Origin of the sequence: Veillonella sp. 3310, from assembly GCF_003999875.1 — a bacterium.
In the GTDB taxonomy this organism is placed as follows: Bacteria; Bacillota; Negativicutes; order Veillonellales; family Veillonellaceae; genus F0422.
In genome coordinates this window covers 173,015-230,685 of the sequence record NZ_RQVJ01000002.1, presented here as the reverse complement: position 1 = coordinate 230,685, position 57,671 = coordinate 173,015, and the positions used below count along the sequence as shown (strand labels likewise).

The 57,671-nt window shown below is 40.9% G+C and carries 47 protein-coding genes, 1 tRNA gene and 1 other RNA gene (1 of these 49 cut by a window edge); 1 reads left to right on the top strand and 48 read right to left on the bottom strand.

Features of this window, described 5'->3' with window-relative positions:
• Positions 1-156: 156 nt before the first annotated feature.
• The 25 genes from EO127_RS04580 to EO127_RS04460 all read right to left on the bottom strand — a co-directional run bounded on the left by EO127_RS04580 (position 157) and on the right by EO127_RS04460 (position 26,409).
• Entirely contained in the window at positions 157-966 is an 810-nt protein-coding gene (locus EO127_RS04580) for a MetQ/NlpA family ABC transporter substrate-binding protein (protein WP_127448199.1), read from the bottom strand.
• An 11-nt stretch (positions 967-977) separates the two neighbouring features.
• On the bottom strand, positions 978-1,631 hold the full coding sequence (locus tag EO127_RS04575; RefSeq protein WP_127068101.1) for a methionine ABC transporter permease: 654 nt from the start codon (positions 1,629-1,631) through the stop codon (positions 978-980).
• A complete protein-coding gene (locus EO127_RS04570; RefSeq protein ID WP_127068099.1) occupies positions 1,612-2,658 on the bottom strand; it encodes a methionine ABC transporter ATP-binding protein in 1,047 nt (348 codons plus the stop codon). The genes EO127_RS04575 and EO127_RS04570 overlap by 20 nt, the downstream gene beginning before the upstream one ends.
• A 169-nt stretch (positions 2,659-2,827) precedes the next feature.
• Positions 2,828-3,343 carry a hypothetical protein gene (locus EO127_RS04565; protein ID WP_127448198.1) on the bottom strand — a complete coding sequence of 172 codons (516 nt, stop codon included), beginning with the start codon at positions 3,341-3,343 and terminating at the stop codon, positions 2,828-2,830.
• Positions 3,343-4,197 (bottom strand): D-amino-acid transaminase, encoded by an 855-nt coding sequence (gene dat / locus EO127_RS04560; protein ID WP_127448197.1) that lies wholly within the window; start codon positions 4,195-4,197, stop codon positions 3,343-3,345. The genes EO127_RS04565 and dat overlap by 1 nt, the downstream gene beginning before the upstream one ends.
• A 465-nt stretch (positions 4,198-4,662) precedes the next feature.
• Complete coding sequence (locus EO127_RS04555) at positions 4,663-5,766, bottom strand: acyltransferase (RefSeq protein ID WP_127448196.1); 1,104 nt, start codon at positions 5,764-5,766, stop codon at positions 4,663-4,665.
• 51 nt (positions 5,767-5,817) lie between these two features.
• Positions 5,818-7,539, bottom strand: coding sequence for a DUF4127 family protein (locus tag EO127_RS04550; RefSeq protein ID WP_127448195.1), 1,722 nt, complete (start codon positions 7,537-7,539; stop codon positions 5,818-5,820).
• Between the two features lie 265 nt (positions 7,540-7,804).
• On the bottom strand, positions 7,805-8,443 hold the full coding sequence (locus EO127_RS04545) for a trimeric intracellular cation channel family protein (protein ID WP_127448194.1): 639 nt from the start codon (positions 8,441-8,443) through the stop codon (positions 7,805-7,807).
• A gap of 214 nt (positions 8,444-8,657) precedes the next feature.
• A tRNA-Ser gene (locus EO127_RS04540) sits at positions 8,658-8,748 on the bottom strand.
• A gap of 606 nt (positions 8,749-9,354) precedes the next feature.
• Entirely contained in the window at positions 9,355-9,918 is a 564-nt protein-coding gene (locus tag EO127_RS04535) for a manganese efflux pump MntP family protein (protein ID WP_127448193.1), read from the bottom strand.
• Positions 9,919-10,030: 112 nt separating this feature from the next.
• The gene (locus EO127_RS04530; RefSeq protein WP_127448192.1) at positions 10,031-11,449 is read right to left on the bottom strand and encodes an Rne/Rng family ribonuclease; all 1,419 of its coding nucleotides are present in this window, start codon (positions 11,447-11,449) and stop codon (positions 10,031-10,033) included.
• 9 nt (positions 11,450-11,458) lie between these two features.
• On the bottom strand, positions 11,459-12,148 hold the full coding sequence (locus tag EO127_RS04525; protein ID WP_127448266.1) for a TIGR03936 family radical SAM-associated protein: 690 nt from the start codon (positions 12,146-12,148) through the stop codon (positions 11,459-11,461).
• The gene (locus EO127_RS04520) at positions 12,120-14,003 is read right to left on the bottom strand and encodes a TIGR03960 family B12-binding radical SAM protein (protein WP_127448191.1); all 1,884 of its coding nucleotides are present in this window, start codon (positions 14,001-14,003) and stop codon (positions 12,120-12,122) included. Before EO127_RS04520 ends, EO127_RS04525 begins: the two co-directional genes overlap by 29 nt.
• Before the next feature lie 36 nt (positions 14,004-14,039).
• Positions 14,040-15,143, bottom strand: coding sequence for a rod shape-determining protein RodA (rodA, locus tag EO127_RS04515; RefSeq protein ID WP_127448190.1), 1,104 nt, complete (start codon positions 15,141-15,143; stop codon positions 14,040-14,042).
• A gap of 9 nt (positions 15,144-15,152) precedes the next feature.
• Entirely contained in the window at positions 15,153-17,051 is a 1,899-nt protein-coding gene (gene mrdA / locus EO127_RS04510) for a penicillin-binding protein 2 (RefSeq protein WP_127448189.1), read from the bottom strand.
• A 12-nt stretch (positions 17,052-17,063) separates the two neighbouring features.
• Positions 17,064-17,555, bottom strand: a complete 492-nt coding sequence (gene mreD / locus EO127_RS04505; protein WP_127448188.1) for a rod shape-determining protein MreD — start codon at positions 17,553-17,555, stop codon at positions 17,064-17,066.
• Positions 17,552-18,469, bottom strand: a complete 918-nt coding sequence (gene mreC, locus EO127_RS04500) for a rod shape-determining protein MreC (RefSeq protein ID WP_127448187.1) — start codon at positions 18,467-18,469, stop codon at positions 17,552-17,554. Before mreC ends, mreD begins: the two co-directional genes overlap by 4 nt.
• Positions 18,469-19,503, bottom strand: a complete 1,035-nt coding sequence (locus EO127_RS04495) for a rod shape-determining protein (RefSeq protein WP_127448186.1) — start codon at positions 19,501-19,503, stop codon at positions 18,469-18,471. The genes mreC and EO127_RS04495 overlap by 1 nt, the downstream gene beginning before the upstream one ends.
• 114 nt (positions 19,504-19,617) lie before the next feature.
• The gene (gene guaA / locus EO127_RS04490) at positions 19,618-21,153 is read right to left on the bottom strand and encodes a glutamine-hydrolyzing GMP synthase (protein WP_127448185.1); all 1,536 of its coding nucleotides are present in this window, start codon (positions 21,151-21,153) and stop codon (positions 19,618-19,620) included.
• Between the two features lie 84 nt (positions 21,154-21,237).
• Positions 21,238-22,656, bottom strand: coding sequence for a [FeFe] hydrogenase H-cluster radical SAM maturase HydG (gene hydG, locus EO127_RS04485; protein WP_127448184.1), 1,419 nt, complete (start codon positions 22,654-22,656; stop codon positions 21,238-21,240).
• A gap of 388 nt (positions 22,657-23,044) precedes the next feature.
• Positions 23,045-23,332 carry a 50S ribosomal protein L27 gene (gene rpmA / locus EO127_RS04480; protein ID WP_009353004.1) on the bottom strand — a complete coding sequence of 96 codons (288 nt, stop codon included), beginning with the start codon at positions 23,330-23,332 and terminating at the stop codon, positions 23,045-23,047.
• Positions 23,333-23,344: 12 nt separating this feature from the next.
• Entirely contained in the window at positions 23,345-23,659 is a 315-nt protein-coding gene (locus tag EO127_RS04475; RefSeq protein WP_127448183.1) for a ribosomal-processing cysteine protease Prp, read from the bottom strand.
• Positions 23,660-23,664: 5 nt separating this feature from the next.
• On the bottom strand, positions 23,665-23,976 hold the full coding sequence (rplU, locus tag EO127_RS04470; RefSeq protein WP_009352881.1) for a 50S ribosomal protein L21: 312 nt from the start codon (positions 23,974-23,976) through the stop codon (positions 23,665-23,667).
• Between the two features lie 368 nt (positions 23,977-24,344).
• Positions 24,345-25,529, bottom strand: a complete 1,185-nt coding sequence (locus tag EO127_RS04465; protein ID WP_127448182.1) for a multidrug effflux MFS transporter — start codon at positions 25,527-25,529, stop codon at positions 24,345-24,347.
• Positions 25,516-26,409: an epoxyqueuosine reductase gene (locus EO127_RS04460; protein WP_127448181.1), complete on the bottom strand. Its 894-nt coding sequence runs from the start codon at positions 26,407-26,409 to the stop codon at positions 25,516-25,518. The genes EO127_RS04465 and EO127_RS04460 overlap by 14 nt, the downstream gene beginning before the upstream one ends.
• A gap of 666 nt (positions 26,410-27,075) precedes the next feature.
• On the opposite strand from EO127_RS04460, the gene EO127_RS04455 reads away from it, so the two are divergent.
• Positions 27,076-28,023, top strand: a complete 948-nt coding sequence (locus EO127_RS04455) for an L-lactate dehydrogenase (RefSeq protein ID WP_127448265.1) — start codon at positions 27,076-27,078, stop codon at positions 28,021-28,023.
• 556 nt (positions 28,024-28,579) lie between these two features.
• Here the strand turns inward: EO127_RS04455 and EO127_RS04450 are convergent.
• The 23 genes from EO127_RS04450 to recJ all read right to left on the bottom strand — a co-directional run.
• Positions 28,580-29,362, bottom strand: a complete 783-nt coding sequence (locus EO127_RS04450) for a basic amino acid ABC transporter substrate-binding protein (RefSeq protein WP_127068025.1) — start codon at positions 29,360-29,362, stop codon at positions 28,580-28,582.
• Between the two features lie 78 nt (positions 29,363-29,440).
• Positions 29,441-30,670: an RNA polymerase sigma factor RpoD gene (rpoD, locus tag EO127_RS04445; protein WP_127068023.1), complete on the bottom strand. Its 1,230-nt coding sequence runs from the start codon at positions 30,668-30,670 to the stop codon at positions 29,441-29,443.
• A gap of 21 nt (positions 30,671-30,691) precedes the next feature.
• Entirely contained in the window at positions 30,692-32,455 is a 1,764-nt protein-coding gene (dnaG, locus tag EO127_RS04440; protein WP_127448180.1) for a DNA primase, read from the bottom strand.
• A 205-nt stretch (positions 32,456-32,660) separates the two neighbouring features.
• Positions 32,661-34,244 carry a ribonuclease Y gene (gene rny, locus EO127_RS04435; protein WP_371412856.1) on the bottom strand — a complete coding sequence of 528 codons (1,584 nt, stop codon included), beginning with the start codon at positions 34,242-34,244 and terminating at the stop codon, positions 32,661-32,663.
• 106 nt (positions 34,245-34,350) lie between these two features.
• On the bottom strand, positions 34,351-34,854 hold the full coding sequence (locus EO127_RS04430) for a regulatory protein RecX (RefSeq protein ID WP_127448179.1): 504 nt from the start codon (positions 34,852-34,854) through the stop codon (positions 34,351-34,353).
• Complete coding sequence (recA, locus tag EO127_RS04425; RefSeq protein WP_371412855.1) at positions 34,854-35,963, bottom strand: recombinase RecA; 1,110 nt, start codon at positions 35,961-35,963, stop codon at positions 34,854-34,856. Before recA ends, EO127_RS04430 begins: the two co-directional genes overlap by 1 nt.
• A 4-nt stretch (positions 35,964-35,967) precedes the next feature.
• Positions 35,968-37,203 carry a competence/damage-inducible protein A gene (locus EO127_RS04420; protein ID WP_126940548.1) on the bottom strand — a complete coding sequence of 412 codons (1,236 nt, stop codon included), beginning with the start codon at positions 37,201-37,203 and terminating at the stop codon, positions 35,968-35,970.
• Between the two features lie 12 nt (positions 37,204-37,215).
• On the bottom strand, positions 37,216-38,556 hold the full coding sequence (rimO, locus tag EO127_RS04415; RefSeq protein WP_126940549.1) for a 30S ribosomal protein S12 methylthiotransferase RimO: 1,341 nt from the start codon (positions 38,554-38,556) through the stop codon (positions 37,216-37,218).
• The gene (locus EO127_RS04410; protein ID WP_127448178.1) at positions 38,553-39,596 is read right to left on the bottom strand and encodes an ABC transporter substrate-binding protein; all 1,044 of its coding nucleotides are present in this window, start codon (positions 39,594-39,596) and stop codon (positions 38,553-38,555) included. Before EO127_RS04410 ends, rimO begins: the two co-directional genes overlap by 4 nt.
• A 30-nt stretch (positions 39,597-39,626) precedes the next feature.
• Positions 39,627-41,588 carry a YgiQ family radical SAM protein gene (locus tag EO127_RS04405; RefSeq protein WP_127448177.1) on the bottom strand — a complete coding sequence of 654 codons (1,962 nt, stop codon included), beginning with the start codon at positions 41,586-41,588 and terminating at the stop codon, positions 39,627-39,629.
• An 18-nt stretch (positions 41,589-41,606) separates the two neighbouring features.
• Positions 41,607-42,053: a helix-turn-helix transcriptional regulator gene (locus EO127_RS04400; protein ID WP_127448176.1), complete on the bottom strand. Its 447-nt coding sequence runs from the start codon at positions 42,051-42,053 to the stop codon at positions 41,607-41,609.
• 58 nt (positions 42,054-42,111) lie between these two features.
• On the bottom strand, positions 42,112-44,850 hold the full coding sequence (locus tag EO127_RS04395) for a DNA translocase FtsK (RefSeq protein ID WP_127448175.1): 2,739 nt from the start codon (positions 44,848-44,850) through the stop codon (positions 42,112-42,114).
• Positions 44,851-44,966: 116 nt separating this feature from the next.
• Positions 44,967-46,265, bottom strand: a complete 1,299-nt coding sequence (locus EO127_RS04390; protein ID WP_127448174.1) for a replication-associated recombination protein A — start codon at positions 46,263-46,265, stop codon at positions 44,967-44,969.
• 279 nt (positions 46,266-46,544) lie between these two features.
• Positions 46,545-46,717, bottom strand: a non-coding RNA gene (gene ssrS / locus EO127_RS04385) — 6S RNA.
• Positions 46,718-46,815: 98 nt separating this feature from the next.
• A complete protein-coding gene (gene aspS / locus EO127_RS04380; RefSeq protein ID WP_127448173.1) occupies positions 46,816-48,612 on the bottom strand; it encodes an aspartate--tRNA ligase in 1,797 nt (598 codons plus the stop codon).
• A 1-nt stretch (position 48,613) separates the two neighbouring features.
• Positions 48,614-49,888 carry a histidine--tRNA ligase gene (gene hisS / locus EO127_RS04375; protein ID WP_127448172.1) on the bottom strand — a complete coding sequence of 425 codons (1,275 nt, stop codon included), beginning with the start codon at positions 49,886-49,888 and terminating at the stop codon, positions 48,614-48,616.
• Positions 49,888-51,510: a coproporphyrinogen dehydrogenase HemZ gene (gene hemZ, locus EO127_RS04370; RefSeq protein ID WP_127448171.1), complete on the bottom strand. Its 1,623-nt coding sequence runs from the start codon at positions 51,508-51,510 to the stop codon at positions 49,888-49,890. The genes hisS and hemZ overlap by 1 nt, the downstream gene beginning before the upstream one ends.
• The gene (locus EO127_RS04365; RefSeq protein ID WP_127067997.1) at positions 51,503-51,994 is read right to left on the bottom strand and encodes a Fur family transcriptional regulator; all 492 of its coding nucleotides are present in this window, start codon (positions 51,992-51,994) and stop codon (positions 51,503-51,505) included. Before EO127_RS04365 ends, hemZ begins: the two co-directional genes overlap by 8 nt.
• Positions 51,987-53,057, bottom strand: a complete 1,071-nt coding sequence (locus tag EO127_RS04360; RefSeq protein WP_127448170.1) for an AI-2E family transporter — start codon at positions 53,055-53,057, stop codon at positions 51,987-51,989. Before EO127_RS04360 ends, EO127_RS04365 begins: the two co-directional genes overlap by 8 nt.
• 8 nt (positions 53,058-53,065) lie before the next feature.
• Positions 53,066-53,674, bottom strand: a complete 609-nt coding sequence (locus tag EO127_RS04355) for an MBL fold metallo-hydrolase (RefSeq protein WP_371412860.1) — start codon at positions 53,672-53,674, stop codon at positions 53,066-53,068.
• A gap of 27 nt (positions 53,675-53,701) precedes the next feature.
• A complete protein-coding gene (gene dtd, locus EO127_RS04350) occupies positions 53,702-54,151 on the bottom strand; it encodes a D-aminoacyl-tRNA deacylase (protein WP_127448168.1) in 450 nt (149 codons plus the stop codon).
• On the bottom strand, positions 54,148-56,307 hold the full coding sequence (locus tag EO127_RS04345; RefSeq protein ID WP_371412859.1) for a bifunctional (p)ppGpp synthetase/guanosine-3',5'-bis(diphosphate) 3'-pyrophosphohydrolase: 2,160 nt from the start codon (positions 56,305-56,307) through the stop codon (positions 54,148-54,150). The genes dtd and EO127_RS04345 overlap by 4 nt, the downstream gene beginning before the upstream one ends.
• A gap of 65 nt (positions 56,308-56,372) precedes the next feature.
• Positions 56,373-57,671: the 3' portion of a single-stranded-DNA-specific exonuclease RecJ gene (recJ, locus tag EO127_RS04340; protein ID WP_127448166.1), read on the bottom strand. 708 nt of this gene lie beyond the right edge of the window; only the last 1,299 of its 2,007 coding nucleotides appear in the window; its start codon lies beyond the right edge, outside the window; the stop codon is at positions 56,373-56,375.

The following is a 57,671-nucleotide window of genomic DNA, read 5'->3' as shown; positions in this document are numbered from 1 at the left end:
ATTCTATTCGGAATGTACTTTATTTCACTACCATTATACCATAGGAAATACCATACATATATCATAAATTCTTCATTCTTATACAAAAAACAGAGGCCGTTGATAATAGTTCATCAACTAGCCTCTGTTTTATGTTTCTTTTTTGCTTTCATTCACTTAGAATGCTGGGACAATGGATCCTTTGAATTCTTCTTGAATGAATTTACGTACTGGTTCAGATTGGTAAATAGACAACAATTTTTTGTATGTTTCATTGTTTACATCATCTGTACGAACCGCTATTACATTAGCATATGGAGAGTCAATGCTTTCCACTACAACTGCATCTTTTTGTGGATTCAAACCAGCTGGGATTGCATAGTTAGTGTTCACTGCTGCTACATCTACGTCATTTAAAGAACGAGCGATTTGCGCTGCTTCCAACTCACGAATTTCTAAGTTTTTAGGGTTGCCAGTAATATCTGCTACAGAAGATTTAACACTGCCCCCATCTTTCAATGTAATTAAGCCTGCTTGTTGTAATAACAATAAAGCACGACCACCATTTGTTGGGTCATTTGGAATCGCTACAGTCGCACCATTAGGTACGTCTTTCAAATCTTTGTATTTATTGGAGTAAATACCCATTGGCAACAAGATTGTTTTACCGATGGATTGAATTTTTAACCCTTTATCTTTTACCATATTATCCAAGAATGGTTGGTGTTGGTAAGAATTTACATTCAACTCTTTTTGATCTAGGGCAATGTTTGGTTGAATGTAATCGCTGAATTCAACAACTTCAATATTCAATCCTTGTTTGGCTGCTTCTTGTTTTACAAACTCCATCACTTTTGCATGCGGACCTGCTGTAACACCTACTTTAATAGGTGCATCTGCTGCTGGTTTTGCTTCTTCTTTTCCGCATCCTGCTAATAGAAGCACTAAAGATGCAATGGCCAATAAGCCAACTAAAATTTTCTTCATGACTATCTCCTTTATTTTTTATTTACTTTGCGGGATAGGTAGTCCCCTAAACTTTGAATAACTTGTACTAATACAATTAAAATGATGATAGTTGCTAACATAACATCACCTTGGAATCGTTGATAACCATAGCGGATGGCAATGTCACCAAGACCACCACCACCAATAGCACCTGCCATCGCTGAATAACTGATTAAGTTAACGATGAGTACAGTAATATTATCAATTAATGTAGGCAATGCTTCAGGCAACAACACTTTCCAAATAATTTGTAATGGTGTAGCCCCCATGGACTGCGCTGCCTCGATAACACCGCCATTCACTTCTTTGATGGCTGTTTCTACTAAACGAGCCAAAAATGGGATGGCTGCTAAGGTCAAAGGCACACAGGCTGCAGTAGTCCCGATAGATGTACCTGCCACTAACCGTGTAAATGGAATGATGGCTACCATCAAAATGATGAAAGGAATAGATCGTGTAGCATTCACAATAGCTCCTAACACTTTGTTAAGGCCTTCATTTTGCATGATATGACCACGACTGGTGATGACCAAGATAACACCCAAAGGAACACCGATTAGAACGGCTACCACAGTGGAAATCACTGTCATTTGTACTGTTTCCAAGAAACCTTGTATCAATAAATTAATGATTTGCTGTGACATAACCGATCACCTCGCTTCCAATTGGTAAATTATGTAAGTAGTTGATGGCAGCTTCTGATTTAGCACGCTCGCCTTTTAATTCTACAATCAAATGACCAAAGCTCATATCTTGAATGTAATCTACACCACCAAATAAGATGCTCACATCTGTATCGAATTTACGAATGATGCTTGCCACTACAGGTTCATCTGTTACATTGCCTTTGAAAGTCAATCGTACAATCGGATTGGCTCCTTCAACCCAACTTTCATTTAATGTTAAGTGAGCCAATGCATCTTCTGGTAAATCATGGCTGATAATAGCAGACACGAACTCTTTTGTCGTTGCTTCTTTTGGTTCTGTGAACACATCTACAACAGGACCTTCTTCAATGATCGTACCACCTTCGATAACGGCTACACGATCACAAATCTCCTTGATGACATTCATTTCATGAGTGATTAACACAATCGTTAAATTCAATCGACGGTTGATATCTTTCAACAATGCCAAAATAGATTTAGTCGTTTGCGGGTCAAGTGCAGATGTAGCTTCATCACATAACAACACTTTCGGATTGCTAGCTAAGGCACGAGCAATACCAACACGTTGTTTCTGACCACCAGACAATTGAGATGGATAATTGTCTAATCGATCCGACAATTTTACAATATCTAGAATTGGTAAAATACGTTCTCTAATTTCATCTTTTGACAATCCTTGTAATTCCAATGGGAATGCCACGTTTTCATAAACTGTGCGGGATGAAAGCAAATTAAAGTGTTGGAAAATCATACCAATATGTTTACGTTCTTCACGTAATTCAGCCGTGTTCAGCTTTGTTAAATCTACACCGTCCACAATAACGGATCCAGATGTAGGACGTTCCAACATATTAATACAGCGAATCAAGGTGGATTTACCGGCACCAGATTGACCGATGACACCAAAAATTTCGCCTTCTTGTATAGTCACATTAATTTCTTTCAAGGCTTCCACGCGGACAGCACCTTCATAGATTTTTTGAATCTGTTTAAGTTCTATCATGAAATCCTCTCCTTTTCAAACTAAATAAAATAAGAGCTCTCAGTAACCTAAGAGCTCTTGGGTATGCATAAATTGTACAATGTGAGTAGACAGACTGTCAATAATTCCCACTATATTGCTTGCCTATCGTTTGTTATAGTTTCAAATTATAACTTTATATTTAGAAGTATTAACTCTTTATAACAATCCCACCACGTTTTGCAATGAAAGCTGCTAGGAACACACCACAAGTACCTGTGATTAACTGTGGCCACCCCATACTGAATAATATTCCTTTTTGCATGGCTTCAGGAATGCCTGGCATCAATTGGAACAGCGCCAAGAATAGTCCATAAAGAACTACACTTTTCACAATAGCACCTGTAATCGCAGTCATCCACACACGCTTTGTACCTAATACTTTCACAGTGATTGCATATGCCATACTACCAATAGCCACCACAGGTACAAATAAAGGTATGGTCAACATACCTTGCAAGAACGCCATAATCGGCGTCACACAAGCCACTACGAATCCACTCCACAAACCATACCGCCATGTAGCCAGTGCCGTACAAGCACCTACAATGGAGCCCACTAAAAATTGCACTAATCCGTGCATAGGAATAATCATACGAAGAAATCCTTGACTTAGCAAAGCAATGGCTAAGATCAAGGCACTTCCTGTTATCGTTTTGACTGACATTATGCTAACCCTTCTTCCATTAAATGTTGTAATTGTTCAGCTAATACTTTTGCCGCTTTGCCAGGTTTTCCATCACCTACAGGCTCACGGTTTAAGGTTGTAATCGGAATAATACCACCAATAGTATCAGTAAAGAAAATCTCGTCTGCATCTTTTAGGAAAGCTTCATCAAATTCGCGTTCAATAATCGTAATCCCTGCCGTCGGTGCAACACGAGTCACTACTAACTGACGAGTGATACCTTTTAGAATATGATGATCAGCTGGATGCGTATAACATACACCATCTTTCATAACGAATACATTAGAGGTAGCCCCTTCTGTAACGATTCCATCACGCACCAAAATAGCTGTATAGGCACCTTTTTTCTCAGCTTTCGTTTGTGCCAAAATATTTGGAATTAAGTTTAGTGTTTTGATGTCCACACGAGCCCAACGTTCATCTGGTAATGTAATCGCTTTTACACCTTCTTGCAAGGCTCCTAAGTCCGTTGTAATAGGCTTGATGAACATATACATTTGCGGTTCTAATTTAGAACGTTCAAACGCATGATGACGTGGTGTTACCCCACGAGTAATCTGTAAATAGATATATCCATCAGTAATTTCACTTTGTTCAATCATAATTTCGTGCAATTCTTGCAACTCGTCAGGAGGCATGCGCACAGGAATATCCATTTCACGCATAGAACGATACAAACGATCTTGGTGATAGGAAAAGGCAAAGGCACGTCCGTTGTACACACGCACTACTTCGTATACACCATCACCAAAACAATATCCTCTATCATCAAGACTAACCACCTTGGCACCAGACTCTACCATCTCACCATTAAAATATGTTAATTCTTTCATAGTAACACCTCATAGTATACATACGAATCAAGTATTATCTTCATTATAGTACAGACAAGTATAAAATTCTACATCTTTTACAGTAAATATTCTGTAGACGTACATATCCTATTCAAAAGCAAACTAAGCAAAACGCAAGGTTGCAAATGACACTCACCCCTATCTCTGAGGAATATAGTATTCGTAGTAACCTTGTAGTGTCATTTATTAACTAGATAGCACCTATCCTAAGAAGATCACGGGGTGCTCCGAACAAACACTTACAAACTCCTCCTTGAGGAGCGCAATTATGCGTAGCAGCCTTGTGGCGTTGCTTATTGCTTAAATAGCACATACCCTAAGAAGAGCACGGTGTGCTCCGAACAAACATTATGAAATACCGTTTGTGAGGAGTATACCGTGCTCTTCCCTTTCACTCTATTCAGTTAAAAACGCCACAGGCTGCATAGCGAAACAAGCGACGATTTATTTGCCTAACACATAAGCCCGTACTTGTTTCGGCAACCCCTCTAATTCTTTTGTCAATCCAAATGACAAGATAACCGCACTCACATACATAAGCACCACTGTCGTTGTTGTATATCCTAATCCACCAATTTGCAGTACTTTATCCAATAGAATAAGCATAAATGGATGCACTAAATAGATGCCATAGGATGCATTACCCAGTTCTATCCAAAAGGTTTCCACTATATCACTCATGGATGACACGGTGAACGCCCACACAAAAAAGATACATCCTATCCCTGTGTAAACCAATCCTTGTGGACTCAGCTGATGCACTGTGTAGATGGCCTCTAACCGAGTATATCCCCACTCTGCCATCACATAGTAATAGGATCCTAACATAGCCACTAAAGACAAGATAAATCCCACTGTAACACCGAAACCATGGTCGTCGATCCATTCCATCATCGCATCAAATCGTTCTGCTAATAGTCCACCTAATAGGAAAATCCATATATAAAACCCTACAAAATAATTGAGACGCATGCTAAAGATATACTGTAACCATTCTTGTGAAAATTGCACAGAACCTGCCATATAAGATGACCAATAGTTCACTGCCATTTGCACAAAAAATAATACCGTCATACTAAGAATAGGCGCTTTCAGTATAAACCGTAGAGCCCAGCGCCAAAGTGGCATCAATGCATAAAACCAGAGTAGGATCACCAAGAAATACAGATGGTACATACCATTCCCAAAGAGTAGAGTCAGTCCTAGTACATGTGGCATCAATCCCCAGGCGCTATGAGCTAACACCGCATTATAGGCTGTATATAAAATTGTCCATAGAATATATGGATAGAGTACCACTTGTATACGCCGGCGCAAAAAGTTGGAGTAAGAGAATTCATCCTCCACCGATGTATGATAAAACAATCCAAAGGCGGATAAAAAGAAAAATGCAGGCACGGTAAATCGTGATACAATTTCTAATAACCCTAATAGATGTATGTTAATCGCAGGGTTTGCCAAGGCATAGGACCCTACATGGATACCGATAACACCTAACATACAAAGACCCCGCATATAAGTGATAGCCGGTATGGCTGGTTTTCTCATAATTCCTCCAAAAAAGAGGGGCTACGCCCCCTCTTCTTGTATTACGTAACATTATTGAGCTTGTTTCACCTTTTTAGCTTCTGATTTTTCTTTGGCCGCTTTTGCCTCGGCTTCCGCCTTTGCTTTAGCTTCTGCTTCTAGCCGTGCTCGTTCTGCCGCTTCACGTTGCAAGCGTAATTCTTTTTGTAACGGAGCCACAGGTTCACGATATACGGTGATATCAGTTTCAAACAAGCGTCCCCATGGGAATCGAGCTGATACAGTACGAGGGTCTAATTTTAAGTACGTAGCTGCAAAGTCCTGTACTCGTTCACCTAAATAGCTTTCTAATGCTTCATTCAACGTACCTGTGTATTTCACATTATCTGTGCGGATAGAGTCTTGCATTCGATACACATCTTTACGGATATTCGCTTGGTATGCCCAGTTATCCAAGTATTGTTGTGTCAACATATCGCGATGACTTTGGTCATCCATGTGCACCCCTAAAATACCTTGTGCTATGGCATATCCAATAGTATTACTTGCCGTATTCCAGCCATTATAAGCGCTTACTTTATACAGTAAATCTCGTTGGTACAGTCCATACACTAACGTATTATCCGACCCATTCGAGTAAGCAATATCTGCAATGCTAACAGGCACCCCTTGCTTCATAGACGCTTGAATGTGATCTAAAAATTCATTAGTACTTCTAGAAATCATTGGAAAGTTTTCAAAGGCTTCTGATTCACCTGTCACCATACCTAATGGCGTATTCACCGCTAGTAGGACTGATGGTTTGCCTTTGGCTTTCATCGTACCACCTACAGCCACTACATGTTCGGCAATTGTTTTTTCTACCTTTTGATCCTCGTAGTGTGGCACTGTTTCGCCACCACCACCTAATGGATAGATAACCTCAAAGGTAGGGGTTAAGTGATTGCGATCCACATGGTCACGAGCAATCAATAATAAACCTAATTGATCTGCTCCTGGGAAGCTACCATATTGCGTAGGAGAAAGTCCTTTACTATATTTTTGTAAATAACGCCCCTCCATAGCCGATTGAGATAAACTACTAGTATCGTCATGACCTAAGGCAAAATATTTAAATACGCCTTTTTTAGTTATATCAATTAACTGACGGTTGATTTCCATATTTTTTTGACGACGATGGAACCAATCTTGTAAAAACTCCACAGGCACCGTAGCTTGTAACATGAACAATTCTTTTTGCTCATCTGGAGTCAATTTTTGACTGTCTAATTTATCTTGTAATGCAGCAATACGGAAAATCGTTGGTCCATATTGATCATAATAAGCTGGCTCCACACCGCCTCCACTAGCACGTGGAGAGCGCATCACTGTACCAAAAGCATAGATTGGCACATTAGGATACTTTTTGTGCAAGTCTTCAATATGGCGCACACGATATTCCAAGGTATGCAAATCTAAATTATGCTTTCTAGAATCTACGAGTCCACCATAAATCAAGGAGTCTGTACTTAATACGAGCACATCTGCTTTGTTAACATTCTCGTCCACCCATCTCCACATGGCTTCTGCATTTCCTTGAAAGTTTCGTCCAGAAATATAGTATTGTGGTGGTGTTAACACCGTATATCCTGCCTCTTGAGCCGTCGCCACCGTATAGGCTAAGCTCACAGGACGGTCATCTTGTGGTACATACAGCACCGTCGTAGCCTCTGCAGTGCTTGCATGACTCAGTATCGCTGTGGCAACGGCTGTAGCCATCACAGCAAACTTACGTCGCCATAATTGTTTACTCATTTCTTATATCTCTCCTATTATATAGCATGGTTGCTACTTATATTCTTACTTAATAGTGCCTTCAACTTACTATACATTTAAAAATATGTTTGTATATTTTTACTATGGCTAGTATTACATGGATAATTGGGCGTCATATATAATCATTCACTCTCAATTTCTATACCACCCCAAACTAGCTTTTTTACATGTAATAAGCCTGTATTTTGTAGACTTTCAATACCACTGAAAGTCTACATTACATATATAGTATCAAATACTATATTCATCGATGAATCCGATCGATGCGGGGCAAATTCCAATGGTATTCGAGCGCCACCATGCGAATGATAAAAACAATAAGGAATGTTGCATAAGACGCCATAATTTGATGTCCTATACCACATACCACGTAGTATATAATACTGCCTAATAGAGCAGGCAAAGCATACACTTCTTCTTTCAGAACACTAGGCGTACGATGCGCTAAAATATCCCGGATAATACCGCCACCTACAGCAGTAATCACGCCGAGCACAACTGTGAGCACCAAATTACCTGGATCTACAGTAATTCCAATTGTTGCACCAGTCACCGTAAAAGAAGCCAGTCCCAAGGCGTCTGCTGTCAGATATACTTTTGTTGCCCCTTTTCCTTCAATATAACGATTCCAACCATAACGATACATGATGAATATGATGCCCACCGTAATTAACGTGATTGAAATATATAATCCTGTTTGCAAAGATGTAGGCGGTATACGCCCTACCATCACATCCCGTACAATCCCGCCACCAATAGCAGTAACCAACGCTAAAATCAAGATGCCAAAAATATCCATCCGCCGTTGAACTCCCAAAAGAGCCCCCGATATGGCAAAAGCAATCGTTCCGATGACATCAAATAATAACCATAAAAAATCCATACAACGCCTCCTCATACGGAATTATTGTACCATTCTTTTCGGTAAGATACTAGACATTTTATAAAGCAAAAAGGACGGTCGCACCCGTCCTTTTTTGTTTACCCTATAATGGGGACTATAACTTTTGTTGAGTTAATTATATACCATCTTGCCACAAAATACAATAGATATAACAATAAAAGCGCCTATGCAATGCATAAACGCTTTTAAACCTTGGCGGAGAGAGAGGGATTTGAACCCTCGGTACGGTATCACCGCACACATGATTTCCAATCATGCTCCTTAAGCCGCTCGGACACCTCTCCAAGTGAATACTTAGTTATTATAAACTACTAAATACATTCCGTCAAGCACTTTTTTCTTCCTCATTAGAAGATTGCGCTGTCCCTCTACCCCCATAAGGGACGCAGTTGCGCGTAGTATGCCTTGTGACACCTTTCTACCTAAATTGTAAAAATGCAAGAAGAGCACGGTATGCCTCAACTCCGTAAGGAACGCAGTTACGCGTAGTAGCCTTACGGCGACCCTTACTAGCTAATTTGCATAAACCAAAGAAGAGTTCAGTATGCCTCCCGTGAGGAATGCAGTTATGCGTAGAACGTCCTGTGGTGGAGTATTATCTACATAACATAAATGCTAAAAAAGCACCGCATATTCTGGAGCAAACCTAACCACTGTATAAGTTCGGGTCAGAATGTGCAACCATTTCTCAAAGCAATCTCCCAGAGGAACGCAGTTATGCGTAGTAGCCTTGTGGCGCTTTTACTACCTAACTTGCAAAAGTGCAAGAAGAGCACGGTGTGCCCCCGAACAAACATTATGAAATACCGTTTGTGAAGGAATGTGTCGCACTCTTCCCTTTACCAATCATTCAAGATCGCCACAGGCTACATAGCATAGCAAGAAACGATTTAGCGAGGTAAATACCCCAAATGCTGCAATAATATTTTCACTCCAATGAGTATCAATATAACGCCCCCAGCCATTTCTGCTCTTTCACGAAAGGCTTTCATCATATGATACCCGCTGAATATGCCCACAAGGCATACCAAGAAGGTAATGACCCCTATAGTGAGCGATGTGAAATACACGTCTACATGTAATAGGGCAATGGTAACCCCTACTGCTAGGGCATCGATACTAGTGGCAATGGACAATGCTAACATTTCTTTCCAATCCACCTTTGTTTTATCTTCTTCCTCATCGCTAAGAGAAGCACGAATCATATTAATACCCAAATATCCTAAAGTAATGAAAATCACCCAGTGGTCCCAGTCATCAAAGTTTTGCGAAAACTGAGCCCCTACCGCTGCCCCTATGATTGGCATCAAACACTGAAAGGCACCAAATAAAAATGCCAATGTGATTTTTTTCGTCTTTGGATCGGATTTCATCTGTGATGATTTACAAATAGAAACTGCAAAGGCATCCATGGCAAGACCTACCGATAGAATTAATATTTCAAGGTATGACACAAGTCCCTCCTGTAAATAACAACAAAAGTGCTTGGCAGTCCCAAGCACTTTTTCTTAAAAATATTACATTTCATATAGAGAATTGTAATTATTTTTAGTACTAATTCTATTATTATACATCACCTAAGGCTAATAGGGAATAGGCTTCTAATCCCATTGTGGCATCATTTTCAATCTGTATAGTTCGTTGTAACTCTGTACGTAACGATTCCAAGACTTGCTTTGTAAAGAATTGCCCCACATCTGGATGCACCACAATAGATACATCCGTTTTTAGTCGCCCAAAGCGATAGAGTTCCCGTAAACGGCGCAAAATTTGCAAATATACTGTTTCTCCTTTTAGCACATGTCCAGTACCACCACAGCTAGAGCAAGTATCAAAGAGGATAGATGGAATACTTTGGCGTTCTCGTTTCCGTGTCAGTTCCAATAAACCTAAAGATGTAATACCACATACCACCGTTTTAATAGGATCTTTTTTAACTAGATGATTCATCAACTGCACCAGTTCTTCCATATCTTGTTTCGGCATATCGATAAAGTCGCAGATGATGATACCTCCAAGATTTCGTAATCGTAATTGTCTAGCAATCATATGGGCCGCTTCTTGGTTAACACGTTTCGCCACCTGTCCCGCTTGTTCATTCTTACCACTGTAATGAGCAGAATTCACATCAATGACAGTAAGCGCTTCTGTTTGGTCAATTTGTAAGGATCCACCAGATGGTAAATCAATGCGATGATTTAAAAGCGCATCAATTTGTTCTTCAATACCATGGGTCTTAAAAATATCTTCCTTCTGATTCCACAAACTTACTTCCACAGGCTTACCAAATCGTCCTGCCCCTAAGAGTTGCTGCAACTCTTCATAGGCAGCTACATCATCCACCATAATGGAACCCACTGTAGGTCCTACATAGTCACGGATCACACGATACCATAGGTTCGCATCTCCGTAGATTTCAGTGCCATTCTGAGCCACCTTATAGCGCTTTTGTAAATGCTCCCACGTCTGATGTAAATAAGCCATATCCCGAGCAATCTCTTCTTGGCTCGCCCCCATAGCAGCGGTGCGCAGAATAAATCCTACCCCTCGTTCTAAATAAGGTTGTGCCATATCTTTCAAAGATTGACGCAACTCTGGATCTGTAATCTTTTTAGAAATATGAATCTGCTGATCTTGCGGCAATAAGACCATGTAGTGACCTGCCAAACTGACATCTGTAGTGACACGAGCGCTTTTACCAAGCATGGCATCTTTCACGATTTGCACGAGCAATACTTCACCTACGTGAACTTTTTTCTGCTTCCCTTGTTCTTGTAGATTCAAGTACACATTTTGACCGATGCCAATGTCGAGGAAGGCTGCACTCATGCCAGGTAGGACATTTTTCACAACCCCTTTATACATATGATGTACACGGTTTGACAGCTGTGGTCGTTCATATATAATCTGTTGTAACGCCCCTGCCTCATCCACAATAGCGAGACGGGTTTCCTCTTTCATCACATTGGCATATAATCGATTCATAGTCTCTCCTTATTCCACTTCTAGTGGCGTAATACAAGCCCCATCCGTTTCAATCAGAATCGCTTCACGGTGAATAGAATAACTATCTGTTACGGGCCAGCCGTATTGTTCTTTGCCTAATTTCCACATATCCCCAGGTTTCATAGTCCCTTCTGGATATACGCCGATGGCCATGCGAATCGTCACCATTCCATTGTCCACTGTGGCAACCAATGGTTCCTTAATGAAATGCTTCACATCAATAGTTCTTGTTTTCTTCGGCGTTACTTTTTCATACAACACTTCTTCTGCACTGTTGAAAGGCTCCAACAAAGACACCCAATCTACTTCTTCTGTAACAGGGCCCTTGACTTCGTAGACCGCATAGTTGCAGATAGCCATCATTTTTTTTACTTTATCTGGCATGAATCGACCTTCGAGCACTTCCAGTCCTTTCGGTGCTGCTTCTGAAAGTCGGTTCATTAACTCTTCTAATGTGCCTTCTTCTAGAACATCCATATCGCAGTATTCAGCGCTTGCCGTAATCCCTAACGCCAGGGCAGAGGAAAAGCTAATTTTCATATGCGGATTAAACCCCTCAGAATAAGCCATTTTGATGCCACTGCGACGAATCATACGCTCAATGGCAGAGGCATAATCTAAATGGGATAAAAAGCGAAGTTCTTCTCCCTTATGTAAGGCCAAACGTAACTTTCTCAACACGTCCACCCTCCTTATAATCAATAATCGGTGTGCCCAACTCTGGACACGCATTACAACCATTGCACGGCTTGCGACGGCAATCCCAAGTCAAGGTACCATCTACCGCACGTTCCCATTCGCGGCGTAAAAATTCTTTACTTACCGTATCATCTAGATGATCCCATGGTAAAGCTTCTGAAAAATCACGATTTCGTCGGGCATAGTATTCTGGATCAATATTGGTATTTTTGAAAGCCTGCATCCATGTATCGTAATTGAAAAACTCTGTCCATCCATCAAACTTACAACCTAATTTCCAGGCTTCTACAACAGATGCCGCTAAGCGTCTGTCACCACGGGCAAAGACTGCTTCTAAATACCCTGTATAGCCATCATGGTAGTGATAGGAAATATTTCTATTGTTAATTAAAGATTTCAAGTATTTCTGTTTACGATGAATTTCTTCTACATCTTGTTGTCCGTACCATTGGTATGGAGAATGTGATTTTGGCACAAAGAAGGAACAGCTCACTGTGACCTTACCATTGCGTTTACCAGTAATTTCTCGATGTAAATCAAGCACTTTATAGGCTAAATCAGCAATACCTGCTACGTCTTCATCCGTTTCTGTAGGCAAGCCCATCATGAAATAGAGCTTTACTGTATTCCAACCAGACTTGAAAGCATTTTCACAAGCGGACATCAAATCCTCTTCACTAACACCTTTATTGATAACATCACGCATCCGTTGAGACCCAGCTTCTGGAGCGAAAGTTAAGCCACTTTTACGCACTTGTTGTACTTTTTTAGCAATATCGATAGAAAAGGCATCGATACGCAAGGATGGTAAACTAACGCTCACTTGTTTATCTTTAAACTCTTCCATCAACATGTCGACTAATTCGGGCAATTTAGAATAGTCCGCAGAGCTTAGAGACATCAAGGAGATTTCATTGTAGCCAGTATTGGCAATAATTTCTTTTGCTAATTGTACCAATCGTTCTGGAGTTCGTTCACGTACTGGACGATATAACATACCAGCTTGGCAGAAACGACAGCCACGCAAACACCCTCTAAATAATTCAAGTACCGCTCTATCATGAACAATATCTAAGTATGGCACTACAGGTTTTGTAGGATAGAACGCAGCTTCCATATCTTCTACGATACGTTTTTTTACAATGGCAGGTGCTTCTTCAGCCAATACTTTCATTCCTGCAAAGTCCCCAGATTCTGTATATTGCGGTTCATACAAGCTAGGAATATAGGTACCTTCAATCTGCGCTGCTTTTCGCAAGAAGGCCTCTTTGCCGCCAGGGAATCCTTTTTCTTTCTCAGCTTTATATAAATCAATAAATTCGTTGATCCAATCTTCTGATTCGCCGATAGATACGACATCAAAGAAATCTGCAATAGGCTCCATATTGTACACACAAGGGCCACCACCGATTAATAGAGGGAACGACAAGTCTCGATCCTTTCCATAAAAAGGAATACCTGCCAAATCTAGCATATTAATGATGTTTGTATAGCACATTTCATATTGCAATGTAAACGCCAATAAATCAAAGTCACGAATCGGGGTTTTCGTTTCCAAAGAAAACAAAGGAATCTCCCGATTGCGCATTTCCGCTTCCATATCATGCCAAGGAGCAAATACACGCTCTGCCGCCACATCTGGGCGTTCGTTGACTATACCATATAAAATTTTAATTCCTAAATGGCTCATACTCACTTCATATACATCTGGAAAGGCGAAAGCCATCGTCACATCCACTTCCGAATGATTCTTGGCAACGCTATTCCATTCCCCACCCATATAACGGGCAGGCTTTTCCACATGTTGTAACCATGATGGATCTAATTGAATCATACAACCTCCAAGAGGCACTAGCCTCTTTTTTACTACTTAAAACATGCGCTTTTTCTGGCGCATTACTATATTTAATAATAAACCTATACTCAATAGATTTGTTGTTAACGCACTTACACCGTAACTGATGAAAGGCAATGGAATACCCGTTACGGGCATAATACCAGTGGTCATGCCTACATTGACTAAGACTTCAAATAACAGCATAGAGCCAATGCCTGTGGCAATCAACATACCGAAGGGATCCACCGATCGTTTCGCAATTAAGAAACTACGATACACAACCACCAATAGTAACCCTAAGACCACAAAACAACCGAGAAGACCTAATTCTTCTCCCACCACGGAGAAAATAAAGTCTGTATGGTTTTCCGGTAGAAAGTTCAACTGACTTTGAGTTCCTTCAAAGAGACCCTTACCAAATAGTAAGCCTGAACCGATAGCAATTTTAGATTGGATAATATGATATCCTGCGCCAAAAGGGTCTACATTAGGATTCAAAAATACCATAATCCGTTGCTTTTGATACTCTTGCAATACAAACCAGCTTAACGGCAACAATGCTACCATAGTGCCTACCATAATTTGCACTAACCGCATGCGAATACCGCTGACAAAGAGCATGCCTGCTAATATAGCTACATACACTAAAGATGTCCCCAAATCTGGTTGCTTAAACACCAACAGGGCGGGGATTCCTAAAAATAAGAATACCGGCAATAGCTCTTTAAAAGTATTTAACTTTCCTACTCGACTTTCTAGCATGTTGGCCAAGCTAATGATCATCATCAACTTCGTAAATTCTGATGGTTGAATCGTAATAGGCCCAATCTGAATCCACCGTTGCGCACCTAGTGCCGATGTACCTACCACCATAACTGCCAAAAGCATAACGATAGTAGCACCATATATCCACTTTGCATAGGGGCGCAAGCGCTCGTAATCTAGCCATTGCAGACCTACAATGGCAATGATATTTAATCCAAAGAATAGCAATTGTTTCGATACTAATCCTGTAATTTGTAGCCCATCTCGATTGATATGAGTCGCACTGCCGATGACAACACAGCCAATGACAATCAGACTGATAGTGGATAGCACCAAAATCCAATCCCATTCACGTATAATTCTCTGCCACATAGTATACTCCTAGTCTACCTTTTGTTCTTTTCCAGAGTTTGTCTCTTTTTTAGCATCCTCTTTCTTATCATTCATTGGGACCACGACTGGCTTAGGAATATGAAAATATTCTTCTAAAATAGGACGTACAATAGACCCTGCTGATATAGCACCAAAACCGCCTTGTTCCACCAGCGCTACTACAACGATACGAGGCTTGTCGTACGGCGCATAAGCAACGAACCAACCATGGTCACGGCCAGTAGCATTTTCCGCTGTCCCCGTTTTACCGGCTACAGCTAAGGATAAGCCTTTAAAAATTTCCCCTGCCGTACCACCTTCCAAGGTTACGTCTCTAAGACCATTGCGAACAATATCCATGACGGCCTTCGATACTTGTAAGACTCCTAATTTCTTAGGTCCAAAAATCTCTTCTGGCGTTCCATCCGCATTATCGATACGGCTCACTACATACGGTTGATAGCGAATCCCTCCGTTGGCAATTTCGGACATGACCACTGCCATTTGTATGGGCGTCACCAATGTGAAAGACTGTCCAATCGCGGCATCGAAGGTTTCTCCTAAATACCAATCTTGATTAAACACTTTTCGTTTGTATTCGGGACTAGCAATATTACCACTGCCTTCATCATAGAGCTTGATGCCCGTCTTTTCACCGAGCCCAAAAATCTTTGCATATTTATCGATATTATCGATACCTAGGCGATTCCCCATTTCATAGAAATATACATTATCTGACTTCGCCAATGCTTTGTTGAAATCAAGCCAGCCTAACGCCTCGCCCTCTGCATTTCTTTTGTCAATTAACCAGTGCTTACCACTGTCATAAATCATTTCATTAGGCGTCACCTTTTTCAGTTCTAGGGCAGCTGCACCAGTAATAATTTTGAAAGGAGACCCTGGCGGATATTCACCAGTAACTACCTTATTTTCAAAAGGATGATTCGCATCTGTATTTAACTGATTCCATTGTTCCGTTGTAATCCCTTTGGCAAACCAATTTGGATTGAATCCTGGCGCACTGACCATGGCAAGGACCGCACCTGTATTAGGATCTAGGGCTACTACGGCAGCCCCCTTCGCAGGAATACCTTGTTTTCTGAGCACTGCTAATTGATCATACACAGCTTTTTCAGCCACTTTTTGTAGATTTAAATCAATGGTTAAGTGAATATTTCGACCAGGTATGGTGTGTTTACGTCCTACTTCTTCTACAGGACGTCCACTAGCATCAACCTCTACTTGACGACCACCGTCCACACCACGTAGCACAGAATCATACATTTTTTCCAACCCAGAACGACCTAAAATCGTACCAGGACCAATGGTTCCACCCGTATGTGTTCCGTCTAGCTCCGCCTGTTTCGCTTCCGCCAACTCGTCTTCGCTTACTTCCCCTACATAGCCCAATAATTGGGATGCCATCGTATCATGAGGATAATAGCGAAGTGGCTCTACATCTACGGTTATGCCAGGTAATTCATGACGATGTTCTTCAATTTTTGTCACCTTGTCTAAGGTTACATCACTAGCTAGCCGAATTGGCTCATAACCACCCTTATGGGCCTCTATTTTTTCTGCCAATGTTTTCACTGGGATTTGCAAATAGGAAGCTAATTTCTCTAGCTCTTTTGGATCCGCCTGCTTTCCAGTAGGCAACATGGACACCATATAGGCAGGCCGTGAACCAACCACAATTTGACCATTTCGATCATACATTAATCCCCGTGTAGCTGTCATAGAGAGCATACGGAGTCGATTTCCCTCTGCTTTTCCACGGTAATAATCACCTTCAATGGCTTGTAGATAAAACACACGACCCAACAAAATAGCAAAAATGATGACGACTATGGTTAGCAATACATCAAAGCGTGTCGTTTTTTTCTTTTTATATAGTGCTCTTAACATAGCCTCTCCTTTCTACCACATGTATTCATCTTTTTCTTCCCAGCGCCATACCAATTTATGCACCACAATGCCTACTAAGGCATCAATTCCTATGGAAGGAATGCCATGATTCCAAATGTAGGTAGTCATAACAATTGGTTCTTGTACAACCCACAATAAACCTATTTGTAGAGCCATAACTAAGGCTGCTCCTATACCTGTCCACCAGGCAGTAGCATACCATTGTTCTTCATACACAGTACCTTGCATAGAGCCTAACATATAGCTTACTATCGCATAGGACACTACATGTAATCCAAAATAGTTGCCAATCATCACATCTTGAACGATACCACCTACAACGGCTAGCATCATGCCATGCGAACGGCCTTTCAATACGGTCACTACCAACGCAATATCTAATAACAGATGTGGCGCCCAAGAGTAGGGAAACCATCTAGGCACCACTAAGGATTGAAGAATAATGACACCGATTAGCATCAATATCCATGCACATTTTTTCATTGTTGCACCGTCCCTTTAGCCCCTTCTACTTGATCTCGCTGTGTACGAGGAATCAATTTGGGCTCTAATTTTGGCGCTTCTGGTCGTGCAATGGACGATGATACAATCACGAAGACTTCTTCTAAACTCTGGAAGTCCACGGTAGGTTCAATAACAGCATGCTTCACAAAGCCTTCTTCATCGGTCACAATGTCTTTCACATGGCCCAATAATAATCCTTTCGGATAGATACCACCAAAGCCAGACGTGACGATGGTATCCCCTTTCAGAACATCACCATTTAAAGCGATATTCACCATTTGTGGTTCCATTGGAAGATTGCCGTTGCCTTTCAAGATGGAGGCAATTCTAGACTCAGGGCGTTGCACGATAACCCCAGTCGCTGACCGAGGGTCTAATATACTTTGTACCCGTGCAGAGTGTTCGTACACATCAGATACGAAACCTACCACACCTCGCGGAGCAATGACCGCCATATTCGGCGCTACTCCATCGGCACTGCCTCTACTAATCGTGAAAGTATCTGTCCAAGCCCCTCTATCACGTGTCACCACGGATGCTGCTAACAACGCAAATTGAGGTTGTTCTCCTTTAAACTTTAACAATTGACGTAATCGAATATTTTCTGCTACCAACTCATCATAGGCTACTTGTTTCTGTTCTAGCTCAGCATTGCGCCCTTCTATATCTGACATGTCTTTCACACGCAAAATACCATTATCTATCACAGCTATTCCTGTATGTAAACCAGATAAGAAACGACTGGCTCCGTAAGTGAAAGGGGCCATTAAATTTTCTAAGGTCACCGTCACCACTGGTACTTGCGTTCTTTGCTTCCACACATACCCAAAGATACCTAATATGGCACAAAGGATTACGATCATAGTCAACCATTTGCGTTCAGATTGTTGCATTAAGATCGCCCCTTTCGTAATTTACTAGCCACTAATAAGCGCTCCAAGCGTTGCACATCCGCAGCAGCTCTACCTAAACCAAGTGCCACCGTATCGCCTGGTGTATCTGCAATACGTACAGGAATGCCTAGTTCCTCTTGGATGTGGCGGTCTAACCCTTCAAGTAAAGCCGTACCTCCCGTAAGAAGCATACCACTTTCCATAATATCTGCTACTAATTCAGGCGGTGTTTTTTCCAAAATACTGCGGATGACCGCCACCATATCTGCAATAGGTTGTCGCAAAATTTCATAAACTTCACTTTTACGAATCATACAGCGTTTGGTGAGTCCCGTCTCAGAGTGACGACCTACGATAGTATATTCCCCTTCGATAGATGGAGTGATGGCACAACCAAGAGTTTGTTTAATGTCTTCCACGGTTTCATCAGACACCATAATAGAAAACTCATTACGTATATAATGATAAATAGCTTCGTTTAATTCATTACCACCAATCCGTGATGTGCGACTCGCCACTTTACCACCCATCGATAAAATAGCTACATCCGTCGTACTCCCACCGATATCGACAGCCATACTGCCACGAGCCTCAAAAATAGGAAGTCCTGCACCGATAGCTGCTGCTACAGGGCTTTCTAGCAAATGCGCTTCCCGAGCGCCCGCCTGAATGATGGCATCCGTCATAGCTCTTCGCTCTACATCGGTAATACCACAAGGCACTGCCATGACAACACGGGATCTACGAACCGCCTTGGACGCTTTGTTCATAAAATACTTTAACATGGACAACACAATCCGATAGTCCACAATAAAGCCCTCTTTCAGAGGACTCATAGGGGCTAATGTTTCCGGATTGCGCAACAACAAGCGATGCGCATCTTCACCAACGGTGACAATATTCTCTTGCTTTGCGTCCGTTGCCACTATCGATGGTTCCGACACAACCACCCCTCGACCTTCCACATAAATGTGCGTGTGAAAGGTACCAATATCTATTCCTAAATCTCTTCCTAATGAAGAAAATAATTTCATCGAACCTCTCCTTATAAAGAATTCCGTATTCTATTAATTGTAACATACTTTAAGGAGATTATAAATAAAAAAGCCAGCAGATCCTAAGTTCTACTGGCTTTCAGTCTATTTATTTTATTCCCACTCAATGGTTGCTGGTGGTTTACTTGTAATATCGTACACGATACGGTTAATGTGGTTTACTTCGTTCACGATACGGCGGGAGATAGTATCCAATACATCATAAGGGATACGTGCCCAATCAGCTGTCATAAAGTCAGTTGTAGTTACACCGCGCAATGCCAATGTGTAATCATAGGTACGGAAGTCACCCATAACACCTACTGTGCGTGTACTTGTTAACACCGCGAAGTATTGATTAATGGAACGATCTAAACCAGCTTTTGCGATTTCATCGCGGAAGATGTAATCCGCGTCACGCAATACGTCTAGTTTATCTTTTGTCACTTCCCCCATGACACGAATCGCAAGACCTGGTCCTGGGAATGGTTGACGCCATACTAGGTAATCTGCCAAACCAAGTTCAGCACCTAATTGACGAACTTCGTCTTTGAACAAGTTGCGAAGTGGTTCGATTAAACCTTTGAAATCTACTACTGCAGGTAATCCACCTACGTTGTGATGAGACTTAATGACTTCTGCTTCACCAGTACCAGACTCGATTACGTCTGGATAAATGGTACCTTGTGCTAAGTAATCAACGGAACCAATTTTACGTCCTTCATCTTCGAATACACGAATAAATTCTTCGCCGATAGCTTTACGTTTCGCTTCTGGATCTTCAAGACCTGCTAATTTTGTTAAGAAACGTTCTTCTGCATCCACACGGATGAAGTGCATACCAGAATCTTTGAACGCCGCTTCTACTTCGTCACCTTCGTTTTTACGCATCAAACCATGGTCAACGAAGATACAAGTTAATTGATCCCCTACAGCTTTGGAGATTAACGCCGCTGCTACGGAGCTATCCACACCACCAGATAATGCCAATAATACTTTGCCATCACCTACTGTATTGCGAATCTCTTCAATAGCAGTTTTTGCATAGTTTGCCATCGTCCATTGGCCTGTGCATCCACATACTTCATACAAGAAGTTGTGCAACATTTCTTTACCATGTTCTGTATGCAACACTTCTGCATGGTATTGCATAGCATATAAACGATGCTCTTCGTTTTGCATAGCTGCTACAGGGCAATCTTTTGTATGTGCCACGATTTTGAAACCTTCTGGCACTTTTGCCACATAATCCACATGGCTCATCCATACGATTTCTTCTTCTGAAAGTCCTTTAAATAATGGTGAGGACACGTCCACATGAGTTGGAGTTTTACCAAATTCACGTGTTTCCGCAGACGTTACATGACCACCTAATGTATGTGCCATAAATTGCATACCATAGCACATACCCAATACTGGAATGCCAAGTTCAAATACTTCCGCTTCCATTTTAGGAGCATTGTCTTCGTATACGCTAGCAGGACCACCTGTGAAGATGATACCTTTTGGCTGTAATTCTTTAATTTTTTCTAATGCTTTATTGTATGGATATACCTCACAATACACATTATTTTCACGTACACGACGCGCGATCAGTTGGTTATATTGACCACCAAAGTCAACGACAACAACCATCTCTTTTTGTTCCATTCTGTCCTCCCACAATCTTCTGTTTATAACTTCAATATATAAACACTATATATTAAATATTATACCCTATGCACTAAGTTTTGACTAGAATCGGAAGTCACGTTCTCCCTCTTCCATTTGCGCAATATAGGCTTTGGATTTTTCTTTCACCAGATCATTCTTAATAGAGTCTAATTGCACATCGATCACAGCAGCGCCAACAGCTTTTGTGTCCTCGTCTGCATAATCTAGTAAGTATTCTTTCAATGTCATTAACGCATTCGGTTGGCAACAGTTAGAAATTTGCCCGCTCTTAGCAAGTGCCATGAAACGATCTCCTGTACGCCCTTCACGGTAGCAAGCCGTACAGAAACTCGGTACATATCCCAATTGTAATAACCATTCTACAATTTCATCCAAGGAACGGCGGTCACTCGTATCGAATTGAGCAGAGTTTTCTTCTTCTGGTTCTTCTTCTACATAGCCACCGACGGATGTACGAGAGCCACCAGAAATTTGAGAAATCCCTAATGCCAAACCACGCTCACGCATAGATTGGCTTTCACGGGTAGACATAATCATACCTGCATACGGTGCAGATACACGAATCAATGCGACGATTTTTTCAAAAATATCGTCTGGTACAGCATTGCTGAAATCATCTACATCGATATCATCGGCTGGACAAATTCGAGGTACACTAATGGTATGCGGCCCTACCCCAAACTTCGCTTCTAAATGCTCTGCATGCATCAACAAACCTACAAAGTCGTATTTGTAATGCTCCAATCCATAGAGCACGCCAATGCCCACGTCATCAATACCTGCCTCCATAGCACGGTCCATCGCCGTTGTATGGTATGCATAATCGCTCTTAGGACCTGTTGGATGAAGGGCCTCATAATTTTCTTTATTATACGTTTCTTGGAACAATGTGTACGTACCAATGCCTGCTTCATGTAATTTTCGATAATCTTCTACTTCACAAGCCGCAATATTAACATTCACACGACGGATTTCTCCATTGTCTTTTTTAATAGAGTAAATCGTATCGATACATTCTAAAATATATTCTAATGGATTTTCTAATGGATGTTCACCAGATTCGATAACGATCCGTTTATGTCCCATAGCTTCTAATGCCATCACTTCTTCACGCACTTGATCTTGGTTTAATTTTTTGCGAGTGATGGTTTTATTTTTTGCATGGTATGGGCAGTAGACACAACCATTGATGCAATAGTTTGATAAATATAACGGAGCAAACAGCACAATACGATTACCATAAATGGCTTGTTTAATCTCTTTTGCTAAAGCAAATAATTTCTCCTTATATTCTGGCAAAGGACATTCTAACATCACCATCGCCTCGCGGTGGTTCAACCCTACACGAGTTTTTGCTTTTTCTAATATGGCATCCAACAAAGGACGATTTTCCTTGTTTTCTTCTGCATATTTTAGAGTGGCTAGAATCTCTTCATGATTAATAAATTCTTCCGCCTTGGAAGAGTGTACATCATACATAGTAAACTCCTTTTCTACTGACTTAGTAGATCTATGATAGCCTATATCTTTTTAGGCTTTGTCGTAACATATGGACTATACCGATTTTATTAGATATAGCCTACTTTTTATTATACTCCACTTAGGAATCAATGTATATAAAATTAGTGTACATTATGAAAGCAAATATAAATACTATGTATGCATAAACAGAAATATACATCTATTCATTTGTTCACTATAAAACTGTCATATCCTTTTACAACCTATAACCCTATCCCAAATATCTGATAAACATCATTTTTACAAAATCTTGTTATCCTATTTCCAACAACCGCAAACCACATACTAAGAAAACAAAAAAGGCCACTAGATATTGCTATCTAGTGACCTCTTATATGTATTGTTATTAAGCTTCTACAGGGTATACAGAAACTTTACGGTTATAACGACCAGCACGTTCAAATGCTACACGGCCAGGAACCAATGCAAATAAAGTATCATCTTTGCCGATACCTACGTTAGCGCCTGGATGGAAATGTGTACCACGTTGACGAACTAGAATGTTACCACTTTTTACAGTAGAACCGTCATGGCATTTAACTCCAAGACGTTTGGACTCGGAATCACGACCATTTTTTGTACTGGAAGCACCTTTTTTAGATGCGAATAGTTGTAATTGGATATTGAATAACATGTAGTTCACCTCCTATTGTTCACTCACTCTAACAAAATCACTATATTGATTTGCCACATTCTTGATACCAAGAAGCATGGTTTCTAATATAGTTTGTCCTCTTTCAGTAATGGGTTCTGAAAGTAGGATATGTAACTCACCGTCTTCTATTTGGTACTCCATGGATTGCTCAGCCACCTCATGAAGTCCCAAGACCGATGTCTGTGAAAGCATAGATATAGCGGCACATACAATATCTTCTCCGTAGGGACCTGCTTCAGCATGTCCACGAAAATGACATTCTACAATTTGCCCTAACGCATTGCGTTTCACATCAATGTGAGTCATGACAATTACGCCTCGATTTTTTCGATGCGAACTTTAGTGAATGGTTGGCGATGGCCTTGACGACGACGATAGTTGGATTTCGCTTTGTATTTGAAAACCAAAATCTTTTTCGCTTTACCATGTTCAAGTACTGTACCAGTAACTTTTGCACCGTCCACAAGTGGTGTACCAACTTTAACGTCACCGTCTTTAACTACAGTTACAACTTCGTCAAAAGAAACAGTTCCTTCAGCTGCTACATCCAATTTTTCAATAGTGATTACATCGCCTTCGGAAACGCGATATTGTTTACCACCAGTTTTAATAATTGCGTACATTATGACACCTCCTTGTATTCGTACTCGCTGAATGCGGTTATCTAGCCGAAGCCAAATATTATTGACCTCTTCATGCGGCTTGCAATAGTTGGGCGTACCCAAACTATGACTCAATTATTATACATGACTAGAGCTGTCTATGTCAATAAAAGGAACCTCTTTTCTATCTATATTTTTGGAAGAATGCTTTTCTGTTTACACCTTGTAAGGTCTTGCTTAGCCACCAAGCATATACTACTGTGGAATGGCTTACCTATGTACATCTATAATCGTGTTATCATTCCTACCAATACCTATATAGACCACTCTTTACCACATACACTAGCACTGAAGACCCATTCATGAGTATTAGTACAACAGTGATATACCTATATAGTAGGTCGCGCAAATCGATAGTAACATACGAGGGCTATGAAAGAACATACCACCATAGTGATTCCCATAGGAATAGCTGTATGTGATCCTGCAACCCCCACGATAGGTGATACAATACCGGCAGACACCATAGAGAAAAAGCCTAATAAGGCAGACGCACTACCTGCTAGGTGACCGTAATTGGCCATAGCCATAGAGAAGCTAGCAGCCCCGAATAGAGACACCGTCCCTACGGTAAAGAATAAAATTGTGGTCACCACTAAGAACGGCATATTGAGTGCCATAGCACCTAAGAACAAAGAAGATCCGACGAAAAGCACAGTTAAACTGCCCTGTAATAATTGGTAATCCTTAATGACATTGCTCAGGCGAGAGCTAATCATACTGAACAGAATAATACCACAACTGTTAATACCAAAAATATAACTAAATTGTTGTGCATCCAGCCCAAGCATATTTTGATACACAAAGGATGAGCCACTAATGTAACAAAAGAACGCGCCAAAGGCAAAGCATTGAATACCACATTGCCCTAAAAAAGCTTTGTCTTTTAATAGCATCTTATAGTTTTTGATGGCCTCTTGAATGCCACCTGCTACGCGCTGTTCGGTCGATAAACTTTCACGGAATAGGATAGAACCTATCAATAAAATTAAGGAAAATCCTGCCAACACGACAAAAATAAATCTCCATGTTTCGTAGATTAAAATCTGTCCTCCCAATAAGGGAGCAATAACGGGTGCCAATCCATTGACCATCATCAACGATGCCAATAGCTTAATCAGAGCCGGCCCCGATGCATAATCACGAGCGATAGCCTTGGAGATAACCACCCCAAAGGAGCCCGTTACACCTTGCAAAAAACGCCCCAGCAAAAGAACTTCAATATTCGGCGCATAGGCACAAATGATAGTGGCCACTACGCAAAGTAAATTACCAACAATAAGTGGTTTTTTTCGACCTAGCACATCACTAATAGGACCTGCAAACAATTGTCCTATCGCAATCCCGATGGTCATAATGCCAATGGTCATTTGAATATTTGATGCCGATGTATGTAATTCTCCAGGCATAATTGGTAATGATGGCAAATACATATCCGTTGCTAATGGCGTTACTGCCGTGAGCAATCCTAAAAATATAATTAAAAATAATGAAACAGAATTACTTTCTTTCATATCTTTCCTTTCTAACAATGTCCGCATTGCGAAGCAATACTTTCTTTCCTCTCCAAGCCCATGCCTTGTGGCCGTACTTCGCTTTAAATTCTTTATTCGTCATCCCTTCTAGTTCCACAGCCTCAATGTACGGCATAACCCGTTGAAACTCTGGAATAGGCGTCATAGGAACATTTCTATTATGAGGGCATACCTCTTGGCATACATCGCAGCCAAAAATAAGTGGCGTCTTTTCGATAATTTGTTCTTCTTCCTCTGAAAGTTCACCTTTACACTGAGTAAGGTAACTTTTACAGGTTCGGTAATCTAAATGATTCCCCTGTAAAGCCTTGCCTGGACAAGCACGCAAACAAGCCCCACATTGAAGACAGCTTTCACTAAGAGGCGCAGAAGGCTCCAAAGACAAAGTCGTCATAATTGTGCCAATCACCGTATAAGATCCCCAAGTAGGATTGATAAACGTTTGGTTCCACCCATAAAAGCCTAATCCCGCCAAGTATGCCATATAGCGATCCGCCAAAGGCGACGTGTCGCAGTGAATCTCAAAGCTATCATTCGGATACCGCTCACGCAACACCGCCACCAGCCGCTCCAAATACTGACGCACCACAATATGGTAATCATCGCCCCAACAATACCTAGCTACATTCGTATTTCCTTCCCAAGGCACATAATAGGGGAACAAACAAACAATAGCCGACTGCGGTGCAAGCATCGTCGTCGACCCTTGCAAGCGCTCGTCTATGGTGCCATTCGTAAAAGGACAGGGATAAGGCGTATCCAAATGCAACGACGCCTCCACCGGCAATGGCCACGGCGCCACGCCTATCACCGGAATATTCAGTTCATTTGCTAATTTTTCAAGTTCTAATAATGTCATATTTTTATTATACTATACATTACAGAGTATGATACATAAACACCCACTCATGTATCATGCCAATTAAGAACAGAACCTATGCCAATTAGGAAACTCATTAAAAGCACTCAGTTTTATCAGTCATAGAACGAGATAATAATATATTCACTAAATACATTACAAAACATCTGAAAATAATCGCACGCATCAATTAAGCTACCATATCCACCTAAGGAACACAGTTAAGCATAGCAGACTTCGTAGCGGATCTCACTAACCAAATTACACAAACACAAGAAGAGCACGACATCCCCTAAGGAGCGCAGTTAAGCGTAGCAACCTTGTAGCGAGATTAACTGCACACACAACACAAATATAAGAAGAGTGCGACATCTCCCCCCCTCCCGAGGAACGCAGTCAAGCGTAGCAGACTTGTGGCGTTCCTTACTACCAAAATAGCGTAACTCCAAGAAGACCGTAACATACCCCTGAACAAACATAACCACTGTATAGTTTGAGAAGGGGTGTGTTACGGTCTTCCCTTTATCATATTTAGTTACGAACGCCAGAGACTGCATAGCAAAACAAGTGACGTGTTGACTAAATGCACCTAAAGTTTTATCCTAATACATATTACTTATTTAATAATTTATTTTTAATTTTCAAAATAGGAGGAAAACTATGTCTATAGAACTACGTAAAGTTGCCATTATCGGCACTGGTCATGTGGGTTCCCACGTGGCATTTTCCCTTGCTACCCAAGGTGAAGTTGACCAATTATACATGGTGGACATCGACAAAGATAAAGCCATCGCTCAAGCCACCGATATTAATGATGCTGTAAGTTACTTACCACATCGTTTGGAAGCCATCACTTGCGAACCTGAAGATATCGGAGACTGCGATATCCTCGTTATTTCTGCTGGTCCACTACCATCCCCAGAACAAGATCGACTAGATACACTAGGCTCTACCATAGAAGTATTACGTGAATTTTTACCTCGTGTAAAAGCCTCTGGCTTCAACGGTTTTATCGTGAGCATTTCCAATCCTGCCGATGTAGTGGCAGCCTATGTACAGGAATACTTAGACTATCCAAAACATAAAATCATCTCTTCCGGCACATCCTTAGACTCTGCTCGTTTGCAACGATTAGTGGCTGAACAAATCCACGTACATCGTCGCTCCTTATCTTGCTACGCTATGGGTGAACATGGTGGCAGTGCTATGGTCCCTTGGTCTCATGTCACAGTATCTGGCAAACCTTTGAAAGAACTTCAACAAGAGCTCCCTCAGCGTTTCCCAACCTTTGACGAAAATGCCGTAGTAGAACAAATGAAATACGGTGGCTACCTCGTCCTCATTGGCAAAGGATCCACCGAATTTGGCATCGCTGCATCCGTTACAGAAATCATCCGTGCCTACTTCCACGATGAACAAAAAGTATTGCCTCTATCTTGCAAACTAGAAGGCGAATACGGCGAACACAACGTCTTTGCATCCGTCCCTGCCATCATCGGCAAAAACGGCATCGAAGAAATCCTTACATTACACCTAACCCCAAGCGAGCAAGAAGCCTTCCACAACTCTTGCGAACGCATCCGGGAATACATTAAACTAGCACACACACTATAATTTCCTGAGGAACGCAGTCATGCGTAGTAGCCTTGTGGCTACCCTTACTAGCTAAATTACACAAACATAAGAAGAGCACGGTGTGCTCCGAACAAACATTACGTAGTACCGTTTGTGAGGAGTATACCGTGCTCTTCTCTTTATCATATTATATTTATATAGCCACAGGCTACATAGCATTACAAATGACGATACATTATGAAATACCGTTTGTGAAGGAATATGTTGCTCGTTTCCCCTTCCCCTGAGCGGCGCCATTACGAGTAGTAGCCTTGTGGTATTCCTTATGACAAAATTAGACAAATGCAAGAAGAGCACGACATATTCCGGAGCAAACCTAACCACTGTATCAGTTCGGGTCGGAATGTGTTTCACTTCCCCTGAGCGGCGCCGTTACGTGTAGTAGCCTTGTGGCGACCCTTGTTACTAATTCACACAAACGCAAGAAGACCGCAACATGTTCCTGAACAAACCTAACCACTGTATCAGTTTGAGAAGGAATATGTTGCGGTCTTCTATTTGCTAATAAACACTCGCCATAGGCTACATAACGGAATTACTTAGCGAACCATTTATCGTAAATTTTTTGATATGTTCCATCTTCACGCATTGCTTTTAAAGCTTCATTAACTTTATCACGTAATGCTGTGTTGGATTTATTGAATCCTAATACGAATGGAGGTGCATCTGTGCCCTCTCCTACCAATTTAAGATCTTTATCTGCACCTTGTTTCAAGTAGTACATAGCCACCGCTTGGTCGATGATAGCACCATCAATCGTACCGGCTTGTAATGCCATAAAGATATTACTATTAGAATCCATTTCTTTTACATCTGTGCCAGGGATTGCTTTCGCCATTTCTACAGGTACTGTACCAATTTGAACGCCTACACGTTTGTTTGCAAGGTCATCCATTTTTTTGATATCTGTATTATCTTTACGAACGATAGTGATGAAACCACCTTCTTTGAAGTATGGCTCAGAGAATGCCAATGCTTTTTCACGTTCTGGTGTGGCATTGATACCTGCTGCGATCATGTCGATATTGCCAGATTGTGTAGCTGGAATTAACGCATCGAATCCCATGCTGACAAACTCTAATTTTAAGCCTAACCGTTTTGCTACTTCTTCACTTAAATCTACATCGAAACCAATGTATTTATTCGTGTTTTCTTCTGCAAATTCAAATGGAGGGAATGTCGTTTCAGAACCAACTTTCAACACCCCTGCTGTTTGTGTTAATTGCGCTTCTTTTTTGTCGCTACCACAACCAGCTAGTAAACCTACACTAAGAACAGCCGTACATAGGATAAGTCCTAGTTTTTTCATGCTAATCATAATTACCTCCCACAATATATTCACTACTTATGATTATTTATACATAAATTATACCATACAATTATGAAATAGCAAGTATTATAAAAAGTCTTTAATTTTATCTCGTTTGCCACGATTACGCAATTTCGTTAAGGCTTTCCCTTCAATTTGACGAATCCGTTCTCGTGTTACATTAAAGAATTGACCTACTTCTTCCAATGTACGTGGTTTGCCATCTTTCAAACCAAAGCGCAATTCTAGCACTTGTTGCTCACGATCTGTTAAGCAACTGAATACTTCAACAATTTGTTCTCGTAATAAAATAAAGCTAGCCGCATCATCTGGAGCTACTGCATCTTTATCTTCTAAAAAGTCGCCTAAATGGGAATCTTCTTCTTCCCCAATTGGCGTTTCCAAGGAAACTGGCTCTTGAGAAATCTTTTGAATCTCACGCACCCGTTCTACAGTAATACCCATACCAGCTGCAATTTCCTCTGGACTTGGTTCACGACCTAAATCTTGTAATAATTGACGTTGAATACGCACCAATTTATTAATCGTTTCCACCATATGTACAGGAATACGAATCGTTCTAGCTTGGTCAGCAATCGCTCTCGTAATAGCTTGACGGATCCACCATGTAGCATAGGTAGAGAATTTATATCCTTTTGTATAGTCGAATTTATCAACCGCTTTTATAAGACCTAAGTTACCTTCTTGAATCAAATCTAAGAACAACATGCCACGACCTACATAGCGTTTCGCAATACTAACTACAAGACGCAAGTTGGCATCAATCAATTTTTGTTTCGCACTATTTCCTAAGCGCACTTCTTTATAGCTAGCACCTTCTGCATTGCCCGCCTCAATTTGTTGGGCTAAAATGATTTCTTCATCACCAGATAACAATGGAACGCGACCAATTTCTTTTAAGTACATGCGCACTGGATCATCGATGTTCATCCCTTCAGGAATAGATAAGTCAAGATTAATCTCTTTTTCCTCCTCATCATCTTCCTCAGTGATATCGATGTCACTGCTTAAATGTTCCACATCTACATCAACTTCCACTTCAAGATCTTTATCCAACAATTCATCATCATGAATCGATAATTCGCTATCCGAACCATGTTCATCATCTTGAAGGACTTCAATATTTAAATTATTAAACACTGCATACATACTATCTAATTGTTCTGCTGTTACTTCTACTTGCTCTGAAAGTGCATCAGAAATTTGTTTTGACGTAATGACCCCGTCTCGTTTTGCCTCTTCCAATAAAACCGCTATAATCTCTTGCACTTGCGATTGTTTTTTCTTCTTTGCCACTGTGCTCTTCCTTTCACTACATCAAGACCACTGTTTAATCAATTCCTGTAAATCCTGACACATTCGTAACTCTTCTATAAACCTAGGATCATTAGCTCGACTCAATTGATCCGCTAAGCGACTATGCTCCTTATATTGATTGCGAAGGGATTTTAATCGCACACTTCGAATTAAACTGTGCAACAATTCCTCATTCATTTCTCGATCAATCAAGACCGACCATTTGCCAAACATATGCCAAGATTCCGCATCTAAGGATTCCTCTAAGAGGACCTCTGACAAACTTTCACCTTGGGCTACCAACTCGCCTATCTTTTCATAATAAGCACCGTACATAGGATGCGTAAAATCTTCCACCCCTATATACTGGCTCACCAAGGTATATATATCCGTATCCTTACCTATCCAGTACAGCAATTCTTCTTCATCTGTGAAAGTCTCCTTAGGCACGTTCATAGCCTGCTGTTTTAATTCTATGTTTCCTTGTCGAAGAAACTGTCTAAAGTAAGTAATAATAGTGCTCACATCTAACCATAAAGGTAATGCCAAGGCTTTTAAATATTCATCACGTCGCACTTGGCTTTCATGACCTGCAATGAACGGAAATATATCTGCCAAGACAGCCCGTTTCCCTTCCACCGAATTCGTATCGTGATGGCTCAAACTTTCATTCAATAAGAACTCAAAGTCTCTTGGCGATGTATCCACCAATTCTTGCCACGCTTGAGGGCCGTGATTTTTAATAAAGTCATCTGGATCTTTTCCATCAGGCATAGATACTACCTTAACAGAAAATTCCGTATTTTGCAATAACTCAATAGCCCGCTTAGCTGCCGTACGACCAGCACCATCCATATCATAGGCAAGAACAACTTCCTCTGCCTGACGCATCAATAGCCGACCATGGTCTTTCGTATAGGCTGTGCCCAAGGATGCCACTACATTCGTAATGCCTGCATTATGACAGCTCAGCACATCCATATAACCTTCAACAAGGACAGCTTGTTTTTTTTCGCGAATGCTGCGATAGGATTGATAAAAAGCAAATAATAGATGCCCCTTATTAAATATTTCCGTTTCTGGGGAGTTCAAATATTTCGGATTACTGTCGTCAAGGACACGTCCACCGAAACCTAATACACGCCCCTTTCCATCCATGATGGGAAACATCACACGTTTTCTAAAATAATCATATAGCTTGCCTTGCTCATTTTTACGGCACAACCCTAATTCTAGCAATACATTAGGGTCCACACCTCGACCGATAAAAGCAGTATATAGCTTATCCCATCCATCTGGGGCAAAACCGAGACGAAACTTTGTAATGGTCTCCATAGTTAGCCCACGTTTTAGCAAGTAATCTAGTCCCTCTTTCCCCAATTCTGTTTTTACTAGACAATTATGAAAGAAATTTGTAGCTAGTTCATTCACCTCATACATAGATTCCAAACGTGCCATACGTTTCCGCTCAGCTGACGATACGGTTCGTTCTGGCAAAGCAATGTTGGCACGATTCGCCAACCGCTCAATAGCCTCAGGAAAAGTTAAGTTATCATACTTCATCAAGAAACTAATAACATTTCCCGATTCTCGACAACCAAAGCAATAAAAAAAGCCCTTGTCAGGGGTCACACTAAAGGAAGGTGTCTTTTCGTTATGAAATGGACAACAACCCCAATAGTTTTTCCCCTTCTTCTTCAATGGAATATGCTCAGAAATGACAGACACAATGTCATTGGCATTTTTGACTTGTTCAATTATGTCATCATTGAAAAACTTGCTCATGTCACTCTCCTAAGCTATGTACTACCGTGTATGCACCAAAATATAACGTTTATGTATACGTTCTCTATCTATACTATTCTACACAAATAAAAAAACTCCTACTTACGGATGATTTCTTTTTCTTCACACTATATATGCAATTCATATATAGTGTGAAAAAAAAGAAGTTAGAGCAGCCAAAGGCCGCTCCAACCACTTATGTAGACTATTTTTTCGCGTAATCTACGACTCGTGTTTCGCGAATAACCACAACTTTAATTTGTCCTGGATATTCTAATTCATTTTCGATTCGTTTAATGATGTCACGTACTAATAAGTTCGCTTCCACATCATCCACTTTATCTGGTTTTACCATAACGCGAATCTCTCGACCTGCTTGGATAGCAAAGCATTTTTCAACGCCTTCAAAAGATTCAGCGATTTCTTCCAACTTAGATAATCGTTTTAAATAATTTTCTAATGTTTCGCGTCTAGCTCCTGGTCGTGCTGCAGAAATAGCATCTGCTGCCGCTACCAACACAGCTTCTACAGATTTAAACTCTTCATCACCATGATGCGCACCAATACAGTTTTGTACTAAAGCGCTTTCATGATATTTTTTAGCAAGATCTACGCCAATTTCCACGTGAGATCCTTCAATTTCATGGGTTAAGGCTTTGCCCAAATCATGTAATAAACCGCCTCGTTTAGCCAGTACTACATCGCAGCCTAATTCCGCTGCCATCATACCTGCCAAGTGAGATACTTCAACAGAGTGTTTTAATACATTCTGTCCATAACTAGTACGATATTTTAGTCTACCTAAAATACGAATCACTTCTGGATGTAAGCCATGTACATCTGCTTCAAAAGTAGCTTGCTCGCCCGCTTCTTTTATAGTTGTTTCCACCTCACGGCGTGCTTTTTCAACCATTTCTTCGATACGAGCTGGATGGATACGTCCATCAACAATGAGTTTTTCCAAGGCAATTCGTGCTACTTCACGACGAATAGGATCAAATCCGGATAAAATAACTGCTTCTGGTGTATCATCAATAATTAAGTCGATACCCGTCAACGTTTCTAACGCGCGAATATTACGGCCTTCACGACCGATAATACGGCCTTTCATCTCATCATTTGGTAATGTCACCACAGACACTGTAGATTCTGCTACATGGTCAGCCGCACATCGTTGAATAGCCATAGAGATAATTTCTCTGGCATTCTTTTCCGCCTCTTCTTTTGCTTGTTGCTCAAGTTCTTTAAGCATCACAGCAGTATCGTGACGAATTTCTTGTTCTACTTTTGTCAGTAAAATTTGTTTTGCTTCATCAAAGGTTAAGCTAGAAATGCGTTCTAACTCTTCCATTTGTTGTTGATGCAATACTTCGATTTTTTCTTCCGCTTTTTCTAGATTGCGTTCCTTGTGATGCAAGGACTCTTCTTTGCGTTCAATACTGTCTAGTTTTTTGTCTAATTGCTCTTCTTTTTGTAAAATCCGTCGTTCAAGACGTTGTAATTCATTACGTCTGTCACGATTTTCTTTATCCACATCAGCACGCAATTTATGAATTTCTTCTTTTGCTTCCAGTAACGCTTCTTTTTTCTTAGACTCCGCTAAGCGCTCGCCATCAGCAACAATACGTGCAGCTTCTGTTTCCGCTTTATTTAGCTTACCTTCTGCAATATTGCGACGCAATAAATAGCCTACTCCAAGACCAATTAATACCATGACTACGGCAATAATGCTGTATTCTAAAATCGTGTTCACCTCCCACTTGCATAAAAAAAGGAGAAGTCGATACATCCGCTTCCCCGGTTTCTCGCCCATTTTGTTTTCAAATTTTATTTTGCTTATTATTAAGGCTATTTTAATTTTAGTTCATACACCGTGGAATGTCAAGACAAAGCCCCTACTCTAAGTAGGGGCCCCATTCATAACAAATAGATTGAATTGTACTCACAGCGAATCCACGATTCTTTAGAAAATAAATTATTTTTTTCTTGCTAAATTTATCTTCTTCACCCTCTTCGATGGCGCTTAACCGTTCCTCATCAGATATGTGAAATCGTTGCTCTAATAGCTTTACCGCTACCGACCATTCATCATAGTCATCTAATACATGAGATACAGCAAGACCTCGTTCACGCATTTTTTCACGAATGTAATAGGTACTATACTTTTCTGTTTCCATATAGGCACGTAATACTTCTTCCGACAAATCTTCATCATCTAAATAAGAGAGCTCCAACAGTTTTTCTTCTACATCATGAATTAGTTCACTAGGCACAGAACGTTGAGACAGTTTTCGTCTCAGCTCTAATGTACTTAAGGACCGTGGTCCTAATAGCCTCAAAGCTTGTTCCATAGCTGATGCAAAAGTCCACTCCTGCTCTTTCGATGCACGAAATGCCATTATTCTATATCCGCTGTTTCTGTAGTTGCTACATCATCTACTTCTTCATCATGACCCAGCACATTCAATGGTTCTGCTGCTAATGTATCACGAATGATAGAATCAATTTCTTGAGCAATTTGAGGATTTTCTTTCAAGAATACTTTAGCTGCTTCTTTACCTTGACCCATACGTTCTCCATTATAGGAATACCAAGCACCAGATTTTTTGATGACTTCAATATTCGCACCAATGTCAATCAATGTACCTTCATAGGAAACGCCTTCCCCGAACATTAAATCAAATTCTGCCACTTTGAATGGAGGGGCTACTTTATTTTTTACAACTTTTACTTTTGTACGGTTACCAACATGTTCTTTGGCAGATGTTAAGGCTTCCCCTTTGCGTACATCTAAGCGAATCGTAGAGTAGAATTTTAAGGCACGGCCACCTGTCGTTGTTTCTGGATTGCCAAACATAACGCCCACTTTTTCACGCAATTGGTTGATAAAGATAATAACCGTTCTAGTTTTACTGATAGAGCTTGTTAATTTACGTAACGCTTTACTCATCAAACGTGCATGCACACCTACGTGAGCATCAGTCATTTCACCATCAATCTCTACTTTCGGTGTTAAGGCCGCTACGGAGTCCACCACAATTAAATCTACCGCACCGGAGCGAACCAAAGCCTCTGTAATCTCTAAACCTTGTTCACCATTATCTGGTTGAGAAATCAACAAGCTATTGATATCTACACCTAATTTTTTCGCATACACTGGATCCAATGCATGTTCCGCATCGATGAAGGCAACAACGCCACCATTACGTTGTGCTTCTGCTGCTGCATGTAAAGCCACCGTAGTTTTACCCGAAGACTCTGGACCATAGATTTCAATAATACGGCCCCGTGGGAATCCACCTACACCGACCGCCAAGTCTAAGGCCAACACACCTGTAGAAATGACTTCAATATTCATTTTATCAGCTGCTTCACCCATGCGCATAATCGCACCTTGACCGAAATCTTTTTCAATTTGTTTTAAAGCCCCTTCTAAGGCCCTCATACGGTCTTCTTGAGATCCACTTTTCATATCAATTGCTGCTTCTTTTGCTTTATCCTTTGCCATTGTTCTACCTTTCTATTAATTCTTTATATACATATTGAATCGCTCGTTCCGCTACACTATTACGGATACTAACACGATCCCCTATAAATATCTCTTTATGTACAGTAATACCTTTCGGCGTGCCAATACCAATATACACAAGACCCACTGGTTTTTCCTGACTACCACCGCCTGGACCGGCTATCCCTGTGGTAGCAATGGCATAGTCTGTACGCAATACACGAAATACACCTTCTACCATTTCTGTAGCTGTTTCTTCACTGACCGCACCATGTGTTGCCAATGTATCTGATGATACACCTAATACTTGTTCTTTCACCGAATTCGCATAGGAAATAATACCGCCTTGATAATAGCCACTGCTACCACCTAAATCAGTCAATGTTTTTCCTACTAGACCTCCTGTACAGGATTCAGCAGTTCCTATGGTAATACCTGCTTCTAGCGCTACCTTGTGAAAGTTTTCCAACACCGATGTATCTAAACTACGGATATTTTCCAAGCGTTCTAAGAGGATAGACCTCCATGGGCCTAGTTTTTCCTGACAGTCTGCTTTTGACTCTCCTTTTGCAGTTAAACGAATTTCAATGTATCCTGATTTAATCAGTAGTGCTATGGTTGGGTTCTGCTGGTTTTGAATCAAGTCTTGTAATAAACTCTCTAATTGCATTTCACGATATCCATACACAGCATACCGTTCAGAATAAATCACCCCTTGCTGTCCAAAACGTTGTTCTAAAAAGGGGCTGACGCTTTCTTGAAATGTTCCTTGTAATTCTGATGGAGGGCCTGGTAATAAGATATATACCGTCTTATCCTGTTCCACTACTACTGCTGGTGCTACCCCTACTGGATTATGTAGTACCTGTGCCCCTTCTGGTAAATACCGATCTCGGTCAGATTCGTAAGGTTTTACCCGACCTTGGTTCTCATAAAAGGAATCTACCTCACGACCTGCTTCTTCGTGAAATACCAAAGGCAATCCCAAGGCATCTGCCAAAGCTTTTCGAGTAATATCTCCTTGGGTAGCTCCTAAGCCTCCAGAGCTTATCACAATATCGGCTCGTTCCCCTGCTCGTTGAAATACTTCTTTCATACGTTCCGGATTGTCACCTACCGTCGTTTGGTATGATACAGAGTATCCCCGATTGTTCAGTTCTTCGCTAAGCCATTTTACATTTGTATTGACAATATGTCCTAGTAATAATTCTGATCCTGTAGAGATTAATTCTACGATCATGCTATCACCATCCTATACAGTTTCTACTACCACGTCATAGGCAAAACCTTGTGATACTTTTACCGTCACAATATCGCCTTCAGACAGTCCTGTTACATCTTCTACATACATGTTGCCATCCACATCGGGAGCCTGCATTTGTAGACGACCACGGGCTAGGAATTTTCCCGGTTCCACTTCATCGATAGATTCTATCATACCTTGATGAATCGTTCCCTCCAAGTCACGATTATGCTCCTCTGAAACTTGTGCTTGAATGGCCATCAATGTATGGTATCGTTCTTCTTTCACTTCCTCTGGGATTTGCTCATCCATCATTCCTGCTGGTGTACCATCCTCTTGGGAATACGTAAATACCCCCATGTGATCAAATCGGATGTCTTTTACAAAATCTGCCAATTCTTGGAATTGTTCTTCTGTTTCCCCAGGGAACCCTACGATAAGGGATGTGCGCAGTGTAATATGCTCACTGCGATTACGAATTTTATGCAACAAGGCTACAATATTTTCCCGTGTATCTTTACGATTCATGCGTTGTAACACAGTATTGTTAATATGCTGTAGTGGCATATCGATATATTTACATACCTTTGGTTCTGTCATGATTGTTTCTAACAATTCATCAGAGAAGTGTTTTGGATATAAGTACAACATGCGAATCCATTCGATGCCTTCAATTTTTGCCAATCGTTTCAACAACTCTGAAAGTAATGGCGTACCATCGTTCAAATCAGCCCCATAGTAGGTAGTATCTTGTGCAATTAATACCACTTCTTTCACGCCTGCTTCTGCTAGCTGTTGTACTTCTCGTTCAATGGACTCCATGGAACGACTACGATAGGCCCCACGTACTTTTGGAATGATACAGAAAGTACAACCATTATTGCATCCTTCAGAAATTTTTACATATGCACTGTAGTCCGGTGTGGTCATCATCCGTGGCATACCTTCATCATACATATTTGTCATGCTATCCATAATACAAATACGTTGACCATTTTGAATAGCCTCCACGGCTTCCATAATACGATTCCAAGATCCGGTACCAATAAGTGCATCAATTTCTGGAATTTCGGTAAACAATTCTTCTTGATATTGCTGACTTAAACAGCCTGCCACGATAAGGCCTTTGCAGTCTCCATATTGCTTATATTGACCCGCCTCTAATATGGTATTAATCGATTCTTCTTTTGCTTTCTCGATAAATGTGCAGGTATTGATAATAATGATGTCCGCCTTTTCCAGCTCCTCTGTGATTTCATAGCCATTATCTTGTAAAGCTCCTAGCATCACCTCTGTATCCACCAAATTCTTGGCGCAACCTAAACTAATATAACCTAACAACTTACTCATGGTGTATCCTTTCTAAAACGCACTTGTCGTATCCATTCTTGTAATATTTTATCTTGCTCTTCTTTCACAATCCCTGCATTCCATAATACAAGGTGATTGCCTTGGCGGTCCTTCTGAGACTCCACCGTTTCTATGGTCGGCAAATAATACATATCTGCCTCTTTCAATACGGCTTGTACCCGTTCTGAAAGTAGCCAGCTCACAAAAGCTTCACTTTCACCAATATTACTGGAACCTTTCAAAATCCCTACGCCCATCATATCATACGGAGTTCCCTCCCTAGGATATAAGATGGTCAAAGGATATTTATGAGCCTCATACAATTTGGCATCTGAATAATGTCCTACACTGATCTGTACATCTCCAATAGCCGCCATGCGCACTGAAGATGGCAAAGCTTTTGCATACTGCACAATCCGTGGTCGCAAACTATCAAAATAGGAGATTGCACCATCCAAACCATAGATAGCACCAAAACTATTCAATAAGGTAATCGACGCTGCATCGGCTACAAAGTCGGTGACCACTATACGCCACGGACCGGCATAAGCTAAAGAAAACCAAGTATTTACATATTTCCCCTGACTACTATAGAAACTATCATGTAAGGCGAATACATAAGGATCATACCATATCCCTACCCACTGCTCATCTGGACCATGAAATACCGTATCTACCATATGGGTTAAGGTAACCGGCAATCTACGAAAGGCTCCATGTTCAACCCCTTCACTGAGATTGGATTTTGTAGAAATCACAAGATCCCCCTGCTGCTCTGCCTCTGGCAATGCTAGCCGCGTACCCATTTGGTTCGGCGGTATAGGGATAACATGCACTCTTACTTGTGCCTCTCTTTCGTAAGCCTGACCTATCGCTGTCATGACTTCAGGGTCTCCATCTGTATAGATAGTAATTTCTGCTCTTGTAGAAATCACACGTCGATCCACTTGATCTTGCTTCATATCATTGAGCCACAATCCTACACTGAAGATGCCTACCACTACCAGTAAGTACACCATGAGCAATCGTAACCGTTTCATAGATTCACCTCCTTTACCTATTAGAGATACCTAACCAAAATTCCTTTTTTTCATTCCTTTATTTTTTTGATTTCCTATACCAATTTTAGAACCACTATTTGCACGTTGTCCCCCTTGTATAGGTCCTTGTCTTCTACCTGCTGGTTTTACTCCACCTTTAACTGAAGATTTACCACCATTAGGTTTTGGAGTATTTCGTTTTATATTGCGCGGAGGAATCAAACATAATGGTCCAAATCCGATTAAATCTCTGCGATTCGTTTTGATTAAAGCTTCTTTTACTAAGTCGTAATTTTCTTCTCGTTTATATTGCATCAAAGCCCGTTGCATAGCTTTATCTCTGCCTTTTTTAGCCACATATACAGACTCACCTGTAAGGGGATTGATACCTGTATAATACATGGCAGTCGATAAGCTACCTGGGGTAGGAATAAAATCTTGTACCTGTTCTGGAGTCATATTTTGATCTCGCAAAAACTCTGCCAATTCAATAGCATCTTCTAGGGTGCAACCTGGATGAGAGCTCATAAAATAAGGCACCAAAAATTGTTGTTTACCTAATTTGCGGTTCGCCTCATCAAACCAAGATTTGAATTTTAAAAAGTAACTTTTATTGGCTTTCCCCATAATGGTCGTTACATGCTCCGACACATGTTCAGGAGCTACTTTTAATTGACCACTTACGTGATGTTCGCACAATTCACGAACAAAGTCTTTGTTATTATCATCCAATACATAGTCATACCGTAAGCCAGAGCGAACAAATACTTTTTTTACACCTTTTACATTACGTACTTTTCGCAAAATGCTCACATAGTCATCATGATTCGTATTTAACTGAGGACATGCTTTGGGCGCAGCACATGTTTTTCCCTTACAAGCGCCAACTTTCAACTGCTTATCGCAAGCAACATGACGGAAGTTTGCCGTAGGTCCCCCTACATCATGAATGTAACCTTTAAATCCATCCATAGTCGTCATACGGTGAGCCTCATCTAAGATGGACTGATGGCTCCGATTTTGAATAATTCGCCCTTGATGACTTGTAATAGCACAGAAAGAACAACTACCAAAACAGCCACGATGGCTAGTAATACTAAACTGTACTTCGGCTAAAGCAGGTACTCCGCCGGCCTCATCATACATAGGATGCCATTTTCTCGTATAAGGTAAACTATAAACATGGTCCATTTCTTCCTGTGTTAATGGTAAGGCTGGACTATTCTGCACAATGTAGCGATTACCATGCCCTTGCACCACTATTTTCCCATAGTATGGATCTTGCTCATCAAATTGCATCTTAAAAGCTTTGGCAAAGACTTCTTTATCTGCTGATATCGCTTCATAAGATGGACATTCAATGGCATTCTCTGGCACTGTGTTGGCAATATAACAAATCCCTTTAATCACTGGTAACCGTTTTTCTAATTGGTCTTTATCCAAGGCTTCGGCAATTTCACGAATTTGTTTTTCTCCCATACCATAGATAAGAACGTCTGCCTTACTATCCATCAATATAGAACGACGTACCGTATCTGACCAATAGTCATAATGGGCAAACCGTCGCAAACTAGCTTCAATACCGCCAATGACAACTGGCACCCCTTTGAAAGCCTCTCGCATACGATTGGCATATACCACCGTAGCTCGGTCTGGGCGACGTCCAGATTCACCTCCTGGAGAATACCCATCATCACGACGATGTTTCTTGGCTGCCGTAAATTTATTGAGCATACTATCTAAATTGCCTGCTGTCACCAAGGACGCCAATCTAGGTTTTCCTAACACCTTAAAGGCGTTCACATCATTCCAATCTGGCTGAGCTATGATACCTACTCGATATCCATAGGACTCTAATAATCTACCAATCACAGTAGGTGCAAAAGAAGGATGGTCCACATAGGCATCTCCGCTGATAATAACAAAATCCAGTTCAGCCCACCCTCGTTCGTCCATTTCTGCTTTTGTAGTAATTAAATATTGTTCTTTCATAGTATTCCTTATACTGTATTACACGAAAAATAGCCAACCTAAAAACAGAATGATGAGTAGCAAAATACCACCTACTACAAATCGTTCTATCATCATCGTTTTTTGTCGTTTTGCCTTGCGACTTTCATAGGTTAACCGTTGTTTCGGCGCCTCAATCAACTCCTGTTCTCGAAACGCATCATTTTTATCTTGTTCTTTTGACACCATTCTGCGTTTGGGAATTGTCAAGGATTCGCCCATCCTATTTTTAAAAGTATCCACCAATCGACGACTATCTAAGCCCAGTAGTTCACTATAATTTTTGATGAACCCTTTCGTGTACACACTTCCCGGTATACGGCTAAACTCATCATGCTCTAAGGCATGTAGGTAAGCTACTTTTATATGTAATACATCTTCAATTTGTTCTAATGTTAAACCGCGTCGTTGACGCTCACGTCTAAGTTCTTCGCCAATCGATGCCATAGAACCTCCTATACATATAGGTGCCATCTACATAACGCAAATGGCACACTACACTACTCTAATCTACTGTAAAATTTGGGAAATATAGTTCTCGAATTTGATCTTCTCCCATTAAAATATCCCGACCTTTACTACTATTTGTAGGAGGTCCAATAATTTTCATATCTTGCATGGTATCGATTAAACGACCAGCTCTAGAAAATCCCACTCGCAATCTACGCTGCAAAATAGAGGCTGATGCACTGCGTTGTTCTAGCACAATTTGTACTGCTCGTTCCAACAGTTCATCTTGTTCCTCATCACTGCTCATCATATCTGAACTTTCTGCACCTTTATCTGTTTCTGCCATCATCACTTCATCGTATTCTGGTTGACCTTGTCCTTTTACAAAAGCAATCAATTCTTCCACTTCTTCATCAGAAATAAAGGCCCCTTGAATACGAATTGGTTTATTCGCTCCAATTGGATTGAATAACATATCACCACGACCTAAGAGGCGTTCTGCTCCCGCTTGATCCAGAATAGTGCGAGAATCAATTTGGGTAGCCACTGTGAAAGCAATACGACTAGGCACATTTGCTTTAATTTTGCCTGTAATCACATCCACTGATGGACGTTGCGTTGCCAATACCATATGAATCCCTGCGGCACGTGCTTTTGCTGCCAAACGGTCGATAGATTCTTCCACATCTGGATTGGTCATCATCAAATCAGCTAACTCATCGATAATAATCAAAATGAGCGGCATAGATTTAGTCGGATTTTGCTTATTATAGCTAGCCACATTACGCACGCCTGCTGTGGCTAATGTCATATAGCGAGCATCCATTTCACGCACTGCCCACCGTAATACAGCTGCAGCCTTATTCATATCTGTTACTACTGGTAACATCAAGTGAGGAATACCGTTATATACGGATAACTCTACCATTTTAGGGTCTACTAAAATCAACTTCACTTCATCTGGCTTACGGCTAAACAAGATACTAGAGATCAACGTATTAACGCAGACTGATTTACCAGAACCAGTAGAACCTGCCACCAATAAGTGAGGCATTTTCGCCAAGTCCGTTATGACTGGCATATCCGCAATATCTTTACCAAGGCCTACCGGAATACCGCCACTAGCTTGTTGGAACTCTTCACAATCTAACACATCTCGTAAATGAACAGCGGATATATTCTTATTAGGGATTTCAATACCTACTGCAGACTTCCCTGGTATAGGGGCTTCCATACGAATATCAACAGCTGCTAAGCTCATTTTCAAATCATCTTGTAAGCCCATAATTCGGCTTACTTTTGTCCCTTTTGCAGGTTCTAATTCATAACGTGTTACCGTTGGACCTTGTGTGGCATTCACCACTTTTGCTGTAATACCAAAATTATCCAATGTTTCTTCTAACAAGACTGCATTATGCGCCACTTCTTCACTGGTCACAGGGTTGGATTTCCCCTGTGAAAGCATCGTCAACGGTGGATATTGGTAAGGCTTTTCTATCGTCCTAGGGCGAGCTACTCCATCCGTATTCACAGCTACTGCTGCTGTATCTTCTTTCGTTGTTTCAATAGTAGGCACTTCTACCAAGGACCCTACATAGTTAGTAGTTTGTAAAAATGATGGTGGAGTTATAGGGTCTAGTTTGGTAGATGCCGCTTTATCATACAACTCTTCATCTGCATCTGTAGAATATATATCTCCTGATGCATCCTGCAATGACGTATCCTCTATAGGCTCTTCTTCACGATCTACCATCGGAGGAACCGCTACTGATTCTACTTCAGAAGTTATCACTACTTCATCTTCACGAAGTTGAAGTTCCGGAATATACACCTCTTCATCCTCGTAGCTGTCAACCATCGCTGGTGTTATTGTTACATCACTACTAGGCTCCATTCCCTCTTGTTCTGCTACATTCCTTATTGTTTCTGATGGTGCCTTAGGATCTGCAGCAACTACATTAGTTCCCGATACTTCTACCATCGCTTCATAGTCCATTGTGCCCTGAGTTTCTGCCACCGTATTTGGTTCCTCTTTTATTTCATCAGATAGGAAGTCTGTTTTAGGGTACCTTGTATCTTTTTCACGATCATAGGCCTTACGGCGTTCTTCTCGCCACTCCTCTTGCCATTCATGCACTTGCTCACGAATAGCACTAGCTGTTTCTGTAGCTTTTTCTTGTGCTATTTCAAGTCCTACACTAGCCTTGTCTTTCGCTTTATGCAATCCTTCACGTAGTGACAATTTAGTAATTCCTAGTACACAGGCAATGCCTATAATAGCGGATAATAAAATACCGCCTACATCTCCTACTAAATTTCTAAATAGAGATCCTAGTAAACCACCAACTACACCACCATTCTCTGTTAGTGTAGTCGTACTTAGTTCCTCACCACTATTTACTTTCCACAGTACCAGTTGTACTAATACAACAAATAATACTCCTGTATATAGCAACCCTTTTCTCGTAATCGCTGCTAAAGAGCCTTTATATAGCCAGCACCAACCATTATACAAAACCCAGATAGCAACCACCCAGCCACCTAGACCAAAACCGTAAGAAAAAACGCCACTAATAATACTGCCCCATATACCAGTGTCTACTCCAGCCATGCCTATAAGAGCTAGTATGGCAAAGCCCATAAGAACCAACCCTTTAATCTCGCTCCGAACGCCTTTCGTCTGTGTCTTGGCCTGTTTCGATGTACCTATTTTACTTTCCTTTAGGGGAGTCCTTCGTTTCGATTGTACTTTTTGCCCTCCTCGTGAGGACTTACCTTTCTTTTCCTCTGCCATCTCCAACTCCAAAATTCCGTTTCTATCATATATCTTAGCACTTTATTATACCATTTCCACCTACGAAAGTATATCGAATATCCTCAAAAACAATATGGATCTCCCAGTGGTACTCCTCATCGTTTACGGTCTTTCCAATCTTTCACAAGTTCACGCTCACAACCACGTTCCAAAGGAGTATAAAATTGCTCATCTAGCAATGCATCTGGCAAATATTGTTGCTCCACATAACCATTTGGATAGTCCTGTGCATAGCGATACCCTACACCATGACCTAATTGTTTTGCCCCTCCATAATGAGCATCTCGTAAATGTTTCGGCACCTCGCCTTGCTCCTTATGGCGCACCGCAAGGATAGCTGCATCAATCCCTACATAGGCACTATTACTCTTAGGTGCCAAAGCTACATATAAAGCCGCTTCAGATAATATAATGCGTGCCTCTGGTAGCCCTACCATATGAGCCGCTTGCGCCGCTGCATTAGCCACCACCAACGCTTGTGGATCTGCCAGACCTACATCTTCTGCCGCACAAATGACGATACGTCGTGCAATAAATACAGGATCCTCTCCTGCCTCAATCATCCGAGCTAAATAGTATAGCACCGCATCTGGATCAGAGCCGCGCATACTTTTAATAAACGCAGAAATTACATCATAGTGATTATTCCCCTTCTTATCGTACCGATACACTCGTCGACCCAATACTTTTTCTACAATTTCTATAGTAATTTCTCCACCAGTCCGAACCATGGCTCCTACTTGCTCCAAAATATTTAGAGCCATGCGAGCATCTCCATCTACAAAACGGCCTATGTCCTCTAGCAGATCGTCGGTCACAATCAGTGCTTTCTTACCTAATCCATAGTCTTCATCTGTTACAGCACGACGTAAGATTGCCACCAATGCCGTAGCGTCTAATCTTTCTAGTGTAAGCAAACGCAATCGAGATAAAAGAGGTCGATTCACTTCAAAGAAAGGATTCTCTGTAGTGGCGCCAATTAAAATAATTTGGCCACTTTCCACAGAAGGTAACAATACATCTTGTTGACTTTTATTGAAGCGATGAATTTCATCTAAGAATAAAATTGTCCGTTGTTGCAAAGAACTACGAATGCGTATCGCTTCTTCGATAGTACTGCGTAGTTCACCAATACCTACATTCGTCGCATTGAGCATGACAAACCGACTACTAGTTAACTCAGAAATAATTTTAGCTAACGTAGTCTTCCCTGTTCCCGATGGTCCATATAACAATAAAGAGGGAACCTTATCTTCTTCAATCATAGATCGAAGAAATGTACCAGGTCCCACCACTTGCTCTTGCCCAAAGAAATGATCCAATGAACGTGGTCGCATACGGACTGCTAAGGGTTCAAAGGGATCCACTGGTTCCATATTCTCAAACAAATTCATTCTTACACCTCCTATATCTACCACCGTCCATTGACAACTTCTACCGTGCATGCAGTAATTCAAACATATATACTTATACATAATTAATGCCCGGACTTCCTTCTTGGTACGCTTACCGAGCAATCCCTGTATACTTTACAAGATCAAGCTAAGCTACGAACTTGTAGAAGCCTGATTTCACGACAAATACTATCTGTTCTTTATTATACATGTATCTAGTTATATAGTCTATATGTTCTTATTAATGCAAAAAAAATAAACCACCCTCAGGCGGTTACATAAAGCCCCACTATGCCGTATCCATACCGTGTTTTGATCCTGCAAAGGCAGGTGGGTTTCCTCCTTGTAAGATTACAGTCCTCGTAGAGGCAGAGCGCCCTTACAAGAGTGAGAATCCCTAAGTTAAAATGTTGGCTCAAAACTGCGATATAACACGCACATAGCAGGAATTTCTTTACCCATAGTATAGCAGAAAGGAACGGTCATTTCAAGAAGAAATACACCGTTCCTTTCCTTAAACGTATATCAATTTTCTATTGGACAAATTCGATTATACTAATTTTTCTTTTGCCACATCTGTTTTGATATGTAATTCACGCAATTGTTTAGGCGCTACTTCAGATGGAGCTTGGCTCATCAAGTCCGATGCACTTTGTGTTTTAGGGAATGCAATTACGTCACGGATGGATTGGCGTTTTGCCATCAACATAACGAGACGATCTAATCCGAACGCACATCCACCATGTGGAGGGGCACCGTATTCAAAAGCATCTAACATAAAGCCGAATTTAGAACGACTTTCTTCTGTGCTCAAGCCGATAGCATTGAATACTTTTTCTTGTACATCAGATTGGTAAATACGGATGGAACCACCACCGATTTCCACGCCGTTCAATACCATGTCATAAGCGATGGCTTTCACAGCACCTGGATCAGTAGCTAATAAGTCCATATCTTCTTCACGTGGAGATGTGAATGGATGATGCATTGCCACAAAGCGTTTATCTTCTTCGTCGTATTCAAACATAGGGAAATCAGTTACCCACAAGAAGGCCAATTTGTTTTCATCGATTAATCCACGGCGTTTACCCATTTCAAGACGTAACTCGCCAAGAGCTTTTGCAACTACAGCTGGTTTATCCGCAATCATCAATACTAAATCACCAGGTTCTGCATGCATAGTCGCACCGATATTACGCACTGTGTCTTCGCCTAAGAATTTCATAATTTGAGATTTAATTGTGCCATCTTCATTAAAGCAAGCCCAAGCTAAACCTTTGGCACCATAGATGCCTACAAAGTTTGTCAAATCATCTAATTCACGACGAGGAATGCCTGCGTAACCTTTTACAACGATACCTTTTACTTGACCACCATTGTCGATAACGGAACGGAATACTTTAAATTCCGTATTCTTCACGCAATCCGTTACATCTGTGAAAGTCATATCAAAACGGATATCTGGTTTGTCAGAACCGTATAAATTCATCGCATCATCCCAAGTCATACGAGGCATTGGCAATGGAATTTCCACATTTTGTGCCGCTTTAAACACATGGGCAATCATTTGCTCTTGCATGTTCAAGATTTGTTCTTGGTTCATGAAGCTCATTTCGATGTCCAATTGTGTAAATTCAGGTTGACGGTCTGCACGCAAATCTTCATCACGGAAACAACGAACGATTTGGAAATATCTTTCATAACCAGCAACCATCAAAATTTGTTTGAAAATTTGTGGAGATTGTGGCAATGCATAGAATGTACCAGGGTTTACACGAGACGGAACTAGGTAATCACGAGCCCCTTCTGGTGTACTTTTTGTCAACATTGGTGTTTCAATTTCCAAGAAACCATTATTGTCAAAGAAATCGCGCATTGCTTTTGTCACTTTATGACGCAAGATCAAGTTCGCTTGCATTTCTGGGCGACGAAGATCTAAATAGCGATATTTTAAACGAATATTTTCATCTACATCGATATTATCTTGAATATAGAATGGAGGTGTTTTCGCTGCATTCAATACACGTAACTCTTCACAGTACATTTCATATTTACCAGTTGGTAAGTTAGGGTTCACAGCTGCTGCATCACGTTCTGTAATCGTACCACGTACGCACAACACATATTCATTACGCACGTCTTCCGCTTTATGGAAAGACTCCATATTGTGATCAGGAGATGCCACGATTTGCACGACCCCAGAACGGTCACGTAAATCAATAAAAATCAATCCACCATGGTCACGACGGCGCTCTACCCAACCGCAAAGAACCACTTCTGTTCCTACTTGTTCTGCACCGATAGTCCCACAATGATGAGTACGGTGTAAACCTTTCATAGTTTCCATTCTAATTTCCTTTCACTAACTCAGTTATACGGTTTGCAATCTCAGCTAAGGACACAGTTTCTTGTTCAGATGTATCCATATATTTTAAGATGACTTTACCTTCAGCTAATTCATTATCACCAATTATAATAACATATTTTGCATTAATTTTGTTAGCATACTTCATTTGGCTCTTCATAGATTTACCAGACCCTTCCATTTCTGCCTTCACATAGGCATTACGCAAGGTATTCGTAATTCTGAAAGCCTCTTTTTGTGCCATTTCGCCTAAAGCTACTACAAACACAGAATCTTCTTGTTCTTGTTCTGGCAACAGGCCTTGTTTTTCTAAGGCCAACAATAGCCGTTCCATGCCCATCGCAAAACCTACAGCAGGTGTATGTGGTCCATCTAATTCTTCTACAAGACCATCATAACGACCACCGCCAGCTACAGCACTTTGAGATCCCAATGGGGTGTACTGTACTTCAAAAGCAGTTTTCGTGTAATAGTCTAAACCACGAACTAAACGTGGGTTTAAGGTGAATTTCTCGCCAGCCGCTGTTAAATACTCTTTTACATGATGGAAATGATCTTGACACTCTTCACATAAGTTTTCACTTAATTCTGGAACACCGACTGTTAATTGTTGGCATTTTTCTTCTTTACAATCAAGAATACGCAATGGATTCTTGTACAAACGACTTTGACAAAGTTCGCACAACTCTTCTTTTTTAGGTTCAAAGAAAGCAATTAACTTTTCTCTGTACGCAGGACGACAAGTTGGACAACCTACAGAGTTTACTTCCACATTTAAATCTTTTAAGCCTAGGTCACGTAACAATTGCAACACTAAGGAGATACATTCCGCATCAGCACTTGGTGCTTGCGTACCCAATAATTCTACCCCAAATTGGTGGAATTGACGATATCGACCAGCTTGCGGTTTATCGTGGCGGAACATAGGTCCAATGTAGAACCATTTTGTAATCGATTCTTGACCATAAATTTTATTTTCCAAATACGCACGCACCGCAGAAGCAGTTCCTTCTGGACGCAATGTATAGGATTGATCTTTTTTATCCCCTGTAGGAAAGGAATACATTTCTTTTTGCACGATATCTGTAGTTTCCCCAATACCGCGTAAAAATAAGCCCGTTTCTTCAAACATAGGCGTACGAACTTCTTCAAATCCATAGGTCTTACATAATCGACGAATGGTATTTTCAATATAGTACCAATTTCCAAGAACACTTGGCAATAGATCCTGTGTTCCTCTTGGTTTTTGAATAGCCACTAGCTGTCCCTCCAATGTTCATTACTTAGTAAAGTACGTTTCTCTAATAGTCGTTGTATATCTTGAATATACGTATCTACGTCTTTCGGCATGTATTGCTTTTGTTGCCTAAAATCAGTACCCCCAATCCATTTAGACACACTACCTGGTCCTATGGAAAGTATGGACTGACGTTCTTCTATCATTTGTATATTATAGATACTTTCATAATTTGGCAAGGTGTAGCCAATGTTCTCCATTTGCCCCACCATGTATTGTTGACGATACATATAATACGGCATATAGCCTAGTTGCAGCAACGCATCATGAGTTTCATCTAACATGGTTTGCACCACATCCTCAGAAGGGATTTCATTGGCAAAGCGACTCCCATATAATGGACTCCCCTTTTTCAATGCCAAGGTATGGATTGTCACATTATGAGGACGTAATTGTTCTATGTATCGCGCATTCTCATGCATATCTCCCAGGGTCTGACGTGGTAAACCTGCAATAAAATCCATATTGATAGAACAATTTGTATGGCTCGCCACATAGTCATACATAGATAGAAACTCTGCTACGCTATGTCCACGACCAATGATGCGCAACAACTCATCTTGCATCGTTTGGGGATTCAAGCTAATCCTAGTCACCCCGGCATCTACAATAGATTGAACCTTGTTAGCATTCAATGAATCAGGACGGCCTGCTTCCACTGTAAATTCATGGCCCGTTGGAATCACATCCCCCAATGCATGCACAATCTGGTGAAAGTCTCCCTCTCCTAAACTTGTGGGAGTTCCTCCACCCATGTATAACGATTGTACCTCTAAACTATGTGTTTTAACAAGTCTTTTCATATGTTCTATATCACGATGATAGACATCCACAAAGTCTTGTACCTTTCCATAGTTCTGAATCAGTCCATACGGAAAGGAGCAATAGGTACAATGGGTTTCACAAAAAGGGATGCCACTATACAAACTAATCTCCTTAGGAGATTGCTTCATATGTGCCACATAAGGGCGCTCCAACACTGCCACTTGCTCTAATAATTTCCACTTCACATGGCTAATGCTATGGGTGCTTTCCAGTTCTTGACGAACTTGCTCTAAATCACCTAGAGAATCCCATAATTTATGGGTCAACTTAGTAGGACGTACGCCTACCAAGGTGCCCCACAAACTCGTCTTCACACCCAATATACGTCTAAGTTCTGATAAGACTTCTCGACCTATCACTTTTCGGCCCTCTATCGTATCTTTTCCTGAAAGAGACCAAATATGAATATACTCCGAATATAATTCTGGTGAACCCTGTACCTCAGTCTTCAATAACTCATCCTGTATCCGTCTGTGACAGAACAACTGCAACATTAAGTATGTATCATCGTCCTCCATAGCCACTTCAGTACTTGTATACCTAGCTTGCGCCGGCTCATTCACAGGAAGTCTGCTTTGTATAAATGCTCCATCACTAGGCCCCTGTTCACATACTGGAGATGCCACTATTCCACTATACGATACATGGATAATAAAGTCTGGATTTTCTTTCGATGAAAATAGCCCCACTGCTCCGCACTGGTGCGCTATGACGGAACCTAATTCTTGAGGTCCGTCATACCAGTATGTTTTATGCATGTTCTTTTTCAGCTTCTAAAGCTTTTGCTGCTTCATGACAATCACCGCAGAAACCGTATACTTTTAATTGATGGTCTGTTGTGTGGAAGTTTAACTTTTTAGCAATAATAGATTCCAATGTTTCCAACATATCATCTTCAAACTCTTTGACACAACCGCATTTCACACAAATCAAATGATGATGGAAGTGAGATAACTCATCGCTATTCAATTCATAGCGATTACGACCATCACCAAAATCCAAACGTTTCACTAAGTCTAACTCAGTGAACAAATCCAAAGTACGGTAAATCGTAGCTAAGCCGATATCTGGATTATTCTTTTTAACTAAAATATATACATCTTCTGCACTTAAATGTTTTTCTTCTGCTTCAATGAAAGTTTGTAAAATAATTTGACGTTGTGTAGTCAATTTATATTTTTTATCTTTAATACGTTCTTTCAATTTTTCCATTGTTGCTTGTACTTCTGTTGCTTTATCCATGATGCTCCTCTTTCTGTAATACATAATATCTATTAAAATACCATAAGCGCTTCGCTATAATTTGTGCAATGGCTGTGAGTGGTACGGCCGTCATCATGCCGATCATACCAAAGAAATAGCCACCCACAAAAATAGCAGTAATAATCACTAATGGGGGAAGATTAATGACATGCCCCATAACCTTGGGCATAATAATTTGTCCATCTAGTAGTTGTAGAATGCCATATGTAATGGCCACTTTCACCGCTAGAGGACCACTAATAACAGCAGCTAAAATAATGGCTGGTCCTGCGCTAATGAATGGACCAATGATGGGAATCCATTCTGCAATACCCGCTAATACTGCTAATACAAGGGGATAGGGTAAATCGTAACAATAACATACGATAAATGTTAAGCAAAACATATTGCTCGCTAGCAGCAATTGTCCTCGCAAATAACCACCTAAGGTGCGGAGAATATCATTGACTACTTCTTCCAAATGACCTGATGTAGGACTAGAAAAAATGTTCAACACCGCTTGTTTAATACTCCGACCATCTTTCAGTAAATAGAAAGTCAAAATCGGCACTAATAATAATTGTAATAAGGTACTTGCAAAGGATACGATAGCGAGTACGCCTCGTTGTGCTAAGTCTACGCCATAATTACCAATCTTTATCAATGTAGTGTTGATAATGCCTTCAAACTGATGAGGTATAATACTTTCTCCGTCTATACCCTGTAATCCTTTCACCACTGCTACAAATTGATCTAACACATATGGCAAATTGATTAATAATTTAGTTAATTCGCCGATTACTGGTACCATGACATACCGTATCAACAATGTAGAAATCAATGCTACCACGATAAATGATGGAATGATCGCAATCCATCGTGGGCATTGTTTCCAATATCTACTTGCATAGGCTTGTGTGATATTTACTAATGGCCATAAGAGCAGCGTTAAAATGATTGCAATCACTAGAGGAATCACTACTGGCAAGGCAATCAATAAACCGATGCTGGCTAAGACTAATAAAATGCATCGCAGCCAATATTGTATGGTTTTATGTCCCATCCTATCACCTACCGTACAAATGGATTAGATTGCTTTTCGTCACCAATGGTAGTTTGCCCTCCATGACCTGGATAGACCTTTGTATCATCTGGTAACGTGTAAAGCTTTTCTTTAATCCCTTTACTCAACTGTTCAAAATCACCATTGGGAAAATCTGTTCTACCCACTGACCCTTGAAATAAGGTATCACCGGCTAACAAAGTTCCCTCTGTATAGTAACACACACCACCTGGCGTATGCCCCGGTGTTTCTATTACCGTAAATGTCGTATCACCTAATGAAATGGTATCTCCTTCTTTCACATAGCGCACATCATCTACTTTCGCTGTAATGGATCGACCAGAGTAAGCGCTCAAATTCACTTCTGGGTTGGTTAAATACTCCGCATCCCCTTCGTGAATATACACCGGTACATGGTACGCATCCACCAATGTTTGTACAGCCCCAATATGATCACTATGTCCATGAGTCAATAAAATACCTTGCACTTTCATTTCACGACTGTCTAGAATTTCTTTTAACTTCTCCCCTTCGTCACCTGGGTCAGTGACAAGGCATGTATTATCTGCTTCATTATGTGCGATATAACAATTGGTTCCATAGGATCCTAAAGGCATATAATATAATTTCATCTAGTAACTCCATTAAAATTCTTTACTACTATCTAACAGAATCGTCACAGGTCCATCATTGACTAATGATACTTGCATATGAGCTTGAAATTGACCTGTACTCACTGGCAACCCTTTTTCTTTGAAAGCCTCTACAATCTCCAAATACAATCGTTCTGCCATGGTTGGTGGGGCTGCTTTCATAAAATTCGGTCGACGCCCCTTACGAGCATCTCCGTAGAGAGTAAACTGCGAAACTACGCACACCTCACCACCTACATCCATGACAGATAGATTCATTTTATCTTCTTCATCTTCAAAGATGCGCAGATGGCTGACCTTTTCACAAATGTATTGTACATCTTCTGCCGTATCTGTATCTGTCAATCCTAACAGCACTAGTAGGCCTTGCTTCGTCTTACCGACAACAGCTCCATCCACGGTAACGGAAGAAGAACTTACACGTTGCACAACGGCTCTCATGCTTTCCCTCCTCGGTGTACGGAATACACATCTTTTACACGTCGTAGTTTTGTCATCACAAAGTCAAGTTGTGACACATCTTTAATATCTAGCATTAAGTGAATGGTCACATCTTTCGAGTCATCTGTCTTGGCATTGATATTAGAAATGTTAATTTTCATTTCTGACAAGACTGCCATCACTTCCATTAACAAACCGCTGCGATCGTAAGCGTGAACGGACACACTCACTTGGAATTGGTCCTGTGTAGCACCTTCCCAATCAACTTCTATCATACGATGTAAATCATCTGGAGTATGACCAATATTAGTACAATCGGCACGGTGTACAGAAACACCACGACCTCTTGTAATATAGCCAATAATATCGTCACCTGGCACAGGGTTGCAGCAACGCGCCATGCGCACCATCACACCAGATTCCCCTTTCACGAGAACACCACTGCTGCTTTTCTTGGATTTTCCTTGATGTACTTTAAGACGGTCGATGACAGCCATCGTATCTTTTCGCTGTTCTTCCTTAGCTACTTCTTGCTTATGAATATCCACCAATCTGAGCAATACTGTATTCACTGAAAGTCCACCAAATCCAACAACAGAGTACAACTCAGCTTCACCGCCAGCATTCAAAGATTTTCCAATCTTTTCTAGACGACCATTTTTCGTTAAGTCTTTCCAATCATAACCTAAGCGTTTTGCTTCTTTTTCTAGTAGCTCACGACCTTTGACGATATTTTCTTCTTTATTTTCTCGCTTAAACCAATTTCTAATCTTCGTCTTACTTTCCGTAGAGCCGACAATATTTAACCAGTCTAACCGTGGTTTCCCATTTTTAGAAGTAACGATTTCAACGATGTCCCCATTTTGCAATTCATAATCCAAAGGAACAATCTTGCCATTAATTTTGGCCCCTACACATTTATTCCCTACATCGGTATGAACACGGTAGGCAAAATCAAGTGGCACGGTTCCTTTCGGCAACTTCATAACATCGCCTTTAGGAGTGAATACGAATACTTCTCCTGTAAAGACATCTAATTTTAAAGCATTCAAGAGTTCTTTTGGATCGCTTCCGTCTTGCCATTCTAAAACTCGGCGAATCCAACCTACTTTGGCATCAAAATCAGCTTCTGCTTTTCCTTTATTACCTTCCTTGTATCGCCAATGAGCAGCTACACCATACTCCGACACACGATGCATATCCCAAGTACGAATTTGAATTTCTACAGGCTGTCCTTTCGTGCCAATGACTGTCGTATGCAAAGATTGATACATATTCGATTTCGGCATGGCAATGTAATCTTTAAAGCGATAGGGCAAAGGTTTCCACAAACTATGCACTGTACCTAGCACAGCATAACAGTCTGGAATCGTATCTACGATGACACGCACTGCATACAAGTCGTAAATTTGAGATAAATCACGATTGTCTTTTTTCATCTTTTTATAGATACTATAAAAATGCTTTGGACGACCTTTTACATCTGCCTTAATATGAGCATGTTCCAAGGCATCTTTCAACGTATTCATCGTGTCATTAACGATATCCTCACGAGCTTGGCGTTTTTCGCTCATCTGTTGCACTAGGTCATAATATTTTTCTGGTTCTAAATAGCGGAACGATAAGTCCTCTAATTCCCATTTAATATTAAAAATCCCTAAACGATGTGCTAAAGGTGCAAAAATTTCTAACGTTTCTTGAGCAATGCGTTGTTGTTTATCGGGGCGCATATACTTTAAGGTGCGCATATTGTGTAAGCGGTCCCCCAACTTGATGACCACGACACGCACATCTTTCGCCATAGCTAAAATCATCTTACGATAATTTTCAATTTGTTGTTCTTCTTTTGTTTGGTACTGAAATTGATTCAGTTTTGTAACACCATCTACCAAAAATGCCACTTCTGGTCCAAATTGTTCTTCTATTTCTTCCAAACTAACCTCTGTATCCTCCACTACATCATGTAGTAGAGCTGATACCAAGGTAGACCGATCAATTTGTAGTTCACTCAATATGGTGGCAACCCCTAAGGGATGCAAGATATAGGGTTCTCCAGAAGCCCGCTTTTGTGGAGCATGGGCCTTATCTGCTAGTGCAAAAGCGCGCTCTATGACAGGCCAGTCTTCTTCTGGTAAATACGACCGCACACGGTCCATAAATTGTCCATATTCTCGCTCTTTATTAAATGTATGTTCCTGAGGGGTACTTATAGTACTTACCATTATGCTCCCTCCTGACTATATGTCATAAACGTCAAGGATGTGTGAAGTTCCAACTTTTGTTGTATATTCACCCAACGATACACATGACGTCCATCTTCTAATACTTCTTCTTGTAAAATGCCTAATTCTTTGAACACTTCTAGGGCAAGAATAGCTTCTCGGGAAGTCATCTCTTCTGGTCTGCTCTCCAACGTTTCTCGTTCCACAATATATTTGGGTGCTGTCGGAGATCGGAAGATATGTTTCACCACCGTATATAATTTCCGTAAACTATCTACTTCTAATCGCTCTCGTTGCTGTGAAAGTGGTTCCAAATCCTGTACAACAAGTTGTGGTGTTACCACTCCTTGCCATTCATTTTTCTGCAACGAGAACGCCACTTTTACAGGATCGTCGGCAAAGATTTCTTGCATATAATGTGCTCCTTGCCAGGCCACTGCATCAATGGGACCTTGTTGACCTTGTAAAATAATTTTACAATGATTTTTTTGAAAGCCCATAGGATATAGGTTCTGCACACGAATGTCCGGAATCGCAAAAACAGGTGTACTGTTTCCCATGCCGTATGGTTCTAACGTAGCAATTTGATCAATAAGGTCGATACTAATATCTTCGCTACTCATAGTCCCATCAATAGTAACAATTGGAATATAATCTTCTTCTGTTAACTGTGTTCGACAGAACTCGCTAGCCTTTTCTCGTAAAGCATCAATATTATCCTCTTGTATACTAAATCCTGCTGCCTGTGCATGACCGCCAAATTGAATTAATGTATCCCCTGCATAGGTCAACATATCATACATATTACAATGATCAATACTGCGACAAGATCCCTTACCAATTCCATCATGAATACTGATCACCATGGTTGGTTTATAAAAGGCTTCTACCAAACGGGATGCAACAATACCAATAACTCCAGGATGCCAGCCTTCACCAGCCACTACAATACATTGATCCGCCAAACTTCCTTGAGCTAGTACCGATTGATAGGCTTCTTCAAAAATAGCTCGTTCAATCTGTTGCCGTTCTGTATTCGTTTCCTGCAATTCTTCTGCAATTTCCATGGCCTCTGCAGAGTCTGTGGTAATCAGCAATTCTACAGCTCGAGTCGCATGGGTCACACGTCCTGCTGCGTTCAATCGTGGGGCTAGGGTAAACCCAATATGCCCCGCTGATAATGGTTTACCTTCTAGACCAGCCACTTGTACTAAAGCTTGAATCCCTACATTAGGGGACTCTGTCATTTTACGTAAACCTTCACGAACAATAATCCGATTTTCTCCTACTAAAGGAAC

What these genes read in the sequence shown, in the direction of transcription:
- EO127_RS04405 (WP_127448177.1), bottom strand. Translation starts at nt 41,588, where the DNA reads ATGAAAGAACAATATTTAATTACTACAAAAGCAGAAATGGACGAACGA.
- dtd (WP_127448168.1), bottom strand. Translation starts at nt 54,151, where the DNA reads ATGAGAGCCGTTGTGCAACGTGTAAGTTCTTCTTCCGTTACCGTGGAT.
- aspS (WP_127448173.1), bottom strand. Translation starts at nt 48,612, where the DNA reads ATGGAAACTATGAAAGGTTTACACCGTACTCATCATTGTGGGACTATC.
- EO127_RS04565 (WP_127448198.1), bottom strand. Translation starts at nt 3,343, where the DNA reads ATGTCAGTCAAAACGATAACAGGAAGTGCCTTGATCTTAGCCATTGCT.
- EO127_RS04360 (WP_127448170.1), bottom strand. Translation starts at nt 53,057, where the DNA reads ATGGGACATAAAACCATACAATATTGGCTGCGATGCATTTTATTAGTC.
- EO127_RS04420 (WP_126940548.1), bottom strand. Translation starts at nt 37,203, where the DNA reads ATGATCGTAGAATTAATCTCTACAGGATCAGAATTATTACTAGGACAT.
- EO127_RS04430 (WP_127448179.1), bottom strand. Translation starts at nt 34,854, where the DNA reads ATGGCATTTCGTGCATCGAAAGAGCAGGAGTGGACTTTTGCATCAGCT.
- EO127_RS04545 (WP_127448194.1), bottom strand. Translation starts at nt 8,443, where the DNA reads ATGGATTTTTTATGGTTATTATTTGATGTCATCGGAACGATTGCTTTT.
- mreD (WP_127448188.1), bottom strand. Translation starts at nt 17,555, where the DNA reads ATGAAAAAATGTGCATGGATATTGATGCTAATCGGTGTCATTATTCTT.
- rodA (WP_127448190.1), bottom strand. Translation starts at nt 15,143, where the DNA reads ATGTGGCAGAGAATTATACGTGAATGGGATTGGATTTTGGTGCTATCC.
- hydG (WP_127448184.1), bottom strand. Translation starts at nt 22,656, where the DNA reads ATGTATGATGTACACTCTTCCAAGGCGGAAGAATTTATTAATCATGAA.
- EO127_RS04475 (WP_127448183.1), bottom strand. Translation starts at nt 23,659, where the DNA reads ATGACTCACATTGATGTGAAACGCAATGCGTTAGGGCAAATTGTAGAA.
- EO127_RS04400 (WP_127448176.1), bottom strand. Translation starts at nt 42,053, where the DNA reads ATGGCATCGATTGGCGAAGAACTTAGACGTGAGCGTCAACGACGCGGT.
- EO127_RS04365 (WP_127067997.1), bottom strand. Translation starts at nt 51,994, where the DNA reads ATGGATAAAGCAACAGAAGTACAAGCAACAATGGAAAAATTGAAAGAA.
- EO127_RS04345 (WP_371412859.1), bottom strand. Translation starts at nt 56,307, where the DNA reads ATGGACCGTGTGCGGTCGTATTTACCAGAAGAAGACTGGCCTGTCATA.
- rimO (WP_126940549.1), bottom strand. Translation starts at nt 38,556, where the DNA reads ATGAGTAAGTTGTTAGGTTATATTAGTTTAGGTTGCGCCAAGAATTTG.
- rpmA (WP_009353004.1), bottom strand. Translation starts at nt 23,332, where the DNA reads ATGTTATTCAATATCCAATTACAACTATTCGCATCTAAAAAAGGTGCT.
- EO127_RS04460 (WP_127448181.1), bottom strand. Translation starts at nt 26,409, where the DNA reads ATGACATTATTAGAACTTGAAAAATTAGCAAATGAACTGAATATTCCG.
- EO127_RS04410 (WP_127448178.1), bottom strand. Translation starts at nt 39,596, where the DNA reads ATGAAACGGTTACGATTGCTCATGGTGTACTTACTGGTAGTGGTAGGC.
- EO127_RS04555 (WP_127448196.1), bottom strand. Translation starts at nt 5,766, where the DNA reads ATGAGAAAACCAGCCATACCGGCTATCACTTATATGCGGGGTCTTTGT.
- EO127_RS04495 (WP_127448186.1), bottom strand. Translation starts at nt 19,503, where the DNA reads ATGAAATTATTTTCTTCATTAGGAAGAGATTTAGGAATAGATATTGGT.
- EO127_RS04390 (WP_127448174.1), bottom strand. Translation starts at nt 46,265, where the DNA reads ATGAATTTGTTTGAGAATATGGAACCAGTGGATCCCTTTGAACCCTTA.
- dnaG (WP_127448180.1), bottom strand. Translation starts at nt 32,455, where the DNA reads ATGAGCAAGTTTTTCAATGATGACATAATTGAACAAGTCAAAAATGCC.
- EO127_RS04395 (WP_127448175.1), bottom strand. Translation starts at nt 44,850, where the DNA reads ATGGCAGAGGAAAAGAAAGGTAAGTCCTCACGAGGAGGGCAAAAAGTA.
- EO127_RS04355 (WP_371412860.1), bottom strand. Translation starts at nt 53,674, where the DNA reads ATGCCTTTAGGATCCTATGGAACCAATTGTTATATCGCACATAATGAA.
- EO127_RS04570 (WP_127068099.1), bottom strand. Translation starts at nt 2,658, where the DNA reads ATGATAGAACTTAAACAGATTCAAAAAATCTATGAAGGTGCTGTCCGC.
- EO127_RS04450 (WP_127068025.1), bottom strand. Translation starts at nt 29,362, where the DNA reads ATGATTAGCATGAAAAAACTAGGACTTATCCTATGTACGGCTGTTCTT.
- EO127_RS04465 (WP_127448182.1), bottom strand. Translation starts at nt 25,529, where the DNA reads ATGAAAGAAAGTAATTCTGTTTCATTATTTTTAATTATATTTTTAGGA.
- recA (WP_371412855.1), bottom strand. Translation starts at nt 35,963, where the DNA reads ATGGCAAAGGATAAAGCAAAAGAAGCAGCAATTGATATGAAAAGTGGA.
- mrdA (WP_127448189.1), bottom strand. Translation starts at nt 17,051, where the DNA reads ATGTTAAGAGCACTATATAAAAAGAAAAAAACGACACGCTTTGATGTA.
- guaA (WP_127448185.1), bottom strand. Translation starts at nt 21,153, where the DNA reads ATGGAACAAAAAGAGATGGTTGTTGTCGTTGACTTTGGTGGTCAATAT.
- mreC (WP_127448187.1), bottom strand. Translation starts at nt 18,469, where the DNA reads ATGCAACAATCTGAACGCAAATGGTTGACTATGATCGTAATCCTTTGT.
- rny (WP_371412856.1), bottom strand. Translation starts at nt 34,244, where the DNA reads ATGTATCGACTTCTCCTTTTTTTATGCAAGTGGGAGGTGAACACGATT.
- dat (WP_127448197.1), bottom strand. Translation starts at nt 4,197, where the DNA reads ATGAAAGAATTAACATATTTTAATGGTGAGATGGTAGAGTCTGGTGCC.
- rplU (WP_009352881.1), bottom strand. Translation starts at nt 23,976, where the DNA reads ATGTACGCAATTATTAAAACTGGTGGTAAACAATATCGCGTTTCCGAA.
- EO127_RS04520 (WP_127448191.1), bottom strand. Translation starts at nt 14,003, where the DNA reads ATGATTCAATTAGATCCATCATGGTTACAACATGTGGAAAAGCCTGCC.
- hemZ (WP_127448171.1), bottom strand. Translation starts at nt 51,510, where the DNA reads ATGCATAAAACATACTGGTATGACGGACCTCAAGAATTAGGTTCCGTC.
- EO127_RS04575 (WP_127068101.1), bottom strand. Translation starts at nt 1,631, where the DNA reads ATGTCACAGCAAATCATTAATTTATTGATACAAGGTTTCTTGGAAACA.
- EO127_RS04550 (WP_127448195.1), bottom strand. Translation starts at nt 7,539, where the DNA reads ATGAGTAAACAATTATGGCGACGTAAGTTTGCTGTGATGGCTACAGCC.
- EO127_RS04580 (WP_127448199.1), bottom strand. Translation starts at nt 966, where the DNA reads ATGAAGAAAATTTTAGTTGGCTTATTGGCCATTGCATCTTTAGTGCTT.
- EO127_RS04530 (WP_127448192.1), bottom strand. Translation starts at nt 11,449, where the DNA reads ATGAATCGATTATATGCCAATGTGATGAAAGAGGAAACCCGTCTCGCT.